This is a genomic window from Microterricola gilva, assembly GCF_004217495.1.
In the GTDB taxonomy this organism is placed as follows: Bacteria; Actinomycetota; Actinomycetes; order Actinomycetales; family Microbacteriaceae; genus Microterricola; species Microterricola gilva.
Genome location: NZ_SHLC01000001.1, coordinates 286,535 through 343,462, shown reverse-complemented (window position 1 = coordinate 343,462; position 56,928 = coordinate 286,535). Strand labels below are relative to the sequence as shown.

At 67.7% G+C, this 56,928-nt stretch carries 49 protein-coding genes and 3 tRNA genes (2 of these 52 only partly in view); 27 read left to right on the top strand and 25 right to left on the bottom strand.

The features are described from left to right. A protein-coding gene (hpt, locus tag EV379_RS01470; RefSeq protein ID WP_130504592.1) for a hypoxanthine phosphoribosyltransferase crosses the window boundary here: on the bottom strand, positions 1-399 show its 5' portion. It extends 153 nt beyond the left edge of the window; only the first 399 of its 552 coding nucleotides appear in the window; its start codon is at positions 397-399; the stop codon falls past the left edge of the window. 73 nt (positions 400-472) lie between these two features. Continuing rightward, positions 473-1,477, bottom strand: coding sequence for a tRNA lysidine(34) synthetase TilS (gene tilS / locus EV379_RS01465; RefSeq protein ID WP_130504591.1), 1,005 nt, complete (start codon positions 1,475-1,477; stop codon positions 473-475). A gap of 82 nt (positions 1,478-1,559) precedes the next feature. Between tilS and ppa the strand changes: the two genes are divergently transcribed. Then, positions 1,560-2,045: an inorganic diphosphatase gene (gene ppa / locus EV379_RS01460; RefSeq protein WP_055835226.1), complete on the top strand. Its 486-nt coding sequence runs from the start codon at positions 1,560-1,562 to the stop codon at positions 2,043-2,045. Between the two features lie 88 nt (positions 2,046-2,133). Here the strand turns inward: ppa and EV379_RS01455 are convergent, their stop codons facing one another. Beyond that, positions 2,134-3,483 carry a C40 family peptidase gene (locus tag EV379_RS01455; protein WP_130504590.1) on the bottom strand — a complete coding sequence of 450 codons (1,350 nt, stop codon included), beginning with the start codon at positions 3,481-3,483 and terminating at the stop codon, positions 2,134-2,136. Then, entirely contained in the window at positions 3,476-4,822 is a 1,347-nt protein-coding gene (locus EV379_RS01450) for a peptidoglycan DD-metalloendopeptidase family protein (protein WP_130504589.1), read from the bottom strand. The genes EV379_RS01455 and EV379_RS01450 overlap by 8 nt, the downstream gene beginning before the upstream one ends. Positions 4,823-5,149: 327 nt before the next feature. Between EV379_RS01450 and EV379_RS01445 the strand changes: the two genes are divergently transcribed. From EV379_RS01445 to EV379_RS01425, 5 genes are all read left to right on the top strand, one after another. Then, a tRNA-Glu gene (locus EV379_RS01445) sits at positions 5,150-5,222 on the top strand. 66 nt (positions 5,223-5,288) lie between these two features. Continuing rightward, positions 5,289-5,362: transfer RNA gene (locus EV379_RS01440), tRNA-Asp, on the top strand. A gap of 66 nt (positions 5,363-5,428) precedes the next feature. Further along, positions 5,429-5,501: transfer RNA gene (locus EV379_RS01435), tRNA-Phe, on the top strand. Between the two features lie 805 nt (positions 5,502-6,306). Further along, the gene (locus tag EV379_RS01430) at positions 6,307-6,939 is read left to right on the top strand and encodes a hypothetical protein (RefSeq protein WP_130504588.1); all 633 of its coding nucleotides are present in this window, start codon (positions 6,307-6,309) and stop codon (positions 6,937-6,939) included. Between the two features lie 56 nt (positions 6,940-6,995). Next, a complete protein-coding gene (locus EV379_RS01425) occupies positions 6,996-8,042 on the top strand; it encodes a hypothetical protein (protein WP_130504587.1) in 1,047 nt (348 codons plus the stop codon). Positions 8,043-8,196: 154 nt separating this feature from the next. Here EV379_RS01425 and EV379_RS01420 read toward each other — a convergent pair whose 3' ends face one another. Beyond that, positions 8,197-8,406 (bottom strand): hypothetical protein, encoded by a 210-nt coding sequence (locus tag EV379_RS01420; protein ID WP_130504586.1) that lies wholly within the window; start codon positions 8,404-8,406, stop codon positions 8,197-8,199. Between the two features lie 146 nt (positions 8,407-8,552). Between EV379_RS01420 and EV379_RS01415 the strand changes: the two genes are divergently transcribed. The 11 genes from EV379_RS01415 to EV379_RS01365 all read left to right on the top strand — a co-directional run bounded on the left by EV379_RS01415 (position 8,553) and on the right by EV379_RS01365 (position 23,366). Then, the gene (locus tag EV379_RS01415; protein ID WP_130504585.1) at positions 8,553-9,680 is read left to right on the top strand and encodes a hypothetical protein; all 1,128 of its coding nucleotides are present in this window, start codon (positions 8,553-8,555) and stop codon (positions 9,678-9,680) included. Positions 9,681-10,244: 564 nt separating this feature from the next. Then, positions 10,245-10,448, top strand: coding sequence for a cold-shock protein (locus EV379_RS01410; RefSeq protein WP_055835239.1), 204 nt, complete (start codon positions 10,245-10,247; stop codon positions 10,446-10,448). 540 nt (positions 10,449-10,988) lie between these two features. Next, a complete protein-coding gene (locus EV379_RS01405; protein ID WP_242616182.1) occupies positions 10,989-12,527 on the top strand; it encodes a sugar transferase in 1,539 nt (512 codons plus the stop codon). Then, positions 12,527-13,024: an FAD synthase family protein gene (locus EV379_RS01400; protein ID WP_130504583.1), complete on the top strand. Its 498-nt coding sequence runs from the start codon at positions 12,527-12,529 to the stop codon at positions 13,022-13,024. Before EV379_RS01405 ends, EV379_RS01400 begins: the two co-directional genes overlap by 1 nt. Then, the gene (gene gmd / locus EV379_RS01395; RefSeq protein ID WP_130504582.1) at positions 13,021-14,142 is read left to right on the top strand and encodes a GDP-mannose 4,6-dehydratase; all 1,122 of its coding nucleotides are present in this window, start codon (positions 13,021-13,023) and stop codon (positions 14,140-14,142) included. The genes EV379_RS01400 and gmd overlap by 4 nt, the downstream gene beginning before the upstream one ends. Next, positions 14,139-15,182: a GDP-L-fucose synthase gene (gene fcl, locus EV379_RS01390; RefSeq protein ID WP_278044014.1), complete on the top strand. Its 1,044-nt coding sequence runs from the start codon at positions 14,139-14,141 to the stop codon at positions 15,180-15,182. The genes gmd and fcl overlap by 4 nt, the downstream gene beginning before the upstream one ends. After that, positions 15,179-15,934 (top strand): hypothetical protein, encoded by a 756-nt coding sequence (locus EV379_RS01385; protein WP_130504581.1) that lies wholly within the window; start codon positions 15,179-15,181, stop codon positions 15,932-15,934. Before fcl ends, EV379_RS01385 begins: the two co-directional genes overlap by 4 nt. A gap of 15 nt (positions 15,935-15,949) precedes the next feature. Beyond that, positions 15,950-19,660, top strand: a complete 3,711-nt coding sequence (locus EV379_RS01380; RefSeq protein WP_130504580.1) for a fibronectin type III domain-containing protein — start codon at positions 15,950-15,952, stop codon at positions 19,658-19,660. 61 nt (positions 19,661-19,721) lie between these two features. Further along, positions 19,722-20,450, top strand: a complete 729-nt coding sequence (locus tag EV379_RS01375) for a CDP-alcohol phosphatidyltransferase family protein (protein ID WP_242616181.1) — start codon at positions 19,722-19,724, stop codon at positions 20,448-20,450. A gap of 5 nt (positions 20,451-20,455) precedes the next feature. Next, the gene (locus tag EV379_RS01370; RefSeq protein ID WP_130504578.1) at positions 20,456-21,784 is read left to right on the top strand and encodes an O-antigen ligase family protein; all 1,329 of its coding nucleotides are present in this window, start codon (positions 20,456-20,458) and stop codon (positions 21,782-21,784) included. Next, positions 21,774-23,366: an oligosaccharide flippase family protein gene (locus tag EV379_RS01365; protein WP_130504577.1), complete on the top strand. Its 1,593-nt coding sequence runs from the start codon at positions 21,774-21,776 to the stop codon at positions 23,364-23,366. Before EV379_RS01370 ends, EV379_RS01365 begins: the two co-directional genes overlap by 11 nt. Positions 23,367-23,384: 18 nt before the next feature. Here EV379_RS01365 and EV379_RS01360 read toward each other — a convergent pair whose 3' ends face one another. Genes EV379_RS01360 through EV379_RS01350 form a run of 3 tightly spaced genes read right to left on the bottom strand, consistent with a single transcriptional unit; the run spans position 23,385 to position 25,304 of the window. Next, a complete protein-coding gene (locus tag EV379_RS01360) occupies positions 23,385-23,936 on the bottom strand; it encodes a glycosyltransferase (protein ID WP_242616440.1) in 552 nt (183 codons plus the stop codon). Next, positions 23,936-24,385, bottom strand: coding sequence for a glycosyltransferase family protein (locus tag EV379_RS01355; RefSeq protein ID WP_130504575.1), 450 nt, complete (start codon positions 24,383-24,385; stop codon positions 23,936-23,938). Before EV379_RS01355 ends, EV379_RS01360 begins: the two co-directional genes overlap by 1 nt. Positions 24,386-24,389: 4 nt before the next feature. Further along, positions 24,390-25,304, bottom strand: a complete 915-nt coding sequence (locus EV379_RS01350) for a glycosyltransferase family 2 protein (RefSeq protein WP_165397253.1) — start codon at positions 25,302-25,304, stop codon at positions 24,390-24,392. A gap of 114 nt (positions 25,305-25,418) precedes the next feature. Between EV379_RS01350 and EV379_RS01345 the strand changes: the two genes are divergently transcribed. Together EV379_RS01345 and EV379_RS01340 are read left to right on the top strand one after the other, a co-directional pair. Then, positions 25,419-26,540, top strand: a complete 1,122-nt coding sequence (locus EV379_RS01345) for a Gfo/Idh/MocA family protein (RefSeq protein WP_130504573.1) — start codon at positions 25,419-25,421, stop codon at positions 26,538-26,540. Positions 26,541-26,564: 24 nt separating this feature from the next. Then, positions 26,565-27,458, top strand: coding sequence for a hypothetical protein (locus EV379_RS01340; RefSeq protein WP_130504572.1), 894 nt, complete (start codon positions 26,565-26,567; stop codon positions 27,456-27,458). A gap of 32 nt (positions 27,459-27,490) precedes the next feature. Here EV379_RS01340 and EV379_RS01335 read toward each other — a convergent pair whose 3' ends face one another. Further along, positions 27,491-28,312 carry a Wzz/FepE/Etk N-terminal domain-containing protein gene (locus EV379_RS01335; protein ID WP_130504571.1) on the bottom strand — a complete coding sequence of 274 codons (822 nt, stop codon included), beginning with the start codon at positions 28,310-28,312 and terminating at the stop codon, positions 27,491-27,493. A 213-nt stretch (positions 28,313-28,525) separates the two neighbouring features. On the opposite strand from EV379_RS01335, the gene EV379_RS01330 reads away from it, so the two are divergent. Then, entirely contained in the window at positions 28,526-30,094 is a 1,569-nt protein-coding gene (locus tag EV379_RS01330) for a glycoside hydrolase family 16 protein (protein WP_130504570.1), read from the top strand. 95 nt (positions 30,095-30,189) lie between these two features. Here EV379_RS01330 and EV379_RS01325 read toward each other — a convergent pair whose 3' ends face one another. The 3 genes from EV379_RS01325 to pip form a co-directional block, all read right to left on the bottom strand. Further along, entirely contained in the window at positions 30,190-31,065 is an 876-nt protein-coding gene (locus EV379_RS01325; RefSeq protein ID WP_130504569.1) for an alpha-1,2-fucosyltransferase, read from the bottom strand. 91 nt (positions 31,066-31,156) lie between these two features. Then, entirely contained in the window at positions 31,157-32,041 is an 885-nt protein-coding gene (gene ypfJ / locus EV379_RS01320) for a KPN_02809 family neutral zinc metallopeptidase (RefSeq protein WP_130504568.1), read from the bottom strand. A 9-nt stretch (positions 32,042-32,050) separates the two neighbouring features. Continuing rightward, positions 32,051-33,007 (bottom strand): prolyl aminopeptidase, encoded by a 957-nt coding sequence (gene pip, locus EV379_RS01315; RefSeq protein ID WP_130504567.1) that lies wholly within the window; start codon positions 33,005-33,007, stop codon positions 32,051-32,053. 65 nt (positions 33,008-33,072) lie between these two features. Here pip and EV379_RS01310 point away from each other — a divergent pair, with 65 nt between their 5' ends. Both EV379_RS01310 and EV379_RS01305 read left to right on the top strand, forming a co-directional pair. Then, a complete protein-coding gene (locus EV379_RS01310) occupies positions 33,073-34,101 on the top strand; it encodes a malate dehydrogenase (RefSeq protein ID WP_130504566.1) in 1,029 nt (342 codons plus the stop codon). Positions 34,102-34,140: 39 nt separating this feature from the next. Further along, entirely contained in the window at positions 34,141-34,731 is a 591-nt protein-coding gene (locus EV379_RS01305) for an HhH-GPD-type base excision DNA repair protein (protein ID WP_130504565.1), read from the top strand. 188 nt (positions 34,732-34,919) lie between these two features. Here EV379_RS01305 and EV379_RS01300 read toward each other — a convergent pair whose 3' ends face one another. Both EV379_RS01300 and EV379_RS01295 read right to left on the bottom strand, forming a co-directional pair. After that, positions 34,920-35,954 (bottom strand): LLM class F420-dependent oxidoreductase, encoded by a 1,035-nt coding sequence (locus EV379_RS01300; protein WP_130504564.1) that lies wholly within the window; start codon positions 35,952-35,954, stop codon positions 34,920-34,922. Positions 35,955-35,963: 9 nt separating this feature from the next. Continuing rightward, positions 35,964-38,165 carry an acyl-CoA dehydrogenase family protein gene (locus tag EV379_RS01295; RefSeq protein WP_130504563.1) on the bottom strand — a complete coding sequence of 734 codons (2,202 nt, stop codon included), beginning with the start codon at positions 38,163-38,165 and terminating at the stop codon, positions 35,964-35,966. Between the two features lie 294 nt (positions 38,166-38,459). Between EV379_RS01295 and EV379_RS01290 the strand changes: the two genes are divergently transcribed. Next, on the top strand, positions 38,460-39,398 hold the full coding sequence (locus EV379_RS01290; RefSeq protein ID WP_165397252.1) for an Ig-like domain-containing protein: 939 nt from the start codon (positions 38,460-38,462) through the stop codon (positions 39,396-39,398). Between the two features lie 52 nt (positions 39,399-39,450). Here EV379_RS01290 and EV379_RS01285 read toward each other — a convergent pair whose 3' ends face one another. Then, a complete protein-coding gene (locus EV379_RS01285; protein WP_130504561.1) occupies positions 39,451-39,858 on the bottom strand; it encodes a DUF7144 family membrane protein in 408 nt (135 codons plus the stop codon). A gap of 180 nt (positions 39,859-40,038) precedes the next feature. On the opposite strand from EV379_RS01285, the gene EV379_RS01280 reads away from it, so the two are divergent. Both EV379_RS01280 and EV379_RS01275 read left to right on the top strand, forming a co-directional pair. Continuing rightward, complete coding sequence (locus EV379_RS01280; RefSeq protein ID WP_130504560.1) at positions 40,039-40,653, top strand: Pr6Pr family membrane protein; 615 nt, start codon at positions 40,039-40,041, stop codon at positions 40,651-40,653. A 179-nt stretch (positions 40,654-40,832) separates the two neighbouring features. Beyond that, positions 40,833-41,309, top strand: a complete 477-nt coding sequence (locus EV379_RS01275; RefSeq protein WP_130504559.1) for a GNAT family N-acetyltransferase — start codon at positions 40,833-40,835, stop codon at positions 41,307-41,309. On the opposite strand, the gene EV379_RS01270 is transcribed toward EV379_RS01275, so the two are convergent. Genes EV379_RS01270 through EV379_RS01260 form a run of 3 tightly spaced genes read right to left on the bottom strand, consistent with a single transcriptional unit; the run spans position 41,259 to position 45,662 of the window. Continuing rightward, on the bottom strand, positions 41,259-41,819 hold the full coding sequence (locus EV379_RS01270) for a GNAT family N-acetyltransferase (protein ID WP_130504558.1): 561 nt from the start codon (positions 41,817-41,819) through the stop codon (positions 41,259-41,261). The two genes, EV379_RS01275 and EV379_RS01270, sit on opposite strands and share 51 nt — an antisense overlap. 55 nt (positions 41,820-41,874) lie before the next feature. Then, the gene (gene recQ / locus EV379_RS01265; protein ID WP_130504557.1) at positions 41,875-43,890 is read right to left on the bottom strand and encodes a DNA helicase RecQ; all 2,016 of its coding nucleotides are present in this window, start codon (positions 43,888-43,890) and stop codon (positions 41,875-41,877) included. A 35-nt stretch (positions 43,891-43,925) separates the two neighbouring features. Next, positions 43,926-45,662 (bottom strand): cytochrome c biogenesis protein DipZ, encoded by a 1,737-nt coding sequence (locus EV379_RS01260; protein WP_242616180.1) that lies wholly within the window; start codon positions 45,660-45,662, stop codon positions 43,926-43,928. Between the two features lie 172 nt (positions 45,663-45,834). Here EV379_RS01260 and EV379_RS01255 point away from each other — a divergent pair, with 172 nt between their 5' ends. Next, positions 45,835-46,500, top strand: coding sequence for a fasciclin domain-containing protein (locus tag EV379_RS01255; RefSeq protein ID WP_130504556.1), 666 nt, complete (start codon positions 45,835-45,837; stop codon positions 46,498-46,500). An 88-nt stretch (positions 46,501-46,588) separates the two neighbouring features. Here EV379_RS01255 and EV379_RS01250 read toward each other — a convergent pair whose 3' ends face one another. From EV379_RS01250 to EV379_RS01235, 4 genes are all read right to left on the bottom strand, one after another. Then, positions 46,589-47,224 (bottom strand): copper resistance CopC family protein, encoded by a 636-nt coding sequence (locus EV379_RS01250; RefSeq protein ID WP_130504555.1) that lies wholly within the window; start codon positions 47,222-47,224, stop codon positions 46,589-46,591. A gap of 9 nt (positions 47,225-47,233) precedes the next feature. Beyond that, positions 47,234-48,004: a YcnI family copper-binding membrane protein gene (locus EV379_RS01245; RefSeq protein ID WP_130504554.1), complete on the bottom strand. Its 771-nt coding sequence runs from the start codon at positions 48,002-48,004 to the stop codon at positions 47,234-47,236. 168 nt (positions 48,005-48,172) lie between these two features. Next, positions 48,173-48,856, bottom strand: coding sequence for a hypothetical protein (locus EV379_RS01240; protein ID WP_130504553.1), 684 nt, complete (start codon positions 48,854-48,856; stop codon positions 48,173-48,175). A gap of 285 nt (positions 48,857-49,141) precedes the next feature. Beyond that, positions 49,142-53,209, bottom strand: a complete 4,068-nt coding sequence (locus EV379_RS01235) for an ExeM/NucH family extracellular endonuclease (protein WP_130504552.1) — start codon at positions 53,207-53,209, stop codon at positions 49,142-49,144. A gap of 234 nt (positions 53,210-53,443) precedes the next feature. Here EV379_RS01235 and EV379_RS01230 point away from each other — a divergent pair, with 234 nt between their 5' ends. After that, the gene (locus EV379_RS01230; protein ID WP_130504551.1) at positions 53,444-54,379 is read left to right on the top strand and encodes an EamA family transporter; all 936 of its coding nucleotides are present in this window, start codon (positions 53,444-53,446) and stop codon (positions 54,377-54,379) included. Positions 54,380-54,471: 92 nt separating this feature from the next. On the opposite strand, the gene EV379_RS01225 is transcribed toward EV379_RS01230, so the two are convergent. The 3 genes in view from EV379_RS01225 to EV379_RS01215 are tightly spaced (at most 49 nt apart) and all read right to left on the bottom strand, a layout consistent with a single transcriptional unit that may run on beyond the window. Further along, positions 54,472-55,746, bottom strand: a complete 1,275-nt coding sequence (locus EV379_RS01225) for a glycosyltransferase (protein WP_130504550.1) — start codon at positions 55,744-55,746, stop codon at positions 54,472-54,474. A gap of 49 nt (positions 55,747-55,795) precedes the next feature. Further along, positions 55,796-56,650: a shikimate 5-dehydrogenase gene (locus EV379_RS01220; RefSeq protein ID WP_130504549.1), complete on the bottom strand. Its 855-nt coding sequence runs from the start codon at positions 56,648-56,650 to the stop codon at positions 55,796-55,798. Positions 56,651-56,672: 22 nt separating this feature from the next. Continuing rightward, positions 56,673-56,928 carry the 3' portion of a VOC family protein gene (locus EV379_RS01215; protein WP_130504548.1) on the bottom strand. Its footprint extends 179 nt past the window's final position, so 256 of the gene's 435 nt are visible here — the last part of the coding sequence; its start codon lies off the right edge, out of view — the gene reads right to left on this strand; the stop codon is at positions 56,673-56,675.

Genomic DNA, 56,928 nt, shown 5'->3' with positions numbered 1-56,928 from the left:
CAGCAGGGCGCAGATCTCGACGGACTCCGGTCCGCGCGACTTGAGGTTGGAGATCAGCCAGCTGAGCGTCAGGCCGGAGTCGATGATGTCTTCGACGATAAGCACCTTGCGCCCGGTGAGGTCGCTGTCGAGGTCCTTGAGGATGCGCACGACGCCGCTCGACGCGGTGCCTGAACCGTAGGAGGAGACCGCCATCCAGTCCATCGTCACCTGCATGTCCAGCTCGCGGGCCAGGTCGGCCATCACCATGACGGCGCCCTTGAGCACGCCGACCAGGAGCACGTTCTCCCCCGCGTAGTCGGCCTCGATCTGGCGTGCCAGTTCTGCGAGGCGGGTGTGGATCTGCTCTTCCGTCAGCAGAATCTCGTCGAGGTCGCCGGCGAAGTGGTGGGAGTCCATGGACGCATATCCGTTCCGGCATCGGCTGCGCCGATACCCTGCTGCTGAGCTGTCGTGCGGGTGGGGAACGAGGCTACGCGGCCGTGAAGACGAGGAGCCCGGCGTTCCTCTCAACTCTAATGCCTGGGAGGTTGAGCGCTTTCTGACCGTGCCAGTCGGTGACCAGGCGCGCGACCGACAGCGTGTGCACACGATCGAGGCTCACGCCGAACTCGCTCTGGACGACGAAGCGGATGACGCGCTGCCTGAGCGCGGCCGGGTTCGCCGCGAGGGCCGCCACCGATACCGCGATGCCGGCCTCGGCCGGCTCGCAGATCTCCTCGATGAACTCGAGCACCATCTCGTCGAGCGCCGCGGAGTCCTCCCGGAGCTGCTCGGCTGTGCGGGCGAGCGCCTCGGCGACGCCGGGCCCGAGCTCGCGCTCAAGCACGGGGAGCACATTCTGCCGCACCCGCACCCTGGCGTACGCGGGGTCGGTGTTGTGGGGGTCGTGCCAGGGATCGAGCCCGGAATCGGCACAGAACTGCACGGTGTCGGCCCGGCGGATGCCGAGCAGCGGTCGCAGGTAGCGAGCGTTCCGCGCGGCCATGCCGTGCATGCTCGTCGGCCCGGAGCCGCGGGCCAGGCCCAGCAGCACGGTCTCGGCCTGATCGTCGAGGGTGTGCGCCAACAGGATGCCGGCTGCGCCGGTCTCGCCGAGCGCGCGCTCGAAGGCGTCGTAGCGCGCCTCCCGCGCGGCCGCCTCCGGCCCACCCGCACCACCGTTGACCCCGACACTTACCCGCAGGACGAGCACCGGGTCGAGCCCGAGGTCGCGCGCCTGTTCCGCGGCGCGCTCGGCCACGGCATCCGACCCCGCCTGCAGGTCGTGGTCGATGATCACGGCGCCAGCGCGCACACCGGCGCGCGGCGCTTCGAACGCCGTCGCGGCGGCGAGGGCGAGGGAGTCGGCACCGCCGCTCAGCCCGACGAGAACGAGCGGGGACGTGTCTCGATCGAGTGATTCGAGGCTTCCGCGCACCGCGCGACGCACGTCGGCGATGGCCGGAGTCAGGCGGGGGCGGCGTGCAGAATCCATCAAGTAACCTTATTCCGGACTTTCCCCTCTCGGGGTTTGCGCAGCATCCGCTCATTCTTCATGGATACAAGGAGACCCCGCCATGGCCGATTACCTCGCCGTCATTGAGATTCCCAAGGGAAGCCGCAACAAGTACGAAGTCGATCACGAGACCGGTCGTGTGTTCCTCGACCGCGTGCTCTACACGACCTTCGTGTACCCCACCGACTACGGCTACTTCGAGAACACCCTCGGCCTCGACGGCGACCCGGTCGACGTGCTCGTGCTGCTCGACTACCCGCTCTTCCCCGGCGTCGGCGTGAAGGTGCGCCCCGTCGGCGTCTTCAACATGACCGATGACGGCGGCAGCGACGCCAAGGTCATCGCGGTTCCGGCCGGCGACCCCCGCTGGAACCACATCCAGGACGTCACAGACATCCCCGAGTTCCAGCGCAAGGAGATCGAGCACTTCTTCGAGCACTACAAGGACCTCGAGCCCGGCAAGTGGGTCAAGACTGAGGGCTGGGGCGACGCCGCCGAAGCCACCGCGATCATCGAGGCCGGAATCGTCGCCTTCCCCGGTCACTGATCGACCGCACGCAGAAGGGGCACGCCGCGTGGCGTGCCCCTTCTCGCGTTAAGCGCCGGGCTGCGGATGCCGCAGCGCCGGTCGACGGCTAGCCCGGGCGCCCCACGTACGAGGCCACGTCGCCCATGCCCCAGATGAAGTACTCGCGCACCGGTCTGGTCTCGTTCGGTGCCTCCACGATGCGGCCGTTGCCGAGGTAGATCGCGACGTGGTAGTAGTCCCCGCCACCATTGTCGGTCCAGAAGATCAGGTCGCCACGCTGGCGGTCGCTGAACGGCACGAGTCGGTTCTGTGCAGCCATCGTTCGGTACTGGTTGGTGGCCGAGTGCGTGCCGATCCAGACGCCGGCGCTGCCGTAGGCTCCGCGCGTCAGGCCGGAGCAGTCCCACACATCGGGGCCGGCACCGCCGAGCACGTAGCGGTCGCCGAGCTGGGCCAGCGCGAAGGAGATCGCCTGCTCCGCGGCGCTGCTGTTGACCGGCGGCGTCACCGGCGGCGTGACCGGGGGCTTGACGGGAGGGGTCACGGGCGGGTTCACGGGAGGCGTGACCGGCGGCGTGACGGCGGGGTTGCTCGGTTGCGGGGTCGGCGTCGACCCGCCGTTTCCTCCATTGCCGCCGTTGCCTCCAGCCGGCGGCTGCACCACGGGCGGCGGGTTCTTCGCGGCTTCCTCCGCGCGCTCGCCCTCGACGCGTTCGCGCTCGAGCTGGGCGGTGCTGTCGCGCAGCACCGCAAGCTGTGCATACAGCTCATCGGACTTGCGCTGCTCGGCGTCATAAGCGTCGACGGCCACCTGCGCGAGGGCATTCGCGGCGTCGAGCTTGGTCTGGGCCTCTGCGGCCAGGCGTTCGCGCTCCGTGGTCGCCGCACGCGCCTGCTCGGCGAGCGAGGCGACGGTGTTGCTGTCCTGGATCGCCTCGTCGTAGATCTTCTGCGACTGCTCGCTGAGCTTGCTCGCCGCTCCGAGCTGACGCAGCAGGTCGTCGGCGCCGTCGCCCTCCAGGAACAGGTTGATCGACATGTCTTGGCCGCCGGAGCGCGCCAGGTGCGAGGCGAGCAGGCCCGCACGCATCTTCGAGGTCTCCGCCTTCTTGGTGGCGGCGGCCTGCTGATCCTTGAGCTTGGACTCGCGCCCCGTGGCGGCGGCGAGATCCTCCTGATTCGTCCGCCAGGCCTCCGACGCGATCAGCGACTGCTTCATCGCGGCATCTGCCTTCGCACGCAGGCCGTCGAGGAAGCCGGTGATCTTGTCGATCTCGGCCTTCTTCGTCGCCTCGTTCTTCTTCGCGTTCTGGATGTCGTCCCACGAGGGGTAGTCGGGCGCGGCGGCGACGGGGCCGGCAAGGCCAACGGTTGCCGCCATGGCGCCGATTGTGACGGCCGAGAAGACCGTGACCGGCTTGACGCGCGAGAGCGGTCGTGTGCGTGGATCAGCCAAGGGGTACCCCACGATCTGCCATGAATGGAGCGGCGTCGATGCGGCCGCCGTTGATGTACACCTCGAAGTGCAGGTGGCAGCCGGTGGATGCCCCCGTCGTTCCGGAACTCGCGATGTTCTGCCCGACGTCCACCCAATCGCCGACGCCGACGAATCGCCCGCCGTCGCGAATGTGAGCGTAACCGGTGCTCACGCCGTTGCCGTGGTCGATCTGGATCCAGTTGCCGTAGGTGCCGTTCCAGCCCGAGTAGACCACGGTGCCCGATGACGCCGCGTAGATCGGGGAGTAGCAGCCGGTGCCGATGTCGGTGCCACGGTGGAAGCTGCTGCTGCACCCTCCTCCGCCGCAGATAACCGGACGGGGGCCGTAGCTGTCGGTGATCCGACCGGATGCCGGGACCGCCCAGCCGTTGTTGATGTAGCCGCCGCCGAGGCCGGGGCCGGGGCCGCCACCGCTGCTGCCGCCACCGCCGCCCGCAGCCTTGGCGGCTTCCTCGGCCGCTCTGGCAGCGGCCTCGGCCGCGATGCGCTGACGCTCGCCCTCTTGGTAGGCCGCTGTCGTCTTCGCCTGCTCATCGAGCATGAACGCGAGCTGCGCGTCGAGCACGACGCTGCGGTCCCGCGATTCCTGGAGTGCCGCGTCGGCCGCCTGCTGGGCCGCAACGGCCGCCGCGAGGGCGTCCTGCGCCGCGACGCGGAGCTTTTCGCGCTCCGCGGTGGCGATGTCCGCCTGGGCGCCGAGCGCCGCTGCCGTGTTGGTGGAGGCCTGCGCGCTCGTGTAGATGTCGGTGCTGCGCTCCACCATCTTGCTCATGCTGCCGAGGCGGGAAAGCAGGCCGTCGGCCTCGTCGACGGCGGCGTCGGGCTTGCCCTCGAGGAAGAGGTTGACGCTGAGGTCTCCCCCACCGGAGCGGTAGAGCTGCGCGGCCAGCTGGCCGGCCTGCTTGGTTGCGACATCCGCCGTCGCCTTGCTCGCATCGGCCTGTGCCTGCAGCGCCGCGGCGCGCTCTGAGGCCTCGTCGAACTTGTCTTGGGCGATGAGAAGCTCAGCACTGCGCTTGTCGGACTCGGCCTGCGCGGCCTGGGCGGCGACGTCGAGTTCGACGATGAGCGCCCTGATGTTGTCGACGGCGGCCGCAGCCGATGCCGAGTTCGCCTTGGCTGCCTGCACGTCATCCCAGCTGGGGAATCCCGCGGCCGCAGCCGGACCGCCGAATGCGAGGGTCACGGTCAGTGCAGCCACCATACCTGCGCCGATGCTCGAACGGATGCGGTAGCGAGCGACGCTCTGCCACAACGCGGCAAAACCGCGTCCCTGTGTCTGTCTTGTGCGCTTCATATCTCCCCAGTTCGAGGATCCCGAAAACCCTCGACAAGTAACATCCGTCACTTTTGCAACGATGACAACACTGCCAACAGTAACAATTCGGCCACGAGAGCGCTCAGACGCGCTTCCGCCGCCTCCTCGATCGCTTGACGGCAGCGCCAGGCGCAGCCGTCACACGACACCGGCGACACTAACCCGCATGGTCGCCAATTCCCGCGCAATTCCGGGCCGTGGCGCGGATTGCCGCGAACGGGGGACACGCCCGGGCGCAGCCGTTTTGGCAATCGTCGAGAATGTACGTATGCTTATGCCTCGGTTGTCCTGCAGTTCAAGACATCCGGCCCCATCGTTTAGTGGCCTAGGACACCGCCCTTTCACGGCGGCAGCACGGGTTCGAATCCCGTTGGGGTCACAAAATTGAATAGCAACAAAGTATGTACAATTGAAAAGTGCGAAAGCACAAAACGCTTCATTACGAGGCCCTGTAGCGCAGTTGGTTAGCGTGCCGCCCTGTCACGGCGGAGGTCGCGGGTTCAAGTCCCGTCAGGGTCGCTTAGGCGACAAGCCCCTTCGAAAGTTGGGGCTTTCTCCTTCTCGGCAGCATTTTCGAATGCTCCGGGCTCTGTAGCTCAGTTGGTAGAGCGTTCGACTGAAAATCGAAAGGTCACCGGATCGATGCCGGTCGGAGCCACAATCAAAACCCCCGGGAAACCGGGGGTTTTCTTGTTTCGGCGCGCCATTCCATAAGGGCGCCAATGAGGCTGTGCCATCAATGTGCCGTTCCGGGTTCGCATGGTTCGGCTTTGTGCCATTCCGGGTTCTTGCGAGATGTACGACAACCCGCACACCGACGTGGGTGTGGTCGGAGTCGACCGACCTCAGGCCAAGGACGAGCTTGTCGGCGCGGCATGAGGTCACTCCTTCGATGCGTCGCACTCACCGATCTAAGCTCGTGCGGTGGCTTTGGCATCGTGGCCCGCACAATCGGTTCGGTCGGTGGGAAATGCTCGAATGCGGAGGATCCAGCGAAGTACCTCCCAACCAGTTGTTTTCCTGCCTCGTCGAGTTTCAGATGTTCTCGCTGCAGTTCGTCTTGGACTATGTGCAGCTCCGAGTCGAGGGTGAGTCGGACGATGAGCCCTTCCTCAATTGCGACGTCTGGCCGGACGTCACTTTTGACGGAGAGTCTTACTGGGAGCCCGACCTGGGCTATCGGGGATGCGACGGCTAAACACCTTGCGCGGTCATTGAAGCCCCGGAAGGCGCAGGCATCCGCCTTTTGCTGATGTTCGAGCCGGGCTCGCTCCGACTACATCCAACGCTCGAGGTGGTCCACACAGGGGTCGCGATGCTGAGCGGAGTCGCTGATGGTGCATGAATGGTCTGGAGGCTAGGAGGGGACTCGTCCCACGACCTGAAATGATCACGGCAACTCATGGAGGACCGTCAGCGGTCAATCCTCGGGTTGAGCTCCTGAGTACCGCTATCATCGCCCCATGGGCAAGGGTGGCAGACTCCGCAAGCAACGTGCAGCAGGTGCCGCTACTGACGCACACGCGAGCCTCTTGGCTGCCGTGGAGCTGATCGGGTACTCCTACGGCGCCTACGCCGACTGCGCTGCCGCGAGCGCGATGCTCGTGCTCACAGGCCGACATCTGAGCTATGAGCTGACGCCTCGGCCAGTATCGCTCTTGGCGCGCCAGCGGTCCACGGACGACCTGGCTTTCATGGGGCCGCGGGCCACTGCTCTCGTACCCGAGCACGACCACGACCGCGTCGAGAACTTTCGTCCCGGTGACCCTGACGAGGACACGGGGCACATGGTTGTCACATCTGAAAACCCATTGCTGATGCTCGACGCAAATCTAGGCCAACTGCGCGGTTACGGCATGCAAGCGCCAGATGCCCTAGTCATTCGCATCGGCGACACCACGCCCGAGAACGGGCGGTGGGTCGCGAATGCGCCGGATCTGGAACTCGTCTACCTGCCCGACAACAACGATGCTCTCTGGGACCGCTACCAGGAGGGGCTGCACGCAATGGCCGACGACGCCGCCAAGCTCGCCGCCCTGATACAAGCGGGCCGATCAACGGCCAGCATCAGAGCGATGCTCCGGCCGCGCAGCTAGTCTTCGTCAGCGAGAACGCACATCACGGTGTCCGCGGCCACGCCTAGATTCGAGGGGTGGTGAAAAACGCGCGAGAGACGTTCAATTGGTGGTTGGTGCTGGGCGCTATCGGGGCCGGTGTCGCATTCATCGCTCTTGGCATCGTTGCGGATCTCGCTTGGAAGTGGCCTGCGATTATCACAGGGACGCTCACGAGTATTGGGTCGACCTTCCTATTGGCGTTCATCATCTTCGTGATGGAGCGGCGATTCACCCGCTCGATCACCCGCAAGGTCGAGGAGAGCACGCGGTCGATCATCGAGGCTGAAACCACCCGACTCTCGAACCGACTGGAGGACCTCGAAGGTGAACTCGCGGGCCGCAAGGCGAAAGCACGCAGCGAGGCGAACCAGATGCTCGACGAGCTGACCGAGAACCTGACACAGGAGGCTCTCGCCTCCACACTTGACACAGCAATCAGAGCCGATGCCGTGGGGCGCTCGGTGGCCGTGCCTGGGAGCCGCACCAACCGCCACACGCTACTTAGGTTCGACTGGGGCACCCACCGCGTGACACGAGGTGACGGAGTGGTCATCGATGATGGGGCGGTGCCTCGGCTGACCGTCACCGCCATCCTGGACAAGGTTCAAGGGGAACTTGGTCTTCCCTGGTACGACGTTCGGTGGGAGCCGGGGCAGTCGGCGGTGGAACTCGTGGAGTCCCTGCAGGCGAGGATGCGCGGCCGGCAACGTTTCGCGGAAGCCAAAGCGCTCGACTTTGCGTTTGCCGTCAGAGAACTGGAACGAGCCCTGCGAATCGCATCGCACGATGTGCACGCCGATCCGGGACATGAGACTGTGCGCGGGCAGCTGCGAGAGCTCCTCCCAGGCGACTGGGTAGTTACGAGCCTCGGAGTAGAGAACCTCGCTACGGGTTACACCGCCACCGCCGAGCAACTCGGCTTCCGGATCACGGGGAACAACCTCTTCGGGCCGAAGTTCAGCTTTAGTTCGGGAACCATTTCCATGGCACCGGACGGTGTCGACGTCGACGACTGGGAATTCGTGTTTCGACGCGCAGTCGAACAGCTCGTCGATAGATCATCAATCCCCTGGAATTTCTAACCTTCCCGCGCTAAGCGCTCCGTTTCCCTAATGGGGGCGGTACAGGGCGGCGAGGTGCTCGAGGTGCTCGCGCGACTTCAGCACCGCGGCTAGCTGGTCCTCTGGCTGAGCTGCTCCCAAATACGCTCGGACCGGCTCAAGGGGTGCAGACTCTTCAGCGGTCTCTTCTGATGGTCGTGGCGAGGTAGTAACGGCGCTTGCTGCCGCTGCGAAAACGCTTGGGGCGCATGCAATGCCAGCGCCCATACAACGTTGCGCGGACCTCCTCATCCGGCTCGCCCATTTCACTCAGCACGATCGCGATGGCCGAGAGTACATCCGCCGCGACAACGAACTCTTCAGGACTGCGGTCGTCGTTCGACACGGAGACGAGCGCACGCTGGCCCGATTGTGTTGGTCAGTCCCAGCCACCGATCGCTCATCGAAACGAATTCTGGGCCAGTATGACTTCATGAAGCGTTCGACTCTGAGGGCGTGCGAGCTTCTGACCGTGCGCGGGCTGGGCTGAGCGTGGCGACGCCAGCGGTCGGCTCGTGGCTTCCCGAGCACCAGGAGCACGCCTTCTTCACCTCCGCCCACATCGACGGCATTATCAGCAACCTCTCTGCCACATTGGAGCGCTATCAGCGCGACGAGCCGGTGCAGCTCACTCGCCGCTTCACTGAAAGCGAGGAACAGGTGGTGCTCGCAGGAATCCGACCGCTGCCGCAAGCTGCGGCCCGCCTCTTCGCCGACGCTCTGAATCAGGCGCGCAACTCGATCGAGCACGCACTGTTCGCCGAAGTGCAGCATAGGGTCAACCGCCCGCTCACCCTAGATGAGTCGCGAGCGCTCGAGATCCCCGCATTCGACAAGCCCGAGAGGTTTGCGCAATGGGCGAGGAACAAACACCGCCTTTCGTTAGAGATGTTTGCGCCCGGCGATGACGTCTACGAGCGCGTTCTGCGCCTTCAGCCTTTCCAACGCCAAGACCCCCACCACCACCCGCTTCGTCTCCTCACTGAGCACACGAACTTCGCGAAGCATCGAGAGCCAACCGTTGCTTTGACGCGGGTTGCGCGATTCGATCTTGACTCGAAGATTTCAAGCAGGGCTCTGGGCGAACGCGATGTCGTAGAGGTCGGCGAGGTATTAGCCGCCGTGCCCATTGGTACGCGCGAACTGTTGTCGGTGTGGCCCGAGGTAGCGGTGCAGCGCCCACACACCGGAGCGTGGCAAACGCTGATGCGAGAAGCAGGGGAGATCGCCGACTGGGTGCGGCGGCAAGCGCTGCCCATCCTCATCGCGGGCGAGACCGACCTCCCGCCCATCCCGCCAGCGCTCGACATCAGCGTCGTGTATGACAGCACAGACGCAGCATGGCGTTCAGCCCGTGAGACGTCGGCGGCCAAGCGCATGCAGCACCGCATCGGTGGCCAGCAACTCCGGGTCGATATCCTGGAGATGATGGTTGGCCAGTTCGGGATGGAATCACGGCCGACGTTCACCACATGGCTGGATGGGATGGACGACGAGACTGTGATGGAGAAGTTTTGGGACGTTCTCCAGTTGGCCGCCCGAGGCGACCTTACTTCATACCTCCGCGCAGCCGAGAAGTGGGCAGGGGAGGCCGGCGTTAGGCCGCCCGGTACGGTCTGACTCCGCACCCGCAGATCGTTCGGCCATCGACTGCCGCAGGCGGATCATCCCAGTGCCGAGTTGCTCGCATGCATCGAAGCTCTGCCACACGAGCGGCAATTTTGAGTGCACCTATGTGCCCGGGTATGAATGAACTTGAAGCGGTCATTCGACGGATTGTGCGTGAAGAAGTTGAGCTCACCTGCCTTCAGCCGCCTTGGTTGTAGCCGAGCTCACGGCTGCACGCTGGCTCGACCCATGGATCCGCGCATTGTTCTCCTCCGACCCACGCCAGGGGATGCGGACCACGCCGTGGTCCACAGGATCAAAAAGTCGCAGAAAGCCGGGGGTTTCCACCCCATTTCGCCCGCTTGTGTAACAATCCGGCATCCGCCCGAAAAAAAGTTCACCAATATCACGGGTTCATGGGCTAGTGTTGACGCTCAAGTTGTTGTGTTGCGCATTGTATTTCAAGCAACCACGAACCGACCGGTTCATGGGCGCTTTTCTGAGGGCGAATCAAGACACGCGACGCTCGGATTCGAAGGTCGGATCCGATCGATTACCTCATGAATGAGAGACAAAATGGCAACCGGCACCGTGAAGTGGTTCAACGCTGAAAAGGGCTTCGGCTTCATCACCCCCGACGACGGAAGCGCCGACGTGTTCGCGCACTTCTCCGCAATCGCGAGCGATGGCTACCGCAGCCTCGACGAGAACCAGAAGGTCGAGTTCGAGACCGCCCGTGGCCCCAAGGGCCTGCAGGCTGAGAACATCCGCCCGCTCTAGTCTGAGTACCGCGCCGCCACCTGTTGGCGCGCGCTGAACCCTATGGGTTACTGAACGGCCCCGCTTCGGCGGGGCCGTTTTTTGCGCCTGGACGCGGCGGGCGCGATCACGCACCTCGGCTCCGCCTCACGCTCCGCTGCACAACCCCTTTGCATCGAATGTGAGCAATCTGCGTGCCGGCTCCGAGCCGCGCACATCCCCGTCATTCCGGTCCTTTACAGCATTCGCGTCCACTTTTCCGACGGAACGCACCCCCCATTCTGGGGTATCGCCACCCCCCAATCGAGGCGTAAGGTCATCCACGAGAAGAGCTGAGCAGCCATCAACTTTGATGGCCGGGTTGTCCTAGCAGCCCACGCGCAGTCGATCTTGCATCAACCCGACGCAGTACCTGTAAACCCGAAATGCAGGGATTTTCGTGATCGCACTGATAATTCGTCGACCGCTTCGACGACCCACAACACAAGACAGCACCGGCCTGAACCCGCAGTCGCCGCTGTTCGCCCACCGGCCCTACCCGCGCCGAATCGCGGCAAGGCCATGAGCGAGCCACGCCCCCGGGCGCGCAGAGACACCGCATCAGGACGCCGTCGCCTTGAGCTCGTCGGGATGCCCGCCGCGCTCCCCACCACGCCAGCGGTCGACTTCCCGGCCTCCGGGCTTCGCTGGGCTCGGCTCTACCGCGACCGGCTCCGGCTCACGGATGTCGGCATCATCCTCGCCATCGTCAGCGTGGTCGGACTCATCGGCTTCGCGTCGAGCACCTCGCTCAAGCACCCGCAGTCGCTGGCCGCCGAGTACGCACTCGTTGCCGGCCTCGTCGTGTTCGCCTGGCTGCTGACGCTCGCCGCCTTCCACACCCGCGACCCCCACATCGTCGGTGTCGGCGTGACCGAGTACAAGCGGGTCGTGAACGCCAGCGCCCTGGCCTTCGGGCTCCTCGCCATCACCTTCCTCGTGCTGCAGGTCGATGTCGCCCGCGGCTACTTCATCGCTGCACTGCCGATCGGTGTTCTGGGCCTGCTGCTCGACCGCTGGCTGTGGCGCAAGTGGCTGCTGCACCAGCGCCTGTTCGGCCACTACCTCGCCAGGGCCATCGTCGTCGGCAAGAGGGAAGACGTCGCCTACGTCATCTCGCAGATCGAGTCGAAGTCCGGCGCGGCCTACCACGTGGTCGGCGTCTCGCTCGAGGACGACGACGGGCAAGGCCTCACGGTCGGGGCGCAGCACGTTCCCGTCGTCTCTGACCTCGAGGGGATTGCCGAGGCGGCCGAGTCCGTCTCCGCCGACACTGTTATCGTCGCCGGCCAGCCCGACGGCGGCAGCCAGTTCATCCGCACCCTCGGTTGGGACCTCGAGGGGACGGCGGCCGAGCTCGTGCTCTCCTCCCGGCTCACGGATGTCGCCGGCCCCCGCATCCACTTCCGTCCGGTTGATGGATTACCGCTAATCCACGTCGAGATCCCGAGCTTCGAGGGCGGCAAGCACATCCTCAAGCGCACGCTTGACGTGACTCTGGCCGCGGTGGCACTGATCGTGCTGTTCCCGTTGATGCTCGTGATCGGCATCGTGATCAAGCTGGACAGCCGCGGCCCGATCCTGTTCAGGCAGGAGCGCTGCGGCCGCAACGGGCGCACCTTCCAGATGCTCAAGTTCCGCTCGATGGTGCAGACGGCCGAGGACGATCTGGCCGGCCTGCTCGACAAGAACGAGGGCTCCGGCGTCTTGTTCAAGATGCGCAACGACCCCCGGGTCACCCGGGTCGGGCGCGGTCTCCGCAAGTACTCGCTCGACGAACTCCCCCAGATCTGGAATGCGCTGGTCGGGGACATGAGCATCGTCGGGCCCCGACCTCCGCTCAGCAGCGAGGTGCAGTGCTACGAGGGAAGCGTTCACCGCCGGCTGTTCATCAAGCCGGGAATCACGGGCCTGTGGCAGATCAGCGGTCGCTCCGATCTCAGCTGGGAGGAGAGCGTCCGGCTCGACCTTTACTACGTCGAGAACTGGTCGCTGACCGGCGACCTCATGATCATCTGGCGCACATTCAAAACGATCATCACACCGAAGGGGGCGTACTGATGGACATTCCGGAAGCCGGTGGCAGAATCCGGCACCGCGTCGGCTACGCGGGAGGGGCATTCGATCTCTTCCACGTTGGCCACTTGAACATCCTTCGGCACGCGAGGAGTCAGTGTGACTACCTGATCGCCGGTGTGGTCTCCGACGAGGTGTTGCTGCGCACGAAGGGCGCGGCAGCGGTCGTGCCGCTCGTGGAGCGACTCGAAATCGTTCGCCACATCTCCTTCGTCGACGAGGCCGTGGCCGAGACGGCGCTGGACAAGCTCGAGACCTGGCAGAAGGTCGGCTTCGACATCTACTTCAAGGGCGACGACTGGAAAGGCACGGAGCGCGGTTACTCGCTTGAGCTCGCCTTCGCCGACGTCGGCGTCGAGGTCGTCTACTTCCCGTACACGATGACCACGTCCAGCACCCGTCTGCGGCGAGCGCTGGACATGCTGAACACGGGGCAATCCGCGCCGCTCGAACGCGCGGACACCGCGGGGGTGAGCTCATGACCCGCCGCGCACTGATCACCGGCATCACGGGCCAAGACGGCTCCTACCTGGCCGAGCTTCTGCTCGACAAGGGCTACGAGGTGCACGGGATCAAGCGCCGTTCGTCGCAGTTCAACACTCAGCGAATCGACCACATCTACCAGGACCCGCACGAGCAGCACCGACGCCTGCACCTGCACTACGGCGACCTCACCGACGGCTCGAGCCTCACCAGAATCATCCAGGAGGCGCAGCCCGACGAGATCTACAACCTGGGCGCGCAGTCCCACGTCGCGGTGAGCTTCGAGACGCCGGAGTACACCGCCGACGTCGATGCCCTCGGAACGCTCCGCATCCTGGAAGCGATCCGGCTGCTCGGCATGACGGAGCGCGTGCGGTTCTACCAGGCCTCGACGTCGGAACTGTTCGGCCAGGTCCAGGAGATCCCGCAACGGGAGACGACACCGTTCTACCCCCGCTCCCCCTACGCCGTCGCCAAGCTCTTCGCCTACTGGATCACCGTGAACTACCGCGAGTCGTACGGCATGTACGCCTGCAACGGAGTCCTCTTCAATCACGAGTCACCACGGCGCGGCGAGACCTTCGTCACCCGGAAGGTCACTAGGGCGATCGCGAACATCGCGCAGGGACTTGAGCCCTGCCTGTACATCGGCAACATCGACTCGCTGCGCGACTGGGGTCACGCCCGCGACTACGTGCGCCTGCAGTGGATGATGCTCCAGGGCGATGCCCCGAAGGACTACGTCATCTCCACGGGCGAACAGCACTCGGTGCGCGAGTTCATCCGCTGGGCGGCAGAGGATGCCGGCATCGGCCTGCATTTCGCGGGAAGCGGCGTCGATGAGGTGGGCATCGTCGACACGGTCGACCCCGAGATCGCCCCCGGTGTGGCTCCAGGGGACGTCATCGTGCGGATCGACCCGCGCTACTTCCGTCCTGCCGAGGTCGAGACCCTGCTCGGTGATTCCTCGTCCGCCAGGGCGGAGCTCGGCTGGATTCCATCGATGGGAGCGCGCGAGCTCTGCGCAGAGATGGTCGCGGCGGACCTAGAGACGGCGAAGCAGACGGCATTGCTCAAGGCCTTCGGCTACCCGGCCCTTGTGACGGTGGAATCATGATGCGCGCCGACCGGAGCGAACGCGTCTTCGTCGCCGGGCACCGCGGCATGGTCGGCTCCGCAATTGTGCGCCGGCTGACCGCCCTCGGCTACACCGACATCGTCACCGCAGACCGCTCCGAGCTCGATCTGCTCGACCAGCGGGCCGTCGGGGCCTTTTTCCAGAGCACAAGCTTCGACCAGGTGTACCTGGCCGCTGCCCGCGTCGGCGGGATCGAGGCCAACCGCAGCTTCCCAGCCGACTTCATCTACCAGAACCTGATGATCGAGGCCAACGTCATCAAGTCCGCCCATGACAGCGGTGTCGACCGACTGCTCTTCCTGGGATCGTCGTGCATCTATCCCAGGGATGCCGCGCAGCCGATGCGCGAGGAGTACCTGCTCGGGGGCGTTTTGGAGCCGACGAACGAGCCATACGCCATCGCGAAGATCGCCGGCATCAAGCTCTGCGAGAGCTTCAACCGCCAGTACGGTCGTGACTACCGCAGTGCGATGCCGACGAATCTTTACGGGCCAGGCGACAACTTCGATCTCCGAATGAGCCACGTGATCCCGGCGCTCATCCGTAAGTTCCACGATGCCGTCACCTCCGGCGCCGCCGAGGTCGCGGTGTGGGGAAGTGGGCGTCCGCGTCGAGAATTCCTGCACGTCGATGACCTCGCCGCGGCCAGCGTGCATCTGCTGGAGCTCAGCCGGGAAAGCTACTGGTCGGAGGCCGACGAGCGCGTCTCGCACATCAACATCGGCACGGGAGTCGACTGCACCATCCGCGAGCTCGCCGAGTCCATCGCCGAGCTCAGCGGCTTCGACGGCCAGCTCACGTTCGACGCGAGCATGCCGGATGGGACACCACGGAAGCTCGTCGACGTCTCACGGCTCGCCGCCCTCGGTTGGCAGTCGTCGATCTCCCTCGACGACGGCCTCCGCACTACGTACGAGTGGTTCCTCGAGCATCAGCTCGGCTTCCGCGGACAGCGCCCGGACGCCGGGCACAGCGACACCGGCGTGCTTCACCACAGCAGAGAGGCGGCGGCACGATGAGTCACGACGATTCAGACTCCTGGGGCACGGGCCCCGACGATTGGGAGCCGCCCGGTCTCGGCGACAGCCGGAATCCCGAGCCCTCTGGGCGCCATGGGCGCTCCGGCATGGTTGTGCTCGCGGCGACAGCGCTGGCGGTCGTCATCGCGACGACGCTGGGACTTGGCGCCGCGTTCGGCTGGTTCGGCACATCAGCGGCATCCTCCCCGACGAATGTCGCGGAGACCGCGGCACCGCCAGTCGACGCCGGCGATGAGGAGCTCGACCCGACCGCGCCGGTGACTCCGCTGGCCGTTCCACCCACCGAGCCGCAACCGCTTGGTGACGAGGCCGAATCGGCGGAGGCCGCCGATGTGGCGATCACCGCGGTCGTCAAGGCAACCGGCGAGATCGCCCAACGGGCAGACGGCGACACCGACGGCATCGAACTGATCGCCACCGGCTTCGTCCAGGGCGAGCTTCAGGCCCTGGCCGAAGAACGCGAGCAACTCGGCTACAAGCAGGTCGGCAAAGCCACGATCACGAGCGTCACGACGCGATCGATCGACCTGACCGCAACCCCACCCACCGTCATCCTCGACGTGTGCATCGATGCATCAGCCATCGACGTCGTCGACGAGAACGGCAACTCACTCAAGGACCGCATGTACAACCCCGGCGGCCCTGTCCTGCACACCTACGGAGCCCAGTACATCGACGGGTTCTGGAAGATCGCGACACACGAAATCCCCGACAGCGCACCCTGCGCGTGACAGAAGGACACTCCCATGAACGTCACTCAACACACCGCACGCCGTGACCGGCGTTCGTGGCTCCGGCCAATGCTCGTCTGGGCTGCCGCGATCGCGATAACCGTCCCGCTCCTCAGCGTCGTCACCCCTGCCGAAACGGCAACGGCGGCGACGGCGTTGCCCGACGGGCTCACATCGCCGACCGCTGCCGGGTCGTGTTGGGAGGCCAAGCAGAATTATCCGGCTTCGGCCGATGGCGTCTACTGGGTGGTCACACCGACGCTGAAGGCACCGACTCAGGTCTACTGCGACATGACGACGGACGGCGGCGGTTGGGCCCTCGTCGGGCGCGGCCGCGAGGGTTGGAAGAACAATTACAACGGCTTGCGCGCCGCCAATGTGGCGACAACGCCGAGCGGAACCGGAGCGTTCCAGACCGCGCAGCTCGCGGCCCTGACGGTCGACGGCCTCCTGAACGGCACTGCCGTCAAGGATCTCGCCGATGGCATCCGGCTGAAGAGGGCGACCAACACGACGGGCACGACCTTCCAAGAGGTGCGCTTCAAGATGACCAAGCGTGACCGTTGGGTGTGGACCTTCCGTGGTGAGCACCCTGTCGGCACCTACACCTTCACCGGCAGTCCGGCCGCAGCGGTCGGATCCGGGTCCGGTGGGCAGACGGCCAGCTTCGGCAACAACACCGCGTACAGGAGGGTCGACCAGTCGATCTCCTCGGCGCAGGGTTGGGTCGGCGGCTTCTCCTTCGGCAGCGGTGTGACCGGAACGAACAGCGCCACCTCCTATCTCTGGTCGAACACGAACGGTCTGGGCGGCGCACGGCCGTTCACCCAGGTGTTCATTCGGCCGAAGCTGAAGATCGCCGACATGAACTTCGGCACGATCCCGGATGCCGGCGCACCGGCGCAGACGCTGCGCGCGATGCCGGAGAGCGACGCCATCACGACGCGGTGGGGTGTCACCGGGCAGGCGAACGGCATCGACGGAGAGCTGAACACCGAGGTGGCCGCATTCGGCCAGGTCGGCAACACCGTGTACGTGGGAGGCAACTTCCAGTACGTGCAACGGACGCTCAATGCGACGGGCACCAACAAGATCGAACAGAAGTTCCTGGCCGCATTCGACGTCAACACCGGTGAGTTCATCCCGAGCTTCAAGCCCAACTTGAACGGTCAGGTGAAGGCGATCATCGGGCTCCCTGACGGCCGGCTGGCCATCGGCGGTGACTTCAGCCAGGTCGACGGTTCCACCCAGCAGAGCGTTGTGGTGCTGAACGCCCAGACGGGAGCCAAGGCATCCGGTTGGCAGGTCCAGGCGGAAAACCGCAATGTGGGCGGTACCAGCCAGGTCAGAGGATTCTCCATCGAGAACGGGTGGCTCTACCTCTCTGGTAACTTCACCCACCTCGTTCCGGCCAGCGGCCCCACCGCGAGCACGTGGAACGGCGGCAGAATCAACGTCACGACGGGCGCGCCGGACACGAACTGGAACCCGAACCTCAACGGCACGAGCGTCGGCGTCGACGCCTCGAAGACCGGCGATCGTGCCTACTTCTCTGGGTACTTCCAGCAGACCGGCGCGAACGTGGCGCGGAACGCCGTTGCCCTCCAGTCGACCGCGGGGGCCGACCAGGTGCAGCCTGTGTTCACCCCGCATTTCAGCGGCGGCGCAGCACACGGCACCTGGCAGCTCGGCATCGCCGAGGCGGGGAGTAACGTCTGGCTCGGTGGGTCCGAGCACAGCCTGATCCAGTACGACCGCACCAGTTTCGCGTCCAAGGCGGGAAACATCACGAAGAACGGCGGAGACTTCCAGGCGGTTGTCGTCAACCCCAACACCAACATCGTGTTCGGTGGCTGCCACTGCGGTGACTTCGCTTACTCGAGCGCATACAACTGGCCAGATGTCGGCACCAACTGGACACAGGGCGACAGCATCAACCTGTTCGGCGCGTGGGATGCAACGACCGGAGCCTATCTGCCGGACTTCAACCCGATCGTGCAGGCTCGTCGCGGATTCGGCGCCTGGGCGTTCTTCACCGACTCGGCTGGCAACTTCTGGTCGGGCGGCGACTTCGCCTACTCCACGCGTGCCGGGGAAGTGAACCAGTGGTCGGGCGGTTTCGCTCGGTTCGCGGCGCGTGACATCGTCGCCCCGAGCACGCCGAGCGGCCTGGGCGGCACCCCGATCGGTGCAGGCACGACACACCTCAGCTGGAATGGCTCCACGGACAACCGCAGCGCGGTCAGCTATGAGGTCATCCGAGACAACAAGGTGGTCGTGTCGACGACGTCCACGAGCTTCGATGTTCCGACGGAAGCCACACCGGTGCGCTACTTCGTTCGGGCCGTCGACGCGACGGGCAACCGCTCGGCGACAACGGCCGTCTACCTGGTGGCACCGCCGAGTGCATCCGATTTGACCTTCATCACCTCCGGTGCGAACTGGAAGTGGCGCTTCGACTCGGCTGCTCTGCCCGCAGATTGGAACACGGTCGCGTTCAACGACTCGGCATGGGCCAGCGGCAACTCGGTCCTCGGCCTGGGGACAACGGGACTTGGAACCGACATCGGGGTGGGCGCACCGAGCCCGCGTCCGCTGAGCGCCCAGTTCCGACGCACGTTCACCGTCTCGAACCCGCTGACCGTCGTGGACGGGCAGATCAGCGTGATCGCGGATGACGGTGTTGTGGTCTACGTCAACGGAACCGAGGTCGGGCGGACGAACCTCCCGGCGGGAACCCTCACCCAGAACAGCTACGCGTCGGCCGCTCCGCGGTCCGGCCCCGCTGCCGGGGCACGGGTCGTGTACAACGTTCCGAGTTCGTTGTTGGTTGCTGGCACGAACGTCGTGGCCGCCTCCATGCACGCGAACTTCCGCACGACGCCCGACCTGAGCTTCGATCTGCGATTCACGGCGAAGGTCGGCCAGCCGCCCGTTGCTCCGGCCGCCCCCGTGGTGACCGGGAGCGCGAGCGACTCGACCACCGCGCAGCTCTCGTGGACTCAGCCGGCCGGATCCGCGGTCACCGAGTACCGGGTGTCGCGCGACGGCAACCAGGTCGGCGTCGTCCCGGCACCGGGACTCACGTTCACAGACACCGGGCTCACGCCGGAGACGAGCTATGCGTACTCGGTCGTCGCGGTCAACGCCTTCGGGCAGATCTCGACGCCAGGCACCGCGAACGTGACGACCCCGGCCGGGCCCGTTGACCCGAACGTGGCGTTCATCGCGAACGGTTCGACGTGGAGGTGGCAGTACACCTCGGCGGCCCTGCCGGCCGACTGGAACACCACGGCGTTCGACGACTCGGCATGGGCGTCCGGTGCCGCCGTGCTCGGCTTCAACGCGCCGGGGCAGCAGACCAATATCTCGGTCGGCGCCCCGACGCCGCGGCCGCTGAGCGCGCAGTTCCGCTCATCGTTCACCGTGGCCGACCCCGGAACAATCCTGACCGCGCAGCTCAGCGTGATCGCCGATGACGGTGTCGTCGTGTACCTCAACGGGACGGAGATCGCCAGGGCCAACCTGCCGGCGGGGACGCTCACCCAGAACAGCTACGCGACGACCGCTCCGACGGCCGCGGCGGCCGCCGCCAACAGGATCGTTGTCGACGTGCCGGTGAATCTGCTGGTCGCTGGCACGAACACCATTGCCGCTTCGACGCACCTCAACTACCGGAGCTCGCCGACCGCGAGTTTCGACCTCTCGTTGAACGGCACGCGGTGACATGTCGGGCACGGGGGCTGATGCGGAGGCGGTAGGTACACCAGCGATAGACGGAGGAAAAGTGGTCCAGAGCAGCTATCGGGCCGCGGTGGCGCGCCTGGCATCGGCGCAGAAGTCCGGCGCCGGCCAGCCCGCCTACCTCCGCTGGGTCAACCGCCCCCTTGGCCGCCGCGCGGCGGCTGCCGCCTCCGTGCTCGGCCTCTCCCCCAACGCCGTCACGTTGCTGAGCGCGCTCTGCTCGTTGGCGGCCCTGCTCCTGATTGCGCTGCTGCCGCCCACGATCGCGGTGGCTCTCGGCGCGACCGCACTCCTCCTCGCCGGCTACGCCCTTGACTCGGCCGACGGCCAGCTCGCCCGGCTGACCGGCTCAGGCAGCCTGGCTGGCGAGTGGCTCGACCACGTCGTCGATGCGGCGCGGCTCCCGCTGTTTCATCTTGCGATCGCCGTGCACTTCTTCCGCTGGAGCGATTCGTTCTGGTTGGTCGGGGCAGCGCTGGGCTACATGCTGCTCAGCTCTGTGTGGTTCTTCGCACAGACGCTGGCCGAGAAACTCGGTCAGGCGGGTTCCGCCGAGTCGGACGCGCCCGTCTGGATGTCCTTCGTCAAGACGCCCTACGACGTCGGGACGGTGTATCTGACGGTGCTGGCGCTGCCGTTCCCGGCCCTGTTCGCGACGCTGTATCTTCTCCTCTTCGCGTTCACGCTCGCCGTGGCCGCCCTCTCCTTCCGCCGCAAGTACCGCATGCTGGCGGCGCAGAGTCGGCCGGCCACGGCATCCGCGGGAGGCTGAACACGATGAGCATCGGACTGCAGCGCAAGGCTCAGCATCACTCGCACGCGGCGACGATCGACCCCGCTCAGCGCGAGCTGCCCGGCTGGCCGGTGCTCGTGCTGCTCTGGGGCATGCCGGCCTGGTGGGCCCTCGGAATGCTGCCGTTCATCGCCATCATCGTCGCTGTTCCGATGATCGCGTTCCTCTCGCAACGCTCGCGGGTGAAGCTCGTACCCGGCATGCTGCCATTCGTCGCCTTCGTCGTCTGGATGCTCCCCTGCGCGCTCATGCTCGACTCGTTCGGCCGCATGGTCGGATTCTCGATGCGGTTCACGCAGTTCGCCGCGGTCGCCGTCGCGCTCGTCTACGTTGTCAACGCCAGACACGCGCTCACGGTACGCCGCGTGATGTCGGGCCTGACCTTCACCTGGGTGTTCGTCATCGCCGGCGGCTACCTCGGAATGCTCTGGCCCGAAACGACGCTGACGATGACCATCGGCCAGCTGCTGCCTGCACCGATTCTCGAGAACGAGTACGTGCGCGACCTCGTATTCCCGTCATTCGCGGAGGTGCAGACGCCGTGGGGAGCTGAGCAACCGTTCGAGCGCCCGTCCGCGCCCTTTCCGTACACGAACGGCTGGGGCGCCGCGATCGCGATCCTGACTCCGATCGCCGTCGCGACGGCACTCGAACGCAGGACGGCCGCTGCCACGGTCTGGTTGATGCTCGGAATCGCGGCAGCGATCCCGCCGGCCATCGCGACGACGAATCGGGGTCTCTTCGTCGGGCTCATCGCGGCCGTCTGCTACGTTCTCCTCCGTCTTATCGGCCGCGGCAAGTGGGTGCCGTTCCTCTGGGTCGGCTCCCTCGGCACCATCCTCGTCGCGCTGCTCACCCTGACAGGGGCCCTCAACGGAATCGCCGAAAGACAGGATGCCGCCGACACCTCCGAAGGGCGCGGATCGTTGTACGAGGAGACCTTCGTGCGAGCCCTCGCGTCACCGATCTTCGGCTACGGCTCGCCACGGCCGTCCTTCACCAGCGAGATCACGGTCGGAACACAGGGCATGATCTGGGACGCGATGTTCTGCTTCGGCTTCGTCGGCCTCGCCCTCTTCGCCTTCTTCATGTTGGGCGGCCTCGCCCGCACGTGGTCGGCTCCGAACGTCTCGGCACTCTGGCTGCACTCCTCGATCGTGTCGGCATGCGCGCTCAGCATCTTCTACGGTCTCGACCGGCACATCCTCACGATCTGCCTCGTCCTCGGCGTCATGCTGAGAGAGCGTTACGCTCCGTCGTCTCGGTACTGGAACGCGAATCCGCGCACGGAGGTCAGCACACATGCGGCCTGAACGACTGGCCAGGAGCGGCTCGTACAGTCTGATCGGCTCGAGTTTCGCAGCTCTGGCCGCGCTCGTTCTTGCCGTCCTGGTAGGAAATGGTCTCGGGGCACACGGAACGGGCGTGTTCTTCCAGGCGATCGGCTTCTTCACCATCGTCAGCCAGATTCTCCGACTCGGCACGAACAGCAGCATCGTGCGCACCATCTCCGAACAGCACGCATTCGCGCGCACCGGGGAGAGTTGGCGTACCGTCGTCATCGCCGTCGTCCCCGTCGCCGCCCTCTCCGTGTTCGTCGCCATCGGCATCTACCTCACTGCGGGGCCGTTGGCGGCGTGGCTGAGTGGCGCGGGAGAGACAAGTGAGCTCGAGCGGCTGCTCCTGGACATCGCACCCTACGTCGTGCCGTCCGCGCTCCTCGCCGTGCTTCTCACGGCGACCCGCATGATGCGCGGCATCGTGGCATTCACGCTGTTGCAGAACATCCTGCTCCCCCTCAGCCGCGTGCTGCTCGTCGCCATGGCCATCATGCTGGCCGCCGACGCGCTGGGCGCCGTGCGCGCATGGATGGCGGTGCTGCCGCTCTGGCTGATCGTCACGATTGCGGTGTTGGCCCGCCCTTTCATCACGGACTGGCGTGCGCGCAAGGCCGCGTCAGAGCCCGCCGGCGTTGCAGCACGTCGGTTCTGGGCGTTCAGCGGGACGCGTGCCGTCGGCGGCGCACTCGAGACGACGCTGGAGTGGTCGGATGTGCTGATCGTGGCCGCACTCGCTTCGCCGTCGGCCGCCGGCGTCTACGCGATCGCGACGCGCGCCGTGCGCGCCGGCCAGGTCGTCGATCAGGCGATGCGGTTGGCAGTGAGCCCGGCGATCTCCCGCCTGCTCGCGCGCGGGGACCTCCTCGGTGCGCGCACCCTGCACACCAAGGTCGCGCGCGCGATGATCCTCACGAGTTGGCCGTTCTACCTGACGCTCGCGACGATGGGTCCAGCCGTGCTGGCGATCTTCGGCCCGGAGTTCGTGGCCGGATCCATCGTTCTCACCATCCTCGCCGGCGCGATGATGATCGCCACGAGCGCCGGGATGCTGCAGAGCGTGCTGCTGCAGGGTGGCAAGAGCAGCTGGCAGATGTACAACAAGGCCTTCGCCCTGGTGCTCAGCGTCGGCCTCAACCTGCTGCTTGTCCCCGTGCTCGGAATCCTCGGTGCCGCACTCACCTGGACGGCGTGCGTGATCATCGATACGGCGATCGCGTCGTGGCAGGTGCACAGGCGGATGCGGATGCTGCTCGAGCCGAGGAAGTTGCTGCTCGCGATGACGATTCCGCTCGCGGTGTTCGGCGTCGGCGGTGTGCTGGTGCGTCTCGTGTTCGGTGCCACGTTCCCCGCCCTCATCGGCGGGCTTCTCGTCTTCGGAATGATCTACCTGGTCTTGTTGTGGTTCCTCCGCGGCCGACTCGGGATTGTGGCGCTGTGGCGGGAGATCCCGATCATGCGCCGCTACGCCGAGCAGGCGCCGGACCCTCTCCCTGGCACGCTGGACGGCACCGGCCGTGCGGACGAATCGACGAGCCCAGCGGGGCGGCAGCGGTAGCGCGCTCGGCCGAACCGATCAGGAGCCGAGACCCCGCGCCACACGCGCGAGCCGCCGGACACGTTCGCCACGCCCCAAGGGCTTGGGCAGTTGCTCCAGCAGCGCCGCGAGATTCGCCACACCCGGCGTCGGCGTCGGGGCGTCCTGGCTCTCCCGCGCGCTGGCCAGCTCGGCGTCGATCGCGCTCCACAACTGCTCCCGCGTCAGCACCCGGTGGATGATGCCGAGCTCAGCCGCCCGCTCCGTGAAGATCAGCTGGTGGTCGTCGACCACCTCGTCATCGACGGGAATGCGCGGGACGACGATGGGGATCCGCCGCAGCGCACGCATGTCCATGACCCCTCCTGCGCCGCCCTGGAGCACCACGGCGTCGGCGGCGGAGCAGAGGGTGAGCAGTTGCGCGTAGGGCAGCACGTCGTGGTTCTCAGCGCCCCCCAATGGCTTGCCGGGGCCATGTTGCATGACGACGTGCACCTCTGGGTGCGCCTCCGTCCAGGGTTCCATCCACTCGGTGAGCCGATTGAACGGCAGGTGGTACGTTCCGGCGCTGACGACGACCGACGGGCGCATCACAGCACGACGCCGATGTTCTCGGAGCCCGGGTACATCGCCGCGAGCGCGTCCCACTGCACGAGGAAGCTGTCGGAGAACGGGTAGACGAGCCGACCGCTCAGAGAGGCGGAGGTGATCCGGTCGACCGGTTCCAGGAACGCCGTGCGTGCTCCGACGAAGCGCGCCTGCGCGAAGAAGGGCAGGGCGATGGCGGCGCCGGTGCTGAACACGAGGTCCGGGCGTTCGGCCCGGAGCACCCGGCGGGCCAGCGCGAAGTTCCGCGCCAGATTCGGCAGGTTGCGCACGGTCGGGTAGTGCGCCTCGACGACACGCTCACCGACAAGCCTCGACCGGGCGTCCTCGGTCGGCAAGGTCACCCAGGAGCGCTCATGCCGACCCCACCACTCCTTCAGGGCGAGGGCCTGGGTGAGGTGGCCGCCGGACGAGCAGACGATGAGGATCCGCATGGTTCTAGATCCCCTTGCCGAATCGTGCGGCGGTGCGCGCGACGGCGTTCGCCGTGGTGAGACGCATGGCAATGGCCAGGGCGAGGTAGGCCTTCGTCTGGCGCCCGGAATGCGCGATCGCCCGCCGCGCCCAGCGCGCGCCCTCACTCCGTTGGCCGCTCGCGGCGAGCGCGAATGCGATCTGTGATTCGATCCGGCCGATCGCCGGCCCGCTGCTGGCGAAGTCCGGATGTTTCTCGAGCAAGTACTGCAGCGCCTCCGCGTACGCGGCCCACTGACCGAAGAAATAGGACTGTCCCTGCCAGGTGACCGAGACGAGCGCCTCGTTCACGACGACGACATCGGTGATCGCTGAGGTGCGCAACAGGATGTCGTAGTCCTCACCGTAGCTGCGCGGGAGGTCTTCGTCGATCAGGCCGATGGGGCCGAGGAGCGCCGCCCGCCGGAAGACGAAGCTGCTCGAGTGCAACCCGGCCAGGCGGTCGTGCAGGAACTCGCGGTGGCTGATCGATTCCGACGGCACGAGCCGCTCGTGCGTGCGCTCGCCGTCGTCGACGATCATCGCCGTACCGACGAGGAGCGAGTCTGGATGCTCGTGGAACTTCGCCATCTGGCGTTCCAGCTTGTCCGGCATCCAGTAGTCGTCGTCGTCCAGGAACGCGACATAGTCGTGTTCCGCGGCGAGGATACCGGTGTTGCGCCCGCCGGCGAGGCCCCGGCTGCGGTCATTCACGAGTGCCTTCAGCTCCCGGTTGCCCGGTACGACGACGTCGGGCAGCACCGGCTCACAGGCGTCGAAAACGACGATCACTTCGACATGCCCCTGGTAGCCCTGGTCGAGGATGCTCTGCACCGCTCGGCGCATCATGTCCGGGCGGTTATGCGTTGGAACGACAGCGCTGACGGCGGGTGCAGTCACTATTTCCTCCCAAAATCTGAGGGCAGACCGAGCCTACCGTCGCGGCACATGCTTCCGCTAGCATGAACAAACGCAGCAGCACAGCGCTATTTCCGAAGAGTCCTCGGGAGTGTCATGGTCACAGTTGCAATGGTCGGAATCGGCAAAATGGGCCTGTCCCATCTCGCCATGGTGCGCGCTCATCCCGATGTCGAGGTGGTCGGTGTCTGCGACTCCATCGGCTACGTGCTCGACGTGCTCTCGAAGTACACGGGCCTTACGACCTTCACCGATTTCACGACGATGCTCGACACCGTGAAGCCGGATGCCGTCATCATCGCGACTCCGTCGGCCTCCCATGTCCAGCTCATCCGCGAAGCACTCGGCCGCGGGTTGCACGTGTTCTGCGAGAAGCCGTTGACCCTCTCCGCCGAAGAGTCGGCCGAGCTCGCCGCCGTCGCGGCGAAGAAGGGACTCGTCACCCAGGTCGGTTACCACAACCGTTTCGTCGGGGCCTTTCAGGAGGTCAAGCGCCTGCTCGACGCCGGCGCGATCGGAACAGTCAGCCACGCACTGGCCGAGTCCTATGGGCCGGTGGTGTTGAAGCCGAAGGGCGGAACCTGGCGGAGCAAGCGGGTGTCGGGCGGCGGCTGCCTCTACGACTACGCGGCTCACCCGCTCGACCTGCTCAGTTGGTATTTCGGCGAGGCCGTCTCGGCGGGCGGCACCGTGATCAGCCAGGTCTTCTCGGCCGAGACCGACGACCAGGTGTACAGCACCCTCCGTTTCGCGGATTCCATCAGCGCCCAGCTCTCCGTCGACTGGTCGGATGAGTCGCAGCGGAAGATGACGACCAAGCTCTCCATCTGGGGCTCAGCCGGGAAGATCGTCGTCGATCGCCAGGAGTGCCAGGTCTACCTGCGCGACACGGCTGAACCGCCACCCGGGTACCATCACGGCTGGAACTCCCGCTACACGACGACACTCACCCCGCCCGTGTGGTTCTACCTCCGCGGCGAGGAGTACAGCGCCCAGATCGACCATTTCGTGCGCGCGGTGCTCGCCCGCCCCGAGGCCCGCGGCGCGGCGCAGAACGACTTCGCGAGTGCGGCCGCCACGGACCGGATGATCGAAATGGTGCTCGTCTCGGCATCGGCCGAGGAGAACCCGGTCCGCGCCACCACGACGGCGCCACCGACAACGAAACCACGCAAATCACTGTTCGGCGGACGAAGCACGAAGACCGCCGCGCGCTGAGCGAGGCACGAAAGGGGTGCGGAGATGGATCGACTGCTCTTCGGCGACAACCAGTTCTTCGGCGTGAACCACATGTCCGAGGAGAAGGCGCGCGCGCAGGCCATCCAGTTCCACGCGGTCGAGGCGATCATCGAGGTGCTCGACGTCGCGTACGCGGCCGGCATCCGCACCTTCATGTGCACGACACACGAGCGCATCGCCGAGGTGTGCGACCACGTGCGCTCACACCCCGAACGTTACGAGGGCTTCACCTTCTACCCGTGCATGCCGTACGCGCACAAGTACGCGAACGCCGTGACCGAGCAGGGGATGCTGGGGGCCCTGCGCCAGTTCATGCCGGATGACGGCTTCATGAACGCGGCGCTGCGGGGCGGCAAGGCGCTGGCGTCCAAGGACATCGAGGGCATCGTCACCCTCCTGGTCGACGCGGAGATGAAGATGTTCGCCGGGCTCTCGACGCCCGTGATCTTCCTGCAGAACGTGGTCGTCGACCTGCTGCTCGGGCTCGGCTTCGATGAGGCCTTTTCCATCTTCAGCGCCCACGTGCGCTCCCGCTATAACGCGGAACCCGGATTCATCACGATGAACCTGCCCATGCTGCTCGACGCGCTCGACCGCGTCGGCGAGGAGAACCCGATCGTCTGCTCCAACATCAACAAGCTCGGTTTCCGGGTGTCCGGCGGCCTCGACGCCTACGAACTGGCGCTTACAGAGCGCCGATTCCGGCCGATCGCGATGTCGGTCTACGCCTCTGGCGCCATTCCGCCACGCGAGGCGCTGGAGTGGCTGCACTCGCTGCCGGCCGACCCGGCGATCGTCTTCGGCGCGTCAACGGCCGGCCACATCCGCGGCACCGTGCAGCTCGTCGAGCAGATCTGGGGCGAGCCCGTCGCGGCGCTCAGCCCCGTGACCGACTGAATCCCGACTCCGTCGACGACTCGCGCGACGAATCAGGCGGCATTCTCCGTGCCCGTGCCGATCTTCGCCGGGCGCTGACGCCTGGCGCCCGCCTTGGCCTCGCCGGCATCCTCCTCTGAACGACTCCGATGCACACGTGCCCTGATCATCGCCACGAAGCAGCCGACGAAGATTCCGACGAAGAGTGACGCGGCAAGCAGGATCGGCATCGACGGCTTGGTCGACTCAGACGGGGAGATCGCCGGGCTCACGATCGAGCCGGCGTTGAATGATGCCGAGCGCAGGATCGCCTGGCGCTCCTGCAGCGCCTGGATCTGCGTCTCCAGCGTCGCCCGCGCCGGGCTGTCAGCCGGCAGGGCGGCCGCCTCGGCGGTGATCTCGGCAATGCCGGCCGTGAGGCCTGCCGAGGCCTCTTCGACGACCCGCTTCGCCGTCGTCACCCGGTTCTCCTGGTAGGCGGAGGCGATGGCATTCGCGGCGGCGGCTGCCCCGTCCGCGGTGTCGGCGGTGAAGCTGAACGAGAGCACCTCAGCGCCCTTCGGGACCAACACGACGAGGCCGTCCCTGAGCTCGGCCACGGTCGGACCATTCAGTTCCTTCGCGGCGAGGGTCAACACCTCCGTCGACGATGCCACGACGCGTTCCGTGTCCATGTTGGCCGGCTCGCTGGCCTGCCCGGTTGTGGAGACGGAGATGGGCTCGACTGTGATCACGGCGGTCGACTCGTACCGCTCGGGCCAGAACTCGTTTGCAGCGAAGCCTGCGGCGAGCGCCACCACGATGATGACGATCAGAAGACGCCACTGACGGGTGATGCTGCGCGCCAGATCTTCGAGCGAGAATACCTCGGCCATCGAGCCTCCAGTTCACTTCAGTGATCCCTGAGTAGCGAAACTCCGCCTTCCTTGCAGCCATCATGTCACCAGATGTCAGAACTGAGTACGATTCAGGGTTTTGCCAGAATATGCCGTATACCGTTGACGAGTCCTGCCAACCCCCTGTTTTGGGGGCGTTTTGTTATAAGGGCATTGTCCCCCATTCAAGTATTCGTTAGGCATTCTTTCTTAGTGCGTAAAACAACTGTTCTTTCCTCATTGGTGGTCGCCGCCCTCTCGGCGGCGATCCTCATCCCCGCCGCGCCGGCAAGCGCGGCCCCATCCACGACCAGCGTTCGCACCGCTGCGGAGCAGGTGACCACCGTTGTCGGTTTCGGCGACAAGAGCTGGTCCTACTACCGCGCAACCACCGCCCCCGCGAGCAACTGGAAGACCGCGAAGGCGGCCTGGAAGACGGGTGCCGCACCTCTCGGCTTCGGCACCAACCCGGGCACGCTCGGAACGAAGCTTCCGAACGACTTCGCGAAGAAGCCGCTCGCGAGCTACTTCCAGAAGACCTTCTCGCTCAGCAGCGTTCCCGCAGCGGGCATGACCCTGACCACGTGGGCGGATGACGGCATCGTCGTCTACGTCAACGGCACGGAAGTCACCCGCAAGAACATGCCGACCGGCACGATCACCGACTCCAGCTACGCCACCAAGGCGCCGCTGTCCGCTGCCGCTCGCGCCGCGACGTTCACCGCAACGGTTCCGGCTTCCGCGCTGAAGCAGGGCGAGAACCTGATCTCGGTGCAGGTCCAGTCCAACTGGCGTGCAACCACCAACCAGAGCTTCGACGCGAAGCTCACGATGGCGGAGTCCTCGACGATTGCGCCTCCCGTCACCCCGCCGACCACGACGCCTCCCGTCACCCCGCCGACCACCACGCCTCCCGTCGCCCCCGAGGGCGGCACTGGCGCAGTCGACGGCTGGGGTGCCCCGACCTGGCGCGACGAGTTCAACTTCGTCAGCCCGACCACGGGCAAGCCCGCCGTCGACCCGAGCAAGTGGAACGTGCGTGACCGCAGCGACCTCGGCCTGCTGCCCGACGCAGCGGTGCCCAGCCGCGACCAGGTGACCGTTGACTCCAGCGGCATCCTGCACCTCAAGGCCGACTGGCTCGACACCCCGGTGATCCGCCCCGACGGCCAGGCCGGCCCGAAGGAACTCTGGCACAAGACCGGATACATCGACCAGCGTGCCCAGAAGCCGGGCAACATGTCCTACGAGCAGCGCTACGGTCGCTGGGAGATCCGCGCCAAGGTTCCGACCGGACCGCAGACCTACGGTGCCCTCGCCGCCTTCTGGCTGCGCAACTCGGACTCCGGTGAGATCGACATCATGGAGTCGTGGGGCTTCAACGACAAGGCCGGTGTCGGTGGACAGCGGATCGGCAGCGCAACGACGACGATCCACACCCAGACCTCTGCCGGTGGCAACGAGAAGTACTACTGGACGCACGCCGACTTCGGCGGTTCCAACACGGTGTACGACGGATTCCACACCTTCGCCTTCGAGCTGACCCCGACGTACGCGAAGATCATCGCCGATGGCAAGACCCTCGCGACGGCAACGCCGGCGACGCACCCGAACCTGTGGAACGAGAAGTACTTCGGCAGCCCGCTGCACGTGCGCCTCAACCTGCACGTCGGACCGTCGGCACAGTACTGGGGAATCCCGGACCCGGCCCACAAGGACTGGACCCAGAACCTGGACTACCAGGTCGACTACGTCCGCATGTGGAACTACGACGCCAAGTAGACATCATCGGGGGTGACTGACCCGAGAACACGAGGGGCCCTGCATTCAGCAGGGCCCCTCCGTCGTGCCACGGCGCCCGAGCGGTCGGACGAGGATCAGAGGCGCAGCCACTCGGCCGGCACGAGGTCGCTGGCATCGCTGTGGCCGTCGGCGAACCAGATCAGCGGCGCAATCACGGGATGCTCGGCCGTGCTCGGTCGGCCGAGCCAACCGGCCCACCAACTGAAACTGCTGTTCGCGATCACCCGCGAGGCGCACGCCGCCATCAGCGCGATCTCCCCGCCGTCGGCGATGGCCGCGTCTGCGGGGCAGATCAGGTCACCGGCGCCGGCCAGGTTCTGCCTGATCCAGTCCGGATCGTCCCCGAACCAGACCCTGGTGCGCGGCCCGCCAGCCTCGAGGTGGGCGAGCGCGCGGTCGTAGTAGTCGCCGCCGAGCACCCCGTGTCGCACCGCGGCATCCCGGTCGGACACGTAGTCGCCACGTCGCACGTGGATGGCGACGCTGCGCTCGTCGTTCTCCAGCCGGCGCGCCAGCTCGAGACCGCTCGGGCTCAGCATCGAACGGAGCAGCCCGGTGACCTCCGAGCGGACCGCGTCGGCAGAGCCGTCGAAGTAGTGCGGAGACTGGAAGTAGCCGAGGAGGTAGCTTGTGCCGCCGAGGCGTTCGGCGACGGAGGTGTCGAAGCCGGACACCCGCTGCCTCACGAGGCGCAGCGCCGAAGAGTCGTTGATCAGGCCCGCCTTGTGCGCGAGCGCAAGCACCATCCCGCTCGCACGGCTGAGGCGCTGCTCGCGCGGGATGAGCGGGCCGACCGCCAACGGCCTGTCACCCCGGCAGCGCACGTGGTCGAAGAGCACGTCCCTGCCCGCATCGCTGAGGGCTTTGGCGAACGCCCATTCGAAGAGCTGATTGCCGAGCCCGCCCTGCAGGCTGAGCAGTACCTGGTCGCGCCTCACCAGCCAGGGCATAGGCCGTCATCCTTTGCTCGTCGAGTTCCGCCCAGCATAGAGTGTGGCCGCGCTCGAACCCAAGGGTTCCCTTCTGTTCGGCGAGCGCCGGCTAGAGCTCCGACGCGCTCACGGCAAAGGTGTTGCAGTACTCGGCACCGTTCTCGAATCCGACCAGGAACCAGCGTTGGCGCTGCTCGCTCGAGCCGTGTGTCCAGCCCTCCGGGTTGACCTGCCCGGACACCGCCTGCTGGATGCGGTCATCGCCGACAGCGGCCGCGGCGCTGAGGGCATCGGTGATCTGATCTCGCGTGACCGGCTTGAGGAATGCGACACCCGCTGTGTCCTCGACAGTGGATGCCGCGGCCGTCCACGCTCCGGCGAAGCAGTCCGCCTGTAGCTCGACACGTACGCCGTTGGAGGCCGGCCCGGTCTGGCCGTCCTGCGCCTGCTCCAGGATCCCGGCGATGTTCTGGATGTGGTGGCCCCACTCGTGGGCGACGACGTACATCTCGGCGAGAGGCCCCCCGCTGGAACCGAAGCGGCCGCGGAGCTCGTCGTAGAAGCTCGTGTCCAGGTAGATCGCCTGCTCCGGTGGGCAGTAGAACGGGCCGGTCGCGCTCGACGCCGCACCGCAGCCGGTCTGCGTCGACGCGGTGAAGAGCTGCATGTCGTTCGGCGAGACGTAGCTGCCGCCGAGCAGCGGATACTCCACGCTCCAGTACGCCTCGAGCGAGGCCGCCGCGCCCTTCATCCTGCACTCGACGTCCGTGTTGGCGTCCGCACCGGTCTGGCAGGCCTCGAGGCTGTCGCCCTCCTCGCTCTGCGATTGGCCGCTCTGCTCGCCGCCAGCCAGGCCGGTGAGGTCGACACCCAACAACTGCGAGAGCACGAAGAGCACGATCACGCCGACACCGCCGCCGACGGCGATGCCGGTGTTGCGGCCGCGCTTGGAGACCTTGCCTCCGGAGATGTCCGCCTTGTCGTTGAACGTCATGCCTGCACGCTACGCCGCGAAGCGGTCCGTCGCCATGATCAGTGCGTCGAGGATTCCGGGCTCGTCGAAGGCGTGTCCGGCATCCGGGATCATGTGGAACTCCGCCTCCGGCCACGCCGTGTGCAGGTCCCAGGCCGTCATCGCCGGGGTGCACGCGTCGTAGCGCCCCTGCACGATGACGGCCGGGATGTCGCGGAGCTTCACGGCGTCACGGATGAGCTGCCCGTCCTCCCACCACCCGCCGTTCATGAAGAAGTGGTTCTCGATGCGGGCGAAGGCGACCGCGAAGCGTTCCTCGGTGAAGTGGTCGATCGTGTGCTTCTGCGGCAGGAGCGTGATCGTCGAGGACTCCCAGAGCGCCCAGGCGACGGCCGCCGGGCCGTGCACGGCCGGGTCAGGGTCGTTCAGCAGGCGGCTGTACGCGCGGATCATGTTGCCGCGTTCCTCGACGGGCACCGGCTCGAGGAAGCTCTCCCAGAGATCGGGGAACAGGGCGCTCGCGCCGCCCTGGTAGAACCAGTCGAGCTCCGTCCGACGCAGGGTGAAGATGCCGCGCAGCACGAGTTCGCTGACACTGCCCGGGTGGGTCTGGGCGTAGGCGAGCGCGAGGGCGCTGCCCCAGGAACCACCGCAGACGAGCCAGGTCTCGATGCCGAGGTGGGTGCGCAGCTTCTCCATGTCGGCGACCAGGTGCCAGCTCGTGTTCGCCGTGAGCTCGGCATCCGGGTCGCTCGCATGCGGCAGGCTCTTCCCGCATCCGCGCTGGTCGAAGAGCACGATGCGGTACTTCTCCGGGTCGAACACCCTCCGCTGTGCCGGGCCACTGCCTGCACCCGGCCCGCCGTGCACATACACAGCAGGCTTGCCGTCTGGATTGCCGGAGACCTCCCAGTAGATCTGTTGGCCGTCGCCGACATCGAGCAGGCCGGTCTCGTACGGCTGGATCTCCGGATAGAACTCACGCATGCATCGAGCGTAGATGTTGTGCGACTTCCCCGCACCGGTGAGGCCCGGCGTGGTTAGGCTGAACTATGGCGTACTCACAGAACCCCGTCACCGTCACCATCACCGGCGCGGGCGGCCAGATCGGTTACGCCCTGCTTTTCCGCATCGCATCCGGGCAGATGCTCGGCGCCGATGTTCCCGTGCGGCTGCGGCTGCTCGAGATCCCGCAGGGCGTCAAGGCCGCGGAGGGCGCGGCACTCGAACTGCAGGATGCCGCGTTCCCGCTGCTGCACGGCGTCGACGTGACCGACGACGCGACCGCCGCGTTCGACGGCGTGAACATCGCCATGCTCGTCGGCGCCCGCCCCCGCGGTCCCGGAATGGAACGCGCCGATCTGCTCGCGGCCAACGGCGGCATCTTCGGCCCGCAGGGCGCAGCGATCAACGCCGGGGCCGCCGACGATGTGCGCGTGGTTGTCGTGGGCAATCCGGCCAACACGAACGCGCTCATCGCCAGTGCGCACGCACCCGATGTTCCGGCCGCTCGGTTCACGGCGCTCACCCGACTCGACCACAACCGGGCGCTCGGCCAGCTGTCCGCCGCCCTGGACGCGCCGGTCGGCGGCATCCGCAATGTGACGATCTGGGGCAACCACTCGGCGACCCAGTACCCCGATGTCTCCCACGCGACCCTCGACGGCAGAGCGGTGCCCACTCTGCTCGCCGAGCGCTTCGGCGGCGCGGACGGCGCGGCGCACTGGCTCAGCGAGCAGTTCATCCCGCGCGTCGCCAAGCGCGGCGCCGAGATCATCGAGGTACGCGGCTCCTCCTCCGTTGCATCGGCAGCCTCCGCCGCGATCGACCACGTCCGCGATTGGGTCGGGGCCGGGTCGCAGCCGGGTGACGCCGGCTGGACCTCGGTTGCGCTGCCGTCCGACGGCTCCTACGGGGTGCCGGAGGGTCTCATCAGTTCGTTCCCGGTCGAGTCCGTCGACGGTCAGCTGCGGATCGTGCAGGGCCTGTCGATCGACGAGTTCTCCCGCGCCCGCATCGACGCCTCCGTCGCCGAGCTCGTCTCCGAGCGCGACGCGGTGCGTGCCCTCGGCCTCCTCTGACCTGCCCAGCTCTGACCCGCCACCACGAAAGCGAGTGACATGACCATCTATCTGACCGGGGATGCCGCCAGCGACGCGCTCCTGGATGACAGCCCGCTCGCGCTGCTGCTCGGCATGCTGCTCGACCAGCAGGTGACGATGGAGACCGCCTTCGCCGGACCGGAGAAGCTGCGCCAGCGCCTCGGAACGCTCGATGCCGCGACGATCGCTCACACCGAGCCGGAGGCCTTCGTCGAGATCTGCAGGCAGAGCCCGGCCGTTCACCGCTTCCCCGGGTCGATGGCGGCCAGGGTGCAGGAGCTCTGTGCGATCATCGAGCGCGAGTGGGGTGGCGATGCGGCGGCGATCTGGACGAGTCCAGGCAGCGACGGCGCCGCCCCGAGCGGCGCGGAGGTGCTGCGCCGGCTGAAGCAGCTGCCGGGCTTCGGCGAGCAGAAGGCGCGCATCTTCCTGGCTCTGCTCGGCAAGCAGCGCGGGCTGGACGCCGCAGGTTGGCGCGAGGCGTCGGCGCCGTACGGCGAGGAGGGCTCCTACCGCTCGGTCGCCGACATCACGGATGCCGATTCACTCGGCCTCGTGCGCGAGGCGAAGAAGGCGGCGAAGGCCGCCGCGAAAGCTGCGAAAGGCTGACGCGCGCGACGCGTAGCGTCGCGAAAGGCGGCAGCCCCGGCCAAGGGAATCTCGGGTCCGTCAGCAGTGCTTAACGGTTCGAATGTGTCAGGGCTTCGGGGGCGGCCTCGTTCCTCGGCTGCTCCCTCAAGCCAGCGTGGGTTCGACAGGCTCAACCAGCGGGTGACCGCTGATTGAGCCTGTCGACATCAGCCGAGGAGGTCGGCGACGGCGCGCACCGTGCGCACATCGCCCTGCACGAGGATCGTCGTGACGACCGATTCCTCCCAACGGGCGAGCTCGTCGCGGATCTTGGCTGCTGGCCCGATGAGCGCGATCTCCTCGACCAGGCGGGTCGGAACCGCGGCGATCGCCTCCTCCTTGCGCCCGCCGAGGTAGAGCTCCTGAATCAGGTCGCACTCCGCCTCGTAGCCGAGTCGCGCGACGACGTCGCGGTGGAAGTTGGCACCCTTGGCGCCCATACCGCCCACGTAGAGCGCAATCATCGGGCGCACGGCGTCCGCCGCCTTCTCGACGTCGTCGTTCAGCACGACGGGGACCGTCACGGCCACCTCGAAGGCGGACTGCGGCGAGCGCTCGACGGCCCGGCGCGCGAAACCCTCGGCCAGCTGGGCCGCGAACTCCGCGTTCTGCCGAGGCGAGAACAGGAATGGCAGCCAGCCGTCGGCGATCTCGGCGGAGAGGGCCACGTTCTTCGGCCCTTCGGCGGCGAGGTAGATCGGCAGCTCGCGGCGGAGCGGGTGCACGGTCGACACGAGCGGCTTGCCGAGCCCTGTGCCGTCCTCGCCTGGATACGGCAGCGGGTAGAACGGGCCGTCGCTCGTGACCGGGGCTGAGCGTTCGAGCACCTGACGCACGATGTCGATGTACTCGCGCGTGCGCGCCAGCGGTTTCGGGTACGGCTGGCCGTACCAGCCCTCGACGACCTGCGGGCCCGAGGCGCCGAGGCCGAGGATGAAACGGCCGTTGCTCAGGTGGTCCATCGTGATCGCGGCCATGGCTGTCGCCGTCGCCGCCCGCGCCGACATCTGCATGATCGCGGTGCCGAGCTTCAGCCGCTCGGTCTGCGCGCCCCACCAGGCCAACGGGGTCAGCGCATCCGAGCCGTAGGCCTCGCTGGTCCACACCGAGTCGAAGCCGAGACGCTCCGCCTCCTGCACGGCCTCGAGCGCTCCGGCGGGCGGGCCCTGCCGCCAGTAACCGATGTTGTACCCGAATCGCATGGCCGCAGCCTACTTCGCGGCCGCGGTTGCGGTCGGTCGGCCCGGCTTCGAGCTCGGCTTGCCCTGCTTCTTCGGTACGGATGCCGCGGCCGCGGCCTTCGCCGCTTTCGCCGCCTGCTTGGCCAGCACCTTCTCGTCGAGCGGGGCCGTGCCGGACGCCCGCTGCTCGGCGTAGTAGGCGCGCGCCTCGTCCTGGCGCTCCTGCTCGATGCCGCTCGCGATCGGCGCGCGCAGGTGCTCGGGGCCGTAGCCGAAGGCGTTGACGAGGTCGACGGCGTGCGGGCGGATCCGGGTGAGCAGGCGGTCGATGTAGGCCGTGAGCGACTGTGCGCGCTGCGGCGAGAGGCGACCGTTGATGAGGTACCAGGCTGCGTGCTTCTCGATCAGGCCGAGGCCGAACAGGTCGCGCAGCCAGGTCAGAACCTGGGTCGTGCCCGGATCGGTGCTCTCGTCCCACTTGTCGAGCGCGCGCGTGAACGCCTCCCACTGCAGGAGCTCGCCGTGGGCACGAGCGGCCTCGATCAGCTCGTTCTGCTGAGCGTTGAATGCGGCGGCGGCGTCCGCCTTGCTCATGTGGCGGGCCTCGCGGAGGGCACCGGCCACCCCGGCGATCATCGTCTCGACCCGGTCGGTCAGCAGCTCGCGCTGCGAGTTCTCGTCGCGGAGGTGGTCGACGGAGCGCGCCGTCGATCCGAAGTCGGCGACGGTCTGTGCGAGGCTGCGCAGACCGCTGCCGTGGTAGGCGCGGTCGGCAGCCTGCGAGGCCACGAGCCGGGCGAGCGCGGCCGGATCGGCCTTGGCGAACTTCTTCGAGTAGTCGGTGAGCAGCCGCTTGGCCACGAGCTGCAGCAGCACGTTGTTGTCGCCCTCGAAGGTGACGAACACGTCAAGGTCCGCGCGCAACCCCACGAGCCGGTTACTGGCCATGAACCCGGCGCCGCCACAGGCCTCACGGGCCTCCTGCAGGGTGTCGAGCGCGTGCCAGGTGCTCAGCGGCTTGAGCGCGGCCGCCAGCGTCTCGAGGTCTTCACGGTCGGCGTCGCTGTCGGCCGTGCCGCTGAAGACGGAGTCGAACTTCACGAGGAACTCGTCGTGCGCGAAGGTCGCAGCGTACGTGGTCGCGAGCAGCGGCAGCAGTCGGCGCTGGTGGCGCTGATAGTCGAGGATCACCTCTTCGTCCGTGTCGCTGCCCGCGGTGAACTGACGGCGCTGGCTGCCGTAGGTGATCGCGATGGCGAGACCCATGGCGGATGCCGCCGTTGCGGCCCCATCGAGGGAGACTCGGCCCTGCACGAGCGTGCCGAGCATCGTGAAGAAGCGGCGGCCGGGGCTGGCGATCGGGCTGGTGTACGTGCCGTCCTCGGCGACGTCGCCGTAGCGGTTGAGCAGGTTGACCCGCGGGACGCGGACGTTGCTGAAGTGCAGCCGGCCGTTGTCGATGCCGTTCAGACCGCCCTTGAGGCCGTCATCCTCACCGCCGACGCCGGGCAGGAACTCACCGTTCTCATCGCGGATCGGCACGTAGAGCGCGTGGACACCGTGGTTGACGCCCTTGGTGATGAGCTGGGCGAACACCGTTGCGGCCGTGCCGTGCACGGCGGCGTTGCCGAGGAACTCCTTCCAGGCCGCGCGGAACGGGGTGTTGATGACGAACTCCTGCGTGGCCTCGTCGTACGTCGCGGTGGTCGCAACGCTCGCGACGTCGGAGCCGTGGCCGATCTCGGTCATGGCGAAGGCGCCTGGCACGTCGAGGTTCATCGCGCCGGGAAGGAAGGCCTCGTGGTGGTACTCGGTGCCGAGGTGCAGGATCGCGGCGGCGAAGAGACCCCACTGCACACCGGACTTGATCTGCAGGCTCGGGTCGGCAGAGACGAGCTCCTCGAATCCGGCGATGTTGCCGCCGTGGTCGTCCTGCCCGCCCTGGGCGGACGGGAAGGCGCGCAGCACCTGGCCGTTCTCGACGAGCAGCTTGAGCTGGCCGAACACGCGCTCGCGGTGCTCTTCCTTGCTCTGACCCTCGATGCGCTGCATCTCCGGCCGCCCTGCCAGCTTTCGCGAGGCCAGGCGGGCGTCGGCCCAGGTGCCGAGCAGCTGTCGCCCGAGTGCCTCGGTGTCGACGCGCACTGCGCTGGAATCTGCCGGCGCTTCGATCGGCGCGGGTGCGCCGTCTGCGGTGGTGCCGTCGGTCATGGTGCGAGCGGTGTCAACCATCGTTGGTCCTCATTCTTCGCTGTGAAACAGGTCTGTGTGACAGGTCTGACTTCACGCTACGAGCAGGAGGCATGGCAGTGAAATGCTGCGTCAACGGCCTACAAAGAACTCGGCGGGCGGATGCCGCAGAACTGTGTTAATCCCACAAGAGCTGCCCGCGCCATCCGGAGGTCATCGACAAGAGGCGCCCCGGGAACACGCTCGCCTCGGGGAGGGCACTGGGTAGAAAGCATCCCTCTCACTGGGGGCATTGCAGAACGCCGCGCACCTATTGACGTTGCTATGCTCGGCCAAATGCGCCTACCCGTCATCGCAACGCTTACCCTGGCCACGATTCTGAGCGTCGGCATCGCCGCCCCCGCCTACGCGGCCGACCCCGTCTCGTACATCGACTACTCCCTGGACGCGAGCGATTCGCAGTACACGGGTGGCAATTTCGCCGACGGCGGCGTGTCAACCGAGTGCACCATTGCCCCAGGTGCTGATCTTCGCTATTACACGGTCGAGCCATTCCACGTCGATGTCGCGGGTGACTACGCACCGGTCGACCGGGTGTGGACGCCGACCGGCGGCCTCCTCGGCGATGGCGCACTGGCGATTTACACGGCCGCCCCGGACACCGCCGACCTTGAGGATTCCTGCCTGTTCGGCACCGACGACGGGATCGGGCGCACCGTCGCCCTCAACGTCAACACCACCTACTTCCTCTTCCAGAGCACCTCGGCTCCGGCGACCGTTGGGTCATTCGGCTTCGATGTGTCCGGCCCGGGAACGATCGTGCTCGGCGCGTTCGTTCCCGCTGCCACCACCACGACTCTCTCGGCCAGTGCGGCCTCGGTGACCGTCGGCACGGCTGTCGAGCTCACGGCGACCGTCACCGGCGACAGCCCCACCGGGAACGTCGAGTTCTTCGACGGCGCCACCTCGCTGGGCACCGCGGCGAGCGCGGCGGGCATCGCGACCCTCACGGCCACGACGCTCGCGGTGGGCGACCACCCGATCACCGCCCGCTACGCCGGCGACGAGAGGAACGCCCCGTCTTCCGCCACCGCCATCACGCTCACCGTGACCGCGGCGGCAACGCCGAGTGTTCCGCCCACAACGGCACCCGTCGCAGCGTTGGCCGAGACGGGCAGCGACCCGTTCCCCGCCGGGCTCGCGGCGCTCCTGTTGCTCGCATTCGGTGCCGCGATGCTGGTGACCCGGATGCGACGAACGGGCGCATCGGACTGAGCCGTTCAACGACCGCTTGAGACGGAGCACGCTGCGTCTCAAGCGGTCGCCGTCACGGCTGGAAGTAGGCGCTGGCGGACCGCGTCCAGAGCAGGATCAGCACGATCACGGCGATGATCACTCCGACGAGCTCGGTGGAGATCAGCGTCGGTGCGGCAATAGAGGTGAATATGCCTGCCGTGATGGAGAGCACCTGCACGACGGTGACGATCAGGCGGGCGATGTTCCGGCCGCGCAGCAGGCCGTTCGCCACAGCCACGACGATGACGCCGAACAGGATTCCGACGATCGCCGTGGTGAGAAGACCGGCCGAGCCGCCGAAGGCTGCCTGCATATCCTTGTCGTTCTGCATGAACAGCAGGAGGACCCCGCCGACGATGTCGAGGGCGCCCGAGATCCAGGCGAGCACCGCGACGAGGGTGACCCCGCCCGGGCGACGATTCAAGGATGTGCTGTTCATGCGCTGCTCCCTCAACCACTCTGCGCGGGCGGCTCCCGCTGCGCTCAGCGTAGTGCTGACGCGCCGCGGAGCAACAGAGGCCGGCCGACGGCATGCACTCTGGCACCGTGGTGGACACTGTTCGCTACGCTCAAGCTCGTGGGTGCGCGACGGGCGCTCCGCACACCAGAGAGTGGATCCGTGAAGATACTGTTTGCCAGCCTCCGTTCCATCGCCGCCGCCGCGATCGTGGTCGCGATCGTCGCGCAGTTCATGAGCACCGCGTCGGGGACGGAGATCAATCCGTTCAACTTCTTCGGGTACTTCACGATCCAGGGCAACATCATCGCCGCGGCGGCGTTCGCCCTGTCGGCGATCTTCATCTTCGGCAAGCGTGCGCAGCCGAGGTGGCTCTCGTATCTGCGGGCCCTCGCAACGGTCATCATGGCCATCGTCGGCATCGTTTACAACACGCTGCTCGCCGACGCCGGGCTCGATGGCGCGTTCAACGTGCCGTGGTCCAACGACATCCTGCACATCTGGATCCCGATCTACGCCGTCGCCGACTGGGTGCTCTTCGGCGATCGCATCAAGCTGCCGTTCGCGCGGCTCTGGGTGATGCTGATCTACCCGGTCATCTGGCTCGTCGTCGTCCTGATCCGCGGGGCGAACGACGGCTGGGTGCCGTACCCGTTCCTCGACCCGGCCAGCGGCTACGCCTCGGTCGCGGTGTACGCCATGATCATCTCGGCGATCACGATCCTCTTCGGCTACGGCGCCTACGCGGTGACGCGCATCAAGATCCTCAAGCCCTAGCGGGTTTCGACAGGCTCAACCAGCGGAGTGCCGTCGGTGGTTTCGACAGGCTCAACCAGCGGAGTCCCCTCGGTGGTTTCGACAGGCGCAACCGACGTGGTCCCGGTGCTGCGCCCGTTGATCGAGCCTGTCGAGATCAGAGCACCCGCGGCCCGGCCCGCCGTGGCATCATCGATGACATGACAACCGCGTTGCGCCCGATGCCCGCCGACAGCCTCGCCAGCTGGATCGTCTCCTCGAACGAGGCATACCGACTGTCGCGCATAGCCGCAGGGGAATCGCCGGAGCTCGCCGCCAAGCGTGCGGCGGATTCGAACGCACAGTACTTTCCGGACGGCGTTCCTCTGCCGTTGCACCAGGTGTTCGATGTCGTGGACGCACAGCAGGACGGCGACACGGTTGTCGGGTATCTCTGGATCGGCCCACAGAACGACAGCACGACCGAGTGGTGGGTGTGGGACGTCGAGATCGACGAGGCGCATCGGAGGAAGGGCCACGCGCGTCAGGCGCTGCTGCTCGGTGAGGCGGAGGCACGGGCGCTTGGAGCCGCGTCGATCGGCCTCAACGTCTTCGGTTTCAACTCCGGTGCGCAGGCGCTCTACGAGTCACTCGGCTACGGCATCGCCGCGGTGAACATGAGCAAGAAGCTCGACTGACGCGGTCTGCGCGAGGTCGAAAGCCCACACATTCGAGCGGATCGGCGTGCCCTTCGGGTACTCGAAGTCCTCCTCGCCGCGGAGGGTGAATCCGGCCGCTCGGCAGAGCGCATTCGACGCGGCGTTGTCGATGCGCGGAAAGGCGAGCATCCAGCGGCGCTCACCGTGCCGTGCGGCATCCGCGACACAGGCGGCCAGCGCCTGAGTGGCGAGGCCGCGGCCCTGGTACGGGGTCGCGATGCTCCACCCCGTCTCGTAGACGTCCTCGCCCTGCCAGCTCTTCTTCCAGTAGCCGATCGAGCCGACCGCTTCGGCCTCACGCGAGGATTCAACGGCGAACATGCGCGCCTCGCCCTCCCGCCAGAGGCGGAGGAAGCGGGCGTGCCGATTCGCCAACGCCTCGGCGGATTCGGGACCGCCGAGGAAGCGTGTGGCCTCCTGGGTGTTGCTGCGCTCCAGAACCGCGAGATCCCCGTGACCCCAGGGGCGGAGTGTGATCGTCTCGTGCATGCACCGAGGCTACGGTGCGGCACCGACACGGGCAACAGGCGCCCGGCTCGGCCGCTCAGCCGAAGGCGGTGACCACGGTGACAAGGGCGTCGCCGTAGGACTCGAGCTTCTTCGCGCCGATGCCGCTGATGCCGTCGAGCTCGGCGAGCGAGCGAGGTTTGGCTGCGGCGACGGCGCGCAGCGTTGCGTCGCCGAACACGATGTAGGCGGGCACCTCGAGTTCCTTCGCCGTCGCCCCGCGCCAGGCGCGCAGCGCCTCGAACAGCTCGACATCGGCCGGGCTGAGATCGGCGAGTGCGGCCGTCTGCTTGCTTGAGCGGGTGCTGCGGGAGGCCGTGCGCTCCGGCTCGTGCCGCAACGACACCGTGCGGGCACCGGAGAGCACCTCGCCGCCGGCCTCCGTCATGGCCAGGGTGCCGTAATCGCCGGTGGACGCGACGAGGCCCTGTGCGAGCAGCTGGCGCACCACTCCGCGCCACTGCTGGTCGCCGAGGTCACCGCCGATGCCCCAGGTGGCGAGGGTCTCGTGTTGGTGCTGTGTGGTGCGCGGCGTCTGCTTGCCGCGCAGGATATCGATGATCTGACCGGCGCCGAAGCTCTGGTTGCGCTCGCGGCGCAGCCGGACGACCGTCGAGAGCAGCTTCTGGGCCGGTACCGTGCCGTCCCACGATGCGGGAGGGGCCAGGCAGGTGTCGCAGTTGCCGCACGGCCGGCTGGGCTGGCCGAAGTAGCTGAGCAGGTTGACCCTGCGGCACTCGACCGTCTCGCAGAGCGCGAGCATGGCGTCGAGGTGGGCGGACATGCGGCGGCGGTGCGCGATGTCACCTGGCGACTGGTCGATCATGCGGCGCTGCTGCACCACGTCCTGCAGGCCGTAGGCGAGCCACGCGGTCGAGGCCTCGCCGTCGCGGCCGGCACGACCCGTCTCCTGGTAGTAGCCCTCGACGGACTTCGGCAGGTCGATGTGGGCCACGAAGCGCACATCGGGCTTGTCGATGCCCATGCCGAATGCGATCGTCGCGACCACGATCACGCCGTCCTCGCGGAGGAAGCGGGACTGGGTGCGGGCGCGCACACCGGCGTCGAGGCCTGCGTGGTACGGCAGCGCGTTCAGGCCGTTCGCCTGCAGGAACGCCGCCGTCTTCTCGGTGGTTGCACGGGAGAGCGCGTAGACGATTCCGGCGTCGCCGGCATGCTCGGTGCGGATGAAGTCGAGCAGCTGTTTGCGCACCTCGTTCTTCTCCACGATGCGGTACTGGATGTTCGGCCTGTCGAAGCTGGAGACGAAGTGCTCCGCCCGCTCGAGGTGCAGCCTGGAGGTGATCTCCTTGTGCGTCGCCTCGGTCGCCGTGGCGGTGAGCGCGATGCGCGGGACGTCCGGCCAGCGTTCCGCCAGTTCGCCGAGCGCGAGGTAGTCGGGCCGAAAGTCGTGCCCCCACTGCGAGACACAGTGCGCCTCGTCGATCGCGAACAGCGCGATGTGACCGCGGGCGAGGAACTGCTTCGCCTGCTCGGTGCCGAGGCGCTCCGGCGCGATGTAGAGCAGATCGAGATCGCCGCCCAGGTAGGCACGCTCGACGGCCGCCCGGGTGCCCGGGTCCTGGGTGGAGTTGAGGTAGGCGGCGCGCACGCCGACGGCGTTCAACGCATCGACCTGGTCCTGCATCAGCGCGATCAGCGGGGAGACGACGATGCCGGTTCCCTCGCGCAGGAGCGCGGGAATCTGGTAGCAGAGGCTCTTGCCGCCACCGGTCGGCATGAGAACGACGGCGTCGCCGCCTGCCGAGACCTGGTCGATGATGGCGGCCTGCTCACCGCGGAAGCTGTCGTAGCCGAAGACCGTGTGCAGCGCCTCGGCGGCGCTCGCGAACTTGGCGGATGCCGGCCGCGCCTGCGCGGGCGGCGGGGCGGCGTAGCCGGCCTGGGCCGCGGCGGGACGCCCGGCGTCAAACGGCGCAGCGCTGGCGAAGTACGGGTCCTCCGGCGGAGCCCAGTCGTCCTCGGGCGGCGGCGGGAAATCCTCGCCGTCCCAGACAGGTTCTGCCCAGGCCGGCTCCGCGTAATCAGTCACCCGTCGAGTGTAACCGGGGCTTCTGACAGGCCCCGCTAGCCGAAGGTGAAGGAGAACGCCTGCACGCCGGGCGGCAGGGTGACGGTGAGCGCTCCGGTTGCCACGGCATCCGTGCCCAGCAGCTCGTAGGAGCGCGGCACCCCGCTCACCTCGATGCTCGACCGCTCGCCGTTGACGTTCACCGTCACCGTGCCGCTGCCTGCCAGCACCATCCGCACCTCTGCTGCCGTGTAGTTCAGCCGGATCTCACCGTTGCCTGTGCCCGGTGCCGCCTCGATCGACTGGGTGCCGAGCGTCCACTGCCCGCCGAGCGCGAAGCTGTCGGCCGGCTGCTCCGACGGCAGCCGGAAGCGGCTCGTCGCGGCCGAGTACTTCTCCGCCCCGGCGAAGTTCACCTGCTTCGTCGTGCCGAGGTAGCTCTCCGGCGTCGTCGCGCCGGAGAGCGGTGTCGCGTCCGCCACGTCCGTCGGGGCGGGGAGGCTGACCGTCGGGTCGGCCGCCGTGAGCAGCTCCCGGATGAGTTTCTCCGTGTCGGAGTATCCGCCCTCACCGAAGCGGATGTGGCGCACGACGCCGTCCGAGTCGATCAGGTAGTGCGCAGGCCAGTAGCGGTTTCGGTAGTTGGTCCAGGTGGCGAGGCTGTTGTCGAGGGCGACCGGGTATTCGATGCCGAGGGCCTGGGCGCCCGCCCGCACATTGCGTGGCTCCTTCTCGAATGCGTACTCGGGCGCGTGCACCCCGATCACCGTGAGGCCGGCGTCGCGGTAGGCCGCGTCCCAGGCGACGACGTGCGGAATCGAGCGCTGGCAGTTGATGCAGGAGTATGCCCAGAAGTCGACGAGCACGACCTGGCCGCGCAGCTCGTCCAGGGCGATGGGGGCGTTGCCCGGCGTGTTGAACCACTCCTGAATGCCCCGGATGTCGGGTGCGACCCCACAGCTCTGCAGCTCGGTCGCCCCGTTCGTGCACTGGTCGAGGTCCTTGTTCTGCTCGGTGACGAGACCGCCGAGGTCGAGCGCCTCCGTGATCTGCTCCGAGTTGCCGAACCGGTCCTGCAGCGCGCTCGTGTAGTCGGGGACGAGTCGCTGCAGCAGCTGCGGCAGGTTGACGACGAGCCCGGCCGCGAGCGCGATCATGACGATGCCCCCCGTGATGCGGATGCCGCGCTGATGCGTGCGGAAGCCGCGCACCCGCTCGGCGACCCGCCGCCCGGCGAGGGCGAAGATCAGCAGCGGCAGGGCCGCGCCGATGGCGAAGCTCGCCGTCAACACGATGGTCTCGACGCCGATCCGGCCGGTGGATCCAGCCACCGTGATCGCGGCGAGCACCGGCCCGGCGCAGGGCACGTAGACGGCGCCGAGGGCGATGCCGAGCACGAAGCCGCCGCGCTCGGTGCCGACATCCCTCTTCGGGATCCACGCGAACGGCTTCTCGAGGATCGCCTCGAAGCGGGGAACGATCAGGCCGATGCCGATCAGCACGAGCACCACGATCCCGGCCCAGCGCAGCACGTCCTGCGGCAGCCCGAGCACGGCCAGCAGCAGCGAGCCGATCAGCGTGAAGACGCTGAAGCTGACGACGAGGCCGAGGATGACGAGGTAGGGGCGCCAACGCGACGGCTCCTGGGCGAGCTCTACGGCACCGCCTGAGCGCTGCGTGCGTGCGCTCTGCACGCCACCGGACAGGAAGATGACGGGCAGAACGGGCAGGATGCACGGCGAGATGCCGGTGATCAGGCCTCCGGCGAAGCCGATGAGAGCGAGTGTGAGCACGATGTCCTCTCGATGCGATTGCAGAGGGTTCGGTGCCAGGCCCGATCGGGATTGGTGCCGAGGCCAGTTTCGGAAACGACCAATCCGATCCGCGGATGCCGCCGAATGCCCTCTTGAGCCCTCACAGCGCGTGGGCCACGGCATCCAGCCGATCAATCGAAGGAGAACTTCCATGCGTCACTTCACCAGCACCACGCTCACTGCCTTCGGCGTCGCCGCCATCGCCGCCCTCGCCCTGAGCGGCTGTTCGATGGGCTCCGCCGCCGGCGACTCCAACTCGAACTCGAGTTCGTCAGAGGAGTCGGCGCCCAGTGCGACGCCGGACGCGATGACGGCAGACCCGGCAGCCAACCTCGTCGGCCCCGGCTGCGCGGCCTACGCCGACGCCGTGCCGTCCGGAGCCGGATCGATCGTCGGCATGTCGTCAGACCCCGTCGCCGTCGCGGCCTCGAACAACCCGCTCCTGAAGACCCTCGTCGCAGCGGTCTCCGGGCAGCTGAACCCCGACGTCAACCTCGTCGACACACTGAACGGCTCGGAGTTCACCGTCTTCGCCCCCGTTGACGACGCCTTCGCCGCGATCGACCCCGCCACCATCGAGACGCTCAAGACCGACCCGGCCCTGCTCAGCTCGATTCTGACGTACCACGTGGTGCCCGGCCAGATCGCGCCCGACGCCATCGTCGGCACGCAGACCACCGTGCAGGGGGGAACCGTCGAGGTCACCGGCAGCGGCGACGAGCTCATGGTCAACGGCGCCAACGTCATCTGCGGCGGCGTGCACACGGCCAACGCCACCGTGTACCTGATCGACGCCGTGCTGCTGCCGAGCAGCTGAGCGTGCGGCCGCCCGTGCGGCCTGGCACCGCATGAGAAACGGCTCGGGTGTGAACCCGAGCCGTTTCTCTGTGCGCAGTTCTGGCCGGCTACTGGCGTCGGCGCAGCACGAGCACCGTCACGAGCACGGCAATCAGTGCGGCGCCGAGGGCGCCGCCGATCCAGAGCAGGTTGCTGAGCTCGGCGGCCGGAGCCGTCTCACCCTCCGTGCCGGCATCCGAGCCGGACTCGGGGGCGTCACCCGTCTGGCCGCTCGCGGCCGCGCACGAGGGCTCGACCGTTCCCTCGGCCAGCTGCACGCCGGCATCCGGGGCCCATTCGAACTCGTACGACTCCGAGATCACGTGGGAGTCGACCGAGATGGCCCGCCACGTCACCGTGTAGATTCCCGGCTCACCGAGCTGCGCGTCGAGCGACAGGGTGGGCCCGGTCACGACGCCGCAGCCCTCGCCGTAGTAGCGCGGGGCGGATGCCGGCCCGCTGACCACCATGGCGTTGCCGGTCTCGGCATCGAGGATGGCGTCACTCGTTGTCACCGAGAACGTTCCTGGCTGCTCGGTCACGACGGCGTCGGCGGCCGGAACCGTGTCGAGCACCTGGTTGTGCGCCGAGGCCGGTGCCGCCGCGCCGAACACGGCGGTGCCGAGTACGAGCGCTGCGATGGCCGCACCGCACGCGGCGCGCTGCCGCAGGCCGCGGCCAGAGGAGAACCGGTTTCGCGTCATGACGGCAGCCTACTTCGCGGCCTTGTCGCCGGCCGTCTGGTCGGTGCCGGCCGCGCCGGTCGCCTTTGCGGAGCGCCGGGTGACGACGGCCAGCGTGACGCCGATGGCGCCGACGATCAGGCCACCGACGCCGAGGATGCGAGCGACCAGGTCGGAGCTCGGCGCCTCGGGCGAGACCGCGGTCTCCTCGCCGCTCTCGGCGTGCGCGTCATCCGTGCCGGTTGCCGCGTGCCCGTGTCCGTCGCCGTCTGCGGCCGCCTCAGTCAGCACGATGAAGGGTGCCGGCAGCTCCGGCTCGTCCTCACCGGCGACGCTCGTCTCGCTCCAGCTGGTCTCGCCGACGGTGCAGCTCTGCAGCACGGGGAACTCGAGGGTCTCGCCCGCTGCGGCATCCGGCAGCTTGGCCGAGAGCACGAAGGTGTCGCGGTAGCCGTCCTCCAGCGGGGTGATGGCCGTGTAGACGACCTGCGACACGCGGGCGGCGTCGCCCTCACCGGTGCTGATCTTCTCGATCGTCCAGTTCGGGTTCACCGTCGGGCTGACCGAGATGATGCCCTCGGGAATGTCGATCGTCATCTTCGTGGTCGGCGATCCCTCGCAGCCGTGCGCGGCAGAGAAGGTGAGCAGCGTGTACGCGCCTGCTGCCGTGTCGCTGGGTGTGACGGTAACGTGCGCGGATGCCGCCAGCGGGGCGCCGATCGCGAGCAGCGCGCCGGCGGCCAGGCCGGCGACGGCCAGCGTGCGCGTGCGGGCGGAGGGGGAGGTGGATCGAGTGGTCATGAGAGTCCTTGTGTGCAGCCGATGCGGCCGTTGCTCCGGACGCGGGTCTGAACCCGCCCGGATGGCCGTGAACGATCGGCGAATGGGTGAGAAAGGTGCGGGCGCGGTCGACGCGATGTGCGTGGGGTGCGCGCGATGAGGTGGCCGGGGCCTCACGCTCTGCGTGGGCTAGGCGGCCGCGGTGAGCGGCGGGCCGCGGTGGCGCAGCGCCGCGTGCACGACGTCGAGCGGGCGCGGGATCCAGACGGTGCTCGCGGGGCGCTGGGGCGCGGCATCCGTGATCGGGGTGATCACGATCGAACGCACCGCGAGGCCGCGGAGCGCGAGGCCGGCAGTGCGGGCGAGGCCGCGCAGCGCCTGCTCGCCGTGCAGCAGGGCCGCGATCGTGAGCAGGCCGGCGATGGTGTGGCCGACGAGCATCCAGGCGTCGTGGTGCGTGCCGCTCGGCAGCGCGGTGCCCTGCGGCGCGATGGCCGCGAGCTGGGTCGCGATCTGGACGGGGCTGAGCTGGTGCCCGGAGTGCGTGCCAAGTGCCGCGGCCTGCACCACCGTTCCCTGCGCAGGCAGGGTGCCGAGCAGGCTGAAGAGACCGTGGAAGATGACCTGGCTTCCGGCGACGGAGAACACCGTGCCGATGAGGGCCGCACGGCCCGTGCTGCGAGCGGATGCCGGGCGGGCACGGCCACCGCTGAGCGCAATGCTGAGCATCGAGGCGAATGCCAGGGCCAGCGCGAGCGCGAGCCAGCTCGGCGTCGAGCCGCCGGCGAAACTGTGCGAGAGCGCCGCGACGAAGACGGAGAATGCGGCGACGACCCACCCGCGCGTGAACCGCGCCCAGCGTGAGTTCGTCATGCCACCAGTCTACGGTGCCACGAGAAACCACCGGCCGCCGTTTCGCGGAGCCGCTCAGGGCTTCGGTCGCTGGCGCTCCCTCAGCCAGCGTGGTGCGGAGAGTAGGCCGTCCACGGCCGTATCGACATCACGCCCGCGCGACAGCTCCTGCCCGCGAGGTCTCGATACGCTCGTTCCTCGCTACTCGACCAGCGAAAGTTTCGACTGGCTCAACCAGCGGGGGCGGCGGCGGAAAACCACGACGGCCCTCCCGCCGGAGCGGGAGGGCCGTCGATCATGGATCGGTTACCAGAGGATCAGGGGAACCGGCAGGCTTCGTGAAGCCTTGACGGTGTCCGAACCGAGGTAGTGCGCCGTCAGTAGGTGAATGCCCGGCTTGAGCTTCGGCAGCTTGACGCTGGCCTTGCCCTTGTCGGCTGCGGTCAGCTCGATCGTGGCGATGACCTTTCCTCCGTCACGCACCTCGACCGTTCCCGTTGCACGCGGCCCGGAGGCCGCCGCGACAGTGACGTTGTACTTGACGGCCGACCCGGCCTTGGCCAGCAGCTTGTTCGGAACCCCGAGCGTGATGCTGGCGATCTTCTCCGGCACCACGACGCTCTGGATCGTCATCGGCACCGAGACCGCCGTTCCCGTCGCGGCGACGGAGATCGCGAGCTGCTGCACGCCGTCGAGGCCGACCGGCACCGTGAACTGCGCGGTTGCGGTTCCGGTCTCGTCGAACACGGCGTCCGTCACCGTCGCGTCGACGGGGGCGGATGCCACGGCGGCGCCGCCGAGCGAGAGCTCAACGGTGCCGGGCGCCGGCGTTGTGCTGTCGCCGAAGGCCAGCGAGCTGAGCGTGACGGTGACGGATTCACCGGCCTTGTAGCCAGCGGCATCCGCCGGTGCACTCAGCACCGCACCGACGGCACGCTGCGCGTAGTCGGGCGAGGCCGGCGAGTTGACGGCGAGGTAGTCGACCATCGCCGCCAGGTCGACCTTGCCGGTGTCGGCGCGGTTGGTGCCGGAGGCGAGGACGGCGAAGTTGTCGCCGCCCGATGCCAGGAAGGAGTTCACCGCGATGCGGTAGCTGGCGGCCGGATCGATCGCCTCACCGTTCAGGGTGATGGCGCCGATGCGCGCACCGGCAGCCGCGCCGGGGTTGTAGCTGTACTCCAGTCCCTCCGAGACGCCGAGCTTGAGGAACGGTCGGCTCGCTCCGGCCGGCTGCCACTGCTGCTCGAGCAGCGTCTTCAGCTGCGCGCCGGTGATGTCCATGGCCACGAGCGTGTTGGCGAACGGCTGGACGACGGCCGCCTCCTTGTACGTGACGTTGCCGTCCGGGTCGTTCGGACCCGAGCTGGCGAACGGCATGTCGGTGCGCAGGCCGCCGGGGTTCATGAACGCGATCTGGGCTCCGGCGCTCTGCGTTGCCCACAGCTGCACGTCGGCCACGAAGTTGCCGAGCGTGGATTCACCGCCGCGGTTCTCCGTCGTGCCGTTGGAGAGCTTGGCGCGGTTGAACGGGGCCGTGATGTCGCCCAGCTTCTGTGCACCGAGCACGTCAGCGACGGCGACCGCATCGGCGACGATGGCCTGGACCTCCGGCACCGCGGGGTAGAGCGGCTTGGCGGGAACGGCCGGCGTCGTCGGCGTGGCCGGGATCGGTGCGCTCATGAGCGGCAGCGTCTCGTTGCTGATCGAAACCAGCTCCTTCGTCTGCGGGTTCACCTGCAGATCCATCAGGCCGAACTTCTCGCCATACTGGCCGCTCGAGATCACCGGGCGACCGTCGATCACGTGGTTGTAGGCGAGGTGGGTGTGACCAGACACGATCGCGTTGACGTCGGAGTCGACGCCGGTGACAATCTTGCCGAACGGCGAGTTCGGGTCGGTTGCCGACTCGATCGCGGTCGTGGCTGCGCCCTCGTGGACGAGCAGGATGACGACATCCGCCTCGCCGTTGGCCGCATCACCGTCGCGCAGCTGGTCGGCAACGCGGTTCACCTCCGTTGTCACATCGCGCACCTCGAGGTTGGCGATGCCAGCCGGGCTGACCAGCGATGGCAGCTCGTTGGTGACGGCGCCGACGAAGCCGACCGTGACGCCCTCGAACGTCTCGGTGAAGTACTCCGGCAGGGCCGGCTTCCCCGTCGTCTTGTCGTAGACGTTCGCCGCGAGGTACTCCCAGTTGGCCCGGTCGAGCACACGCCCGCTCAGGTCGGCCCAGCCCTGGTCGAACTCGTGGTTGCCGACGGAGCTGACGTCGAGTCCCGCCGCGTTCAGCGCGTCGATCGTCGGGTTGTCCTGCTGGATGAAGGAGGTGAACGTGGATGCACCGATCAGGTCGCCCGCCGCGGCGAAGACCGTGTTCGGGTTCGCGTCGCGGATCTGCTTGACCGCTCCGGCGAGAACCGCGGCTCCGCCGGAGGGTGCCGCCTGCTCGAGCCGGCCGTGGAAGTCGTTGACCGTGACGACGTTGATGTCGACGGGCTGCACCTCCCGCGAGACGCCGACGACGATCGGGTCGTGATCGCTGGACCGGAACGGGGTGCCGGCCTCCGTGGCGCCGAACTCGTAGCCGCGGTCGCTCCACTCCGGCGAGTTGATGTTCCAGACGCCGGCGCCCGTGACCGTCGGGGCCACCGACGGCGATGCGAGCACGTGGTCGAGCGAGCCGAGCTCACCGTTGAAAGTGTAGGTGTACTGGCCGGCGGCGTGCGTCGGCACGACATCCGTCCAGCCTGCCGCGGTGAAGACGTTGATCGGGTCCTCGTGCGCGTAGGCGTTGAAGTCACCGATCAGGAACACGTCGCCGCTGCCGGATTCCGCCTGCAGCTGCTGGCTGAAGGCGAGGAGGGACTGGGCCTGCTCCGTGCGCTCCGCATTGAAGAAGCCCTGCCCGTCGGCCGGCTCCGGCGGCGCGGGGGTGCCGCCGGGCGAGCTCTTGGACTTGAAGTGGTTGGCGACCACGGTGATCGTCTTGCCCTCGAAGGTGAAGGTCTGTGCGATCGGCTCACGCGCGATGTCCCACACGGTCTCGTCGATCACGGTCTTGCTCGCGCCGACCGGGGTCACTGCATCCTTCTTGTAGATGATGGCGCTCGTGATGAAGTCGGTGATCGCGGCGTCGTTCAGCGCCGTCGGGGTCGGCACGGCCGCCCAGATCTCCGAGCCGGCCGCGGCGTTGAGGCCGGCGACCAGGTCATTCAGCGCCGCGTCGATGTCGGCCGGTGTGCCGAGCTTGACCGAGTTCTCGATCTCCATCAGCGCGACGACGTCGGCGTCGAGGCCGTTGATGGCTGCGACGATCTTGGACTTCTGGATGTCGAACTCCTGCTGCGTCGCGGCGCCGCGGGCGGCGGAGTTCACGCTGGAGAGGGTCGTGAAGTAGTTGAAGACATTGAAACTGGCGAGCTTCACGTCGCCGCCGACCTCCGGCGGTGCGTCGGCGCGGAGGTTCACCGGGGTGAAGCTCACCTTGCCCGCGGCGTCGCTGGCATCCGTCAGCGGCAGCTGCGGCTGCAGGCGCCACTCGTTGAATCCGTAGCCGAGGACCATGCCGGCTGCGGGGAACACGGCGGTGTCGCCGTTGCGCACGACGTTGTCCTTGGTGAAGTAGGGCTGATCGCCGTTGTGCGACGCGTCGGTGACGCGCACGCTGTAGCCGTCGTCGACGAGCACGCGCGCGGCCTTGTTGGCTGCGGTGATCGCGTCGGCCTCCGCACCGGGGCCGACCAGCTCTGTGCTCTTGACCGCCGCGGTCTCACCGGCGTTCAGCCAGAGCTCACCGAAGGAGAAGAGGTTGTGGCTGGAGCTGAGCGCGTAGCTGCCGCTCGGGGCGACGAGCATGCCCTCGAAGGGCTCGCGGGCGTCTCCGCGCACGGTGTCCGGCAGGGCGACGGGGGCGGGCAGTCCGACGCCGGCGGTGACGAGCGCGACCGATCCGGCGCTCGCGTTGATCTGGGTCTGTCCGTTGCGCTCACCGGCGAGGCCGCTCACGGTGACCTGGTCGCCGATGGCGATGCCGGCTGCGGCGTTGGCCCCGAGGAAGACGAAGATGCCGTCAGAGGCTCCTGGGCTCGGGTCGACGTCGCCCCCGACGCCGGGAGTCTGCACGAAGATGCCGCCGAACCCGCCGACGCGGTGGTCGGCGGTGACGATGCCGTCGACGGTGACGGCGGTGTTGTTCGGCAGCGGACTGGCTGCGCCCGTCCCCTGGATCTGCGCGATCGTGTGGGTGGCGGCCGCTGCGACGGCGTCCTCTGCAAATGCCGGTGTGGAACCGAACGCCGTGAAGGCGAGCGCGGCCGTCGTCGTGACGGCGAGCGCTGCGAGCCTCCGCGAGCGGGAGCTGTGTTGCTGGTGCACGAGATCTCCTGTCGATGGGGTGCCCGCCTGTTGGCGCGCCGAAGACCGCGATGTGACCGCGGTGTGGCGCCAAGCAGGGCGACTGTTCGACCCCCCTGCGGGGGTCAGTCGCAGCCTAGGGAAGTGCACAGACACTGCCAAGGGGGTGTGATTGTTTTTCTCCTGCGCTTAAGCAGATTGTTACCTTCGCTGCTCATATGAGCAGGCGCCGGGCCGGTCTAGTCTGGAGCCCTCATGCTCATCGCACTGCTCGGCCTGACCGGCGCGCTCGTCTACGGCGCCGCCGACTTCCTCGGCGGGCTCTCCGCCAGGCGCATCAGCGCGGTGCTGACGACGGCCGTCACGGCCACGGCCGGGCTCGCGGTGTTGCTCGTCACGCTGCCGTGGCTGGGCGGGGCGTGGTCGGCATCCGCGATCGGTTGGGGCGCCCTCTCCGGCGTGACGGGCGCGCTGGCGATCTCGTTGCTCTACGCGTGCCTGGCGATCGGCCCGATGAGCATCCTCTCGCCGCTCACCGCCGTCGTCTCTGCGATCGTGCCGATGACGGTCGGACTGCTGCGTGGCGAGGCGTTCTCCCCGATCGGCTACTGGGCGCTCGGCCTCGCCCTCCTCGCGGTCGTACTCGTCGGCTTCGTCCCCGAGCAGGGTGCCGTTCGGCCCAGCCTGCGCGGCATCCTGATGGCGGTCGGCAGCGGGGCGGCGATCGGCATGTTCATGGTCCTGATCGACCTCACGCCGGAGGACAGCGGGATCGTGCCGCTGCTGTTCAACCGCGGCGTGAATGCGGCGATCATGTTCGCCGTCGTGCTGCTGCTCTGGCGAATCGGGGCGCGCCGGGTGCGCGGGGGCTCGGCCGGCGGGGTGCAGGAGGATGCGGCATCCGCCGGCCCCGTCGACTTCACGCGGCGAGCGCTGCGCCCCTCCGCGACAACGGTGCGCACCGGGCTGCTGCTCGCCGCCGCGGCCGGCGCGGTGGACGCCGTCGCCAACGTGTTCATGCTGATCGGCCTGCGGCTCGGCGAGCTCAGCGTGATGAGCGTGCTCGTGGCGATGTACCCGGCCGGAACGGTCCTGCTCGCCGCGCTCGTGCTCAAGGAACGCATCGCTCCCGTGCAGTGGGTCGGGCTCGCCCTGGCCATCACCGCGGCCGGGCTGCTCGCCCTCGCCTGAGTACTGCGGTCGGGATCGCACTTCGACGTCTTCCGGCCGCCGGGAAGGCGTCAAACTGCGAACCCGGTGCCGTGCCAAAGCGGGAGCGGGCGCTAGGCCTCGAGCTCCGCGAGCAGCGCTCCCCCTGCGGCGTCCCGCGCGACGGCCCGGCCGAGCTTCCGTGCGGCGAAACGGTAGTCCTCATTGGCGAGCACCGTGAGCACCGCGCCGGCGATCCGCTCTGCCGAGGCGGAGCGAGGTACCGCGATCCCGGCGCCGCGACTGGTGACACGGACGGCGTTGTCGGCCTGATCCCGCCCGTGGTGCAGGATGACGAGCGGCAGGCCGGCCGCGAGCGCCTTGACGACGGTTCCGTGGCCGCCGTGCGTGACGACGAGGCTGGCCCCGCGCATCGCGGCGCCGTGCGGAGCGGAGGCGACGACGGTGACGTTCGTCGGCGCGTGGATCGCCTCGGGGCGGATTGCCGGCCCCGTCGTCACGAGGCCCCGCACGGGCAGGCTCCCGAGTGCATCGGTGATGCGCTGCAGACAACCCACGTGGTTCTGGAAGGTCGAGGAGAGGGCGACGAGCACGAGCGGCGCCCCGCCCTCCGGCGGCGTCCACGCCTCGTCGGCGGCCCAGCTCGGGTCGTCGAGCACGGCGCCGACGTAGCGTGCGTTGGGCGGCAGCGCGGCCGGGAAGTCGAACGCGGCAGAGGTGAGCACGAGCTGGCGGCGGGCGTGGTGCATCTGATCCCAGGTGTGCACGATCGGGCCGAGGCCGTTCGCGGCCCGCACCCGGTTGATCGGCGCGAGCGCGTAGTGGTCGAAGAGCGTGCCGCTCATGGCGGTCGCGACCCGATCCCGGATCCGCCCGAGCGAGCCGCGCGCGGGTGTGAGCCCCGCGCCGAACGGCGGCATACCCGGCGCCGGCAACGGGTAGGCGTTCGGGAACAGCACGTCGAACGGCACCCCGCGCGCCTCGGCCGCGATCATCGCGCCGACGGCGAAGGACGAGGTCAGCACGAGGTCCGGCCGGCTCGCCTCGATGGCGGCGAGGGTGTCCTGCGCCTGACTCGGGGCCGGATCGGTCATCATCTGCGTGGCGATGCCGCGGGCGAGGCTCGTCGGGGTGCGCAGGTCCCAGTCGTGGAAGGGCTCGGCCGGCCGCCAGGACCAGGGCAGGAACGCCGCCCCCGTGCCGAGCACCTGCTCGGCCATCGAGGGCTCGGCGAGCACCCGCACCGCGTGGCCGCGGGCGCGGAGCCGCCTGACGACGCCAAGTTCAGGGGGGACGGTGCCGCCGCCGTCGGTGAGCGCGAACAGGTAGTTGCGCGGGAGCTGACCCGACTCGGGCCCAGGCTCGGCAGCGTTCACTGCGGCGTTCATGGCGGCCACTCTACGCAGCGGGCACCGCGCGCCGCATGGGTGGCAGCACCTACTCCTGGAGCGAGAAGGCGGAGGCCTCTGCCACGAGTTTCGGGCTCGGGCGCACACCGGTGTAGAGCACGAACTGCTCCTCTGCCTGGATCGCGATGACCTCTGCGCCCGTGATGACGCGCGTGCCCGCCGCCCGCGCCGCGCGGATCAGCGGGGTCTCACTGGGCATCGCGACGACGTCCCAGACGACGGATGCCGCGGCGATCGCGGCATCCGAGAACGACTGCTCCGCACTCTCTGCGCCGCCGGCCATGCCGATCGGTGTCACGTTGACGAGCAGCCCGGCACCGACGGCGACGTCGCTGCTCTGGCCGGCATCCGACTCGGCACAGGACGCCGCCTGCGCGGCAACCCGCCAGCCGTACTGCTCGGCCAGCGCGCGGCCGGCCGCCTCGTTGCGGGCGAGCACGGTGCCGTCGGTGAAGCCGGCATCGCGGAGCGCGGCAACGACCGCCTTGGCCATGCCGCCGCTGCCGCGCACGACGACGGGGCACGGGGCGACAGCGTGCCGCTCGACGAGGCGCTGAATCGCGAGGTAGTCGGTGTTGTATGCCTTGAGGTGCCCGTCGGTGTTGACGATCGTGTTGACCGATTCGATCGCGGCGGCCGAGGCGTCGAGCTCGTCGACCAGCGGGATCACCGCCTCCTTGAACGGCATCGACACGGCGCAGCCGCGGATGCCGAGACCGCGCACGCCGGCGATGGCGGCGGGCAGATCACCCGTGCTGAACGCCTTGTAGATGTAGTTCAGCTCGAGCGCGTCGTAGAGGTAGTTGTGAAAACGCGTGCCGATGTTGCTCGGGCGGCCCGAGAGGGAGATGCAGAGGGTCATGTCCTTGTTGAGAATCGGCATCTCAAAACTCTAGGCGCTCGGCTCAGTCATCGCCTCCGAAGCGGCCACGCGCCTCGAGCGGGATGAGCGGCTTCTCGGCCCGCACCCGCAGCTCCTGCACGGCCCAGCTGTTGCCGTCGGGGTCGGAGAAGCCGAAGAATGTGCCACCGTCGCGCGCGTCGAAGGTCACGATCTCGCTCGCCTCGACTCCGCGGGAGAGCAGCTCCTCGCGGGCCGCCTTGGCATCGGAGACGACCAGCTGCAGACCGCGCATCGAGCCGGGCGCCATCTCGTTCTGC

Bases quoted from the DNA above. Each gene is read 5' to 3' on its own strand.
- tilS (WP_130504591.1), bottom strand. From the start codon at position 1,477: ATGGATTCTGCACGCCGCCCCCGCCTGACTCCGGCCATCGCCGACGTG.
- ppa (WP_055835226.1), top strand. From the start codon at position 1,560: ATGGCCGATTACCTCGCCGTCATTGAGATTCCCAAGGGAAGCCGCAAC.
- EV379_RS01450 (WP_130504589.1), bottom strand. From the start codon at position 4,822: ATGAAGCGCACAAGACAGACACAGGGACGCGGTTTTGCCGCGTTGTGG.
- EV379_RS01430 (WP_130504588.1), top strand. From the start codon at position 6,307: ATGGGCAAGGGTGGCAGACTCCGCAAGCAACGTGCAGCAGGTGCCGCT.
- EV379_RS01410 (WP_055835239.1), top strand. From the start codon at position 10,245: ATGGCAACCGGCACCGTGAAGTGGTTCAACGCTGAAAAGGGCTTCGGC.
- EV379_RS01405 (WP_242616182.1), top strand. From the start codon at position 10,989: ATGAGCGAGCCACGCCCCCGGGCGCGCAGAGACACCGCATCAGGACGC.
- EV379_RS01400 (WP_130504583.1), top strand. From the start codon at position 12,527: ATGGACATTCCGGAAGCCGGTGGCAGAATCCGGCACCGCGTCGGCTAC.
- gmd (WP_130504582.1), top strand. From the start codon at position 13,021: ATGACCCGCCGCGCACTGATCACCGGCATCACGGGCCAAGACGGCTCC.
- fcl (WP_278044014.1), top strand. From the start codon at position 14,139: ATGATGCGCGCCGACCGGAGCGAACGCGTCTTCGTCGCCGGGCACCGC.
- EV379_RS01385 (WP_130504581.1), top strand. From the start codon at position 15,179: ATGAGTCACGACGATTCAGACTCCTGGGGCACGGGCCCCGACGATTGG.
- EV379_RS01380 (WP_130504580.1), top strand. From the start codon at position 15,950: ATGAACGTCACTCAACACACCGCACGCCGTGACCGGCGTTCGTGGCTC.
- EV379_RS01370 (WP_130504578.1), top strand. From the start codon at position 20,456: ATGAGCATCGGACTGCAGCGCAAGGCTCAGCATCACTCGCACGCGGCG.
- EV379_RS01365 (WP_130504577.1), top strand. From the start codon at position 21,774: ATGCGGCCTGAACGACTGGCCAGGAGCGGCTCGTACAGTCTGATCGGC.
- EV379_RS01360 (WP_242616440.1), bottom strand. From the start codon at position 23,936: ATGCGCCCGTCGGTCGTCGTCAGCGCCGGAACGTACCACCTGCCGTTC.
- EV379_RS01355 (WP_130504575.1), bottom strand. From the start codon at position 24,385: ATGCGGATCCTCATCGTCTGCTCGTCCGGCGGCCACCTCACCCAGGCC.
- EV379_RS01345 (WP_130504573.1), top strand. From the start codon at position 25,419: ATGGTCACAGTTGCAATGGTCGGAATCGGCAAAATGGGCCTGTCCCAT.
- EV379_RS01340 (WP_130504572.1), top strand. From the start codon at position 26,565: ATGGATCGACTGCTCTTCGGCGACAACCAGTTCTTCGGCGTGAACCAC.
- EV379_RS01335 (WP_130504571.1), bottom strand. From the start codon at position 28,312: ATGGCCGAGGTATTCTCGCTCGAAGATCTGGCGCGCAGCATCACCCGT.
- EV379_RS01325 (WP_130504569.1), bottom strand. From the start codon at position 31,065: ATGCCCTGGCTGGTGAGGCGCGACCAGGTACTGCTCAGCCTGCAGGGC.
- ypfJ (WP_130504568.1), bottom strand. From the start codon at position 32,041: ATGACGTTCAACGACAAGGCGGACATCTCCGGAGGCAAGGTCTCCAAG.
- pip (WP_130504567.1), bottom strand. From the start codon at position 33,007: ATGCGTGAGTTCTATCCGGAGATCCAGCCGTACGAGACCGGCCTGCTC.
- EV379_RS01310 (WP_130504566.1), top strand. From the start codon at position 33,073: ATGGCGTACTCACAGAACCCCGTCACCGTCACCATCACCGGCGCGGGC.
- EV379_RS01305 (WP_130504565.1), top strand. From the start codon at position 34,141: ATGACCATCTATCTGACCGGGGATGCCGCCAGCGACGCGCTCCTGGAT.
- EV379_RS01300 (WP_130504564.1), bottom strand. From the start codon at position 35,954: ATGCGATTCGGGTACAACATCGGTTACTGGCGGCAGGGCCCGCCCGCC.
- EV379_RS01295 (WP_130504563.1), bottom strand. From the start codon at position 38,165: ATGGTTGACACCGCTCGCACCATGACCGACGGCACCACCGCAGACGGC.
- EV379_RS01290 (WP_165397252.1), top strand. From the start codon at position 38,460: ATGCGCCTACCCGTCATCGCAACGCTTACCCTGGCCACGATTCTGAGC.
- EV379_RS01285 (WP_130504561.1), bottom strand. From the start codon at position 39,858: ATGAACAGCACATCCTTGAATCGTCGCCCGGGCGGGGTCACCCTCGTC.
- EV379_RS01275 (WP_130504559.1), top strand. From the start codon at position 40,833: ATGACAACCGCGTTGCGCCCGATGCCCGCCGACAGCCTCGCCAGCTGG.
- EV379_RS01270 (WP_130504558.1), bottom strand. From the start codon at position 41,819: ATGCACGAGACGATCACACTCCGCCCCTGGGGTCACGGGGATCTCGCG.
- EV379_RS01255 (WP_130504556.1), top strand. From the start codon at position 45,835: ATGCGTCACTTCACCAGCACCACGCTCACTGCCTTCGGCGTCGCCGCC.
- EV379_RS01250 (WP_130504555.1), bottom strand. From the start codon at position 47,224: ATGACGCGAAACCGGTTCTCCTCTGGCCGCGGCCTGCGGCAGCGCGCC.
- EV379_RS01245 (WP_130504554.1), bottom strand. From the start codon at position 48,004: ATGACCACTCGATCCACCTCCCCCTCCGCCCGCACGCGCACGCTGGCC.
- EV379_RS01240 (WP_130504553.1), bottom strand. From the start codon at position 48,856: ATGACGAACTCACGCTGGGCGCGGTTCACGCGCGGGTGGGTCGTCGCC.
- EV379_RS01230 (WP_130504551.1), top strand. From the start codon at position 53,444: ATGCTCATCGCACTGCTCGGCCTGACCGGCGCGCTCGTCTACGGCGCC.
- EV379_RS01225 (WP_130504550.1), bottom strand. From the start codon at position 55,746: ATGAACGCCGCAGTGAACGCTGCCGAGCCTGGGCCCGAGTCGGGTCAG.
- EV379_RS01220 (WP_130504549.1), bottom strand. From the start codon at position 56,650: ATGCCGATTCTCAACAAGGACATGACCCTCTGCATCTCCCTCTCGGGC.